The sequence below is a fragment of the Moraxella sp. CTOTU46934 genome (assembly GCF_031979465.1).
In the GTDB taxonomy this organism is placed as follows: Bacteria; Pseudomonadota; Gammaproteobacteria; order Pseudomonadales; family Moraxellaceae; genus Faucicola; species Faucicola tetraodonis.
On record NZ_DALZEG010000007.1, the window covers coordinates 57,672 to 115,342 of the forward strand.

Below are 57,671 nucleotides of genomic sequence, written 5' to 3' on the forward strand. Positions count from 1 at the left end.
TCTGCCCCTAACGGCTCATTATTGGCAATTAATAACAGCATGACTTCTTTGAGCCTGACCATGTCATAACGCCCTGTTTTCACTAGCCTTTGCCAATCATTCAAAAAATCTTTGGTAAAATCTGAGGCTCTTGGTAAATTCGTGCGTTTTGAATTAATCGGCTTTTTCGAGGGCATCAAACAATTCCTTGTTACTGCTAAATCGGGCTTGCTTGTCTGCAATCATGGCTTCAACGTCTTGCATCGCACGTTGCGTGGTGGCGTTAGGAATTGCGACGTCAAACGGAATAGACTTTGTTGCCGTAACTTGACGTAAAAATAGACGAATCGCTTGCGCAGGCTTAATACCTAGTTCGTCAAACACTTCAAAGGCTTGGCGCTTTTCATTGGCATCAAGTCGAAATTGATACATAGTTGATTGTGTCATAGCTACTGACCTCTATAAAAAGCAAAAATGTAGTGATATTGTCACTACATTTTAAAATAAAACCATTGGTTAAGCAATAGACTTTAGGAAATCGTCACTTTGGCATACGCTTTTTTGCCGGCTTGAATCACCACCGTTTGTCCTGCAGTGAGGGCAAATCCTGCATCTACCACTTGCCCATCCACTTTCACCGATTGGTTTTTCAAAAAGTCTTTCGCTTGCGCCGAGTTTTTCACCAAATTGGCTTGGTTTAACACTTGGGTGATAAATAACCGCGCTTGACCATCAAGGCTAATCGTCACCTCTGGCAAATCCAATGGCAACTCACCATCTACCAAGCGATTGCCCGCTGATTTGTGCGCGTTTTCGGCGGCTTCTTTGTCATGGAAACGCTCAATCAGCTCTAGTGCCAAAATACGTTTGACTTCTTGCGGATTGCGCCCGTTTTCGATGTCTTTTAGCAAGGCTTCGACTTCATCCATGGGTTTAAAGCTAAGTAGCTCAAAATAACGCGCAATCAAAGTGTCTGGCATGGACAAGATTTTTTGGTACATTGAGCCTGCGCTGTCATAAATGCCGATGTAATTGCCAAGCGATTTGCTCATTTTTTGTACGCCGTCTAGGCCTTCCAAAATCGGCACGGTGATACACACTTGCGGCGTTTGACCATAGCGAGATTGCAAGGTACGACCCATGAGCAGGTTAAAGGTTTGGTCAGTACCACCTAGCTCAACATCGGCTTGCATGGCGACTGAGTCATAGCCTTGCACCAGTGGGTACAAAAACTCATGAATCGAAATCGGCGTTTGACTGTGATAGCGTTTTGAGAAGTCATCGCGCTCGAGCATACGCGACACGGTTTGCTGGCTTGCCAAACCAATCATGTCACCTGCCGACATTTTGCTAAACCAATCGGAGTTAAACATCACTTGGGTTTTGGCGGGGTCAAGGATTTTAAATACTTGCTCTTTATAAGTTTGGGCATTCTCCAGGATTTTTTCTTCAGACAATGGCGGACGAGTGGTATTTTTACCCGTTGGGTCTCCAATGCGAGCGGTGTAATCCCCAATCAAAAACAACACTTGGTGTCCCAAATCCTGAAAATGCTTGAGTTTATTGATTAAAACCGTATGACCCAAGTGCAAATCGGGTGCGGTCGGGTCAAACCCTGCTTTGACTCGCAGTGGGCGGTTTTCTTTGAGTTTTTTAATTAAATCGTCTTGCGAAATAATTTCGTGCGTACCACGTTGGATGAGTTTGAGTTGTTCTTCTGCTGCTAAAAATCTATGAGTAGAATCGGTCATGCTTACCTCGAAAAAAGCGCGGGTTAAAACGGCTGAAAAAAAGTGAAGTTTAGCCATTATAGCAAATTTGCAGATAAAATAAGGCAGGCTTTTAGTATGCTATAATCAAGGCACTCTCTACTTTGACAGCCCGAACGAGAATAATTATGAGCCAAACGTTGCCGACTGGACTACCTGCCAACCTGTCTTTTGATGAAGGGTTTTTTAGCCATTTTACCGACATCATGGATGATATGATGACGACCAAAGAAAACCCGCTTGCCGACTCGCCGTATATGATTGGCATGATGGGTGGCACCAGCCTTGACGGACTCGATGCGGTGCTGTGCCAGTTTTATGAGATTGATGAAGACAATGATGAGCCTGTCGAAATTTTGGCGACGGTGAGCGAGCCGTTTCCTGATGATTTACGCGCCGTGTTGTTAGCGCTCACTCAACCAAACGGGGTAGCACAACTCATCGCTGATGACAATTTGGCGTTCGAGAGCGAACTTGACGTATTTGGTTGGGCGAGTGTGTTTTATGCTGAATTTGCCGCAAATTTGGTCAATCAATTGCTCGAGAAAGCGCAGGTGACCCCTGATGAAGTAACCGCGATTGGTTGTCATGGGCAAACCGTGCGTCATCGCCCACAGTGGTCATTTAGCTTGCAACTGCTTGACCCGAATGTACTCGCTGAGCGCACTACTATTGCGGTGGTGAGTGATTTTCGGCGCCGTGATATGGCAGTGGGTGGGCAAGGCGCGCCACTCGTGCCTGCGTTTCACCAAGCCATGTTTGCTGCGCCGCCTTATCATGCCGATAAAGTTATGCCAAAAGTGATTTTAAATTTAGGCGGTATCGCCAATATCACGGTACTTGATGGCAGTGATGATGTGATTGGGTTTGATACAGGGGTAGCAAATTTGCTCATTGATGCTTGGTGCCAGCGTCATACCCAACAAGCTTATGATCACAATGGCGATTGGGGGAAGTCGGGGCAAGTGCTTGAGCCGTTATTAAATTTGCTTTTAACCCACCCATTTTTCGCCAAGCCGTTCCCAAAAAGCACTGGGCGAGAGGAGTTTAATTTGGCTTGGCTTGACGCTATGCTAGAACAATTGGGTCAGCAATTCCCCAATTTGGCGTACTCACCTGCCGATGTGCAAGCGACGTTGGTGGCGCTTACCGCTAAATCCGTCAGCGATGCCATTGTGTCCGTCACTGATGGTGCGCAAGGCGAGTTGTTTGTCTGTGGTGGTGGGGCGTTAAATGCCTATTTAATGAGCCGTTTACAAGATAATTTAGCCACTTGGAACATACAAACTACCGACAAAATTGGGCTATCGCCGTTGTGGGTCGAAGCCGTGGCGTTTGCGTGGCTGGCTCAGCAGACGATTTTGAACGTACCGAGTAACTTGCCCAGTGTCACAGGGGCAAATAAAAAAGTGGTATTGGGACAGGTGTGTTTTTAACACGGCGTGTATTTTTTATGTCGACAATGATATTGATAGCACTTACTTATAGCATTGGCATATAGCGCTTATCTTATAGCACTTAACTTATAGCCTTTATACTGGGCTTCGGTCATCTTTGGGTGAGGGCTAATGTTGTTCAATGGGCTAAAGATATATACAATCAACCTAAAGACGTTAAAGTTATTGTGTTTACACTCGTACACTATTTTTGCTAAACTTTCATAAAATGTTATTCAAAAAATATTATTCAAAAATTCGAGCATAAAATGACCACAAAAATTAGCCCAAAAAAGCCCCGCTACGACGAACGCCCCGACCATGAACGTATTGTCATCACAGGCATGGGAGCCATTACCCCGCTAGGACTCGATGTAGAGAGCACTTGGCAACGGCTCATTAATGGCGAAAGCGGTATCAAAGCGATTAGCCATTTTGACGCCACTGACTACCGCGCGCAAATCGCAGGTACAGTGGATGGGTTTGATATCGGCTTGTACATGAACGCCAAAGACGCGCGTCGGTATGACACCTTTGTACAATATGGTGTTGCCGCAGCAGCACAAGCCTTGAAGCAAGCAGGCTTTATCAGTGAGTTGCAAGCCGCGCCTGTACAGCAGGTTGACCCCGACCGTATCGGGGTGATTATCGGCTCAGGGATTGGCGGTATCACCACCATTGAAGATACAGCGGTAAAACTTAATAGCGAAGGTCCGCGTAAAATCTCACCGTTTTTTGTGCCCTCAGCCATTGTGAATATGGCAGCTGGACAAGTGGCGATTCGTCATGGGATTAAAGGGTTAAATCTTGCCACTTCTACCGCTTGTACCACAGCCACCCATGCGATTGGCTTAGCGGCACGGTTGATTGCGTATGGCGATGCCGATGTGATTGTAGCGGGCGGCTGTGAAAAAGCCTCAAGCCAGCTCGGTATCGGTGGCTTCTCAGCAATGCAAGCATTATCAACGCGCAACGATGCACCCACCAAAGCCAGTCGTCCATTTGACAAAGACCGTGATGGTTTTGTGCTGGGTGATGGTGCAGGCGTGCTGGTGATGGAAAGCCTTGCCCACGCCAAAGCGCGCGGTGCGACGATTTTAGCAGAGTTTGTCGGCTTTGGCATGAGTGATGATGCCAGTCATATCACAGCGCCACCGGAAAATGGTGAAGGTGCGGCTATGGCGATGCGCCACGCCTTGAGTGATGCTGGCATTGCCCCCAGTGACGTTGGCTACATCAATACCCATGGCACCAGTACCCCAGCGGGTGATGTGGCAGAAAGCTGTGCGATTGCGGGTATCTTTGGTGAGAACATGGTGGTAAGTTCCACCAAATCGATGACCGGTCATCTACTGGGCGCTGCAGGCGGTATCGAAGCGATTTTCACCGTTAAGGCGCTGCAACAACAAATATTGCCACCGACCATCAATTTGGATCATCAAGACCCTGAGTGCAAGCTTGACTATGTACCGCATACTGCCCGTAAAGTCGACCACTTAACCCATGCGATTTCTAACAGTTTTGGGTTTGGTGGTACCAACGGCTCGCTGCTGTTTGCCAAATGGCAGTCACGATAAATGGTAATCACTGCGATGATAGCATTAATATTTTAACGGTGTGAATTTTGAAAACGGCTATTGAAATTATAGCCGTTTTTTCGTTAAATGAAGCTATCCTATTTCATCCTTAACGCTGGACACCATTCATGTCAGGATTTGCCTTCTCCCACCAATTTTCAAAGCGCTGGCTTGCCACCCCTACCCCTGTCAAACACGCCATTATTCAAGAACTTGATGATATCGTTACCTTGCTTTATCCCGATACCGACCTTGATGAGTATCAATTTAGCGTGCCCAATCTGCATGATAAAGTCGAGGAATTGCTGGCTATCGAGCGTGACCACCAAGAAAAATTACAAGCGCAACTACGTGAGCGCGAGCTTGAAGAACAACGCCTAGAACAAGAAAGATTGGAAAAACACAGGCTAGAACAAGAACGCTTAGAAAACAAACGCCTAGAAACCGAGCGCTTGGAAAAAGAGCGCCTTGAGCAACAACGACTTGAACAACAGCCTCTTGAACAAATACAGTTAACACAAGAAAACGAGCAAGAACGTCAAGCGCAAGAAGAACGTCTACAACGCGAACGTCAAGCACAAGATGACGCAGCCATTGCGCTACTCGAGCAAGAACGCGCCATTGCCAAACAAGCGCATCTGGCAAAACAAAGCAATCCTCCCCAACCAGCGACGCAACTATCAACTGGCTCAATCGAGGGTGCAAATCACCAGCTAGATGAACAAGCGCAGTCCACGGATACCGCAACCAGCGATGTCACGATTGAGCGCCATCACAGTGAGATGGTCTATGCCATTGATCACACTGACACCGCTGATAACACTGATAACTTTGCTGAGCCGTTAGCTGATGACCCAACAGCGGCCGTGATGACCCATGAAACGAGCGTTACTGACCCACTTGCCGATATTGACAACCCATCTATCGCCACCACGCCCGCTATTGAACAAATCAAACAAGATATCGTCAAACAGCTGCAAGGCTATATCGACAACTATTTGCTCGAATCAATGACGCTGATGAATGAGGATTTGAATCAATGGCTCAAAACCGAAGTGGAAAAACAGCTGGCGGTTCGTTTATCACAAAGCCATTAAGCCTGCAATTGACTAAAGATATCGTTAGATAACCCATAATGATGACGGGCTTTGATACATTGCTCGTCACCGACTTGTACCGATTGGCAGGTGCTTGAGCGTTTATCATAGATTTGGCAGGCTACCGAGTTACCAACTTCGCCAGCGAGTGCCACGCATCTGACCGGCTTTGTTTCGGTACCTTTCATACAGCTATAAAAATCATTGACTTTGACCGTCATCTGCTCGGGGATACCGAGTGTCTCACCTTCTGCCCAATAAAAAGACACCCGATAGTTAGCGCAACATGCGCCACAGTGCATGCAGATATCGCTATCCGCAGCTGCGATTGATTTAAAAAAAATTTCTGCCATTGTTACAATGCCATGTCATTATCATTGTTAACTACCCGTTTCATCCAAAACGGCTAAAAATTTAATATCAGCCATGCAACACTTTATAAATGGTATTGGCCATCACCTTACCAATCCCATTTACTTGCCCAATTTCATCTTGTGATGCGCCAAGCAGCTGCTGCAAGCCGCCGAAGTGATTGAGTAACTCTCGGCGGCGTTTTTCCCCCAACCCAGGGATGGCTTCTAGCACTGAGCTTGAGCGGCGTTTATCGCGTTTTTTGCGGTGTGCGGTAATGGCAAAGCGGTGCGCTTCATCACGGATATGCATAATCAAATGCAGTGCCTTGCTATCAGCCGGCAAATCGAGCGGCTCACGGTCAATAAAATGCAGTACTTCAAGCCCAGCCTTGCGACCTTCGCCTTTTGCTACCCCGACGAGCAAGGTTTGGGTTAAAATCCCCAGCTCGCTTAGTACGTCTTTTGCCATATTAAGCTGCCCTTTACCACCATCAATCAGCAATAAATCTGGCAGCGGCTGTTTGCTATAGCGGCGGTTTAATACTTGCTTCATGGCGGCATAGTCATCGCCGCCCGTGATGCCATGAATGGCATATTGGCGATAGTCGCGTTTGCGTAGCCCGCCTTGGTCAGCGACCACACAGCTGGCGATGGTGGCTTCACCCATGGTATGCGAGATATCAAAACATTCGATACGATCGAGCGATTTGCCTTGTAGCGCCTCTTTTAATACCTCATTGAGCGCGTTAAAGCGAGATTTAACTTCCAAATAATCGCCCAATTTGGTTTGCAGGGCGTTGTTGGCATTCATTTGGGCAAGGGTGAGCCATTCGCTCCGCTGCTCACGAACTTTGGTTTTTATCGTCACCTTTTTGCCAAAGGTTTCAGTTAAGGCTTCTGTCATCGCGGTTTGGTCGGGCAACTCATGACTTATAATCAGCTCTTCGGGCAAATCATCACTGACTTGAAAATAAAATGAGCTGACAAACTCAGACAAGTTATCCGCTATGTCGTTTTCGCTATCCACATCAGGAAAATAATTGTTGCCACCCAAAACCTGCCCATTACGCACATTCATGACATGCACACAGGTAATGCCCGCTTGACTGGCGATGGCGATGATATCGGCTTCACCTTTGACCGTATATACTGCTTGTTTGGCTTGTACTTCGCGTAGCATCGAGAGTTGGTCGCGATACAAGGCGGCTTGCTCAAAGTTCATGTCTTCAGCCGCTTGCTCCATTTTACCCACCAATTTGACTTGCAAATCCGTGCCTTCACCTTTTAAAAATCGAATGGTATTGTTGACGTCATCGGCATACTCTTCGGGCGATACCAGCCCGACACACGGCGCTTTACAGCGTTTGATTTGGTACTCTAGGCAAGGGCGTTGACGCTGGGCAAAAAATGTATTGGTACATTGGCGCACCATAAACATTTTTTGCATCATTAGCAAGGTCTGTTTGGCGGCATGCGCCGAAGGAAAAGGTCCAAAAAATCTGCCTTTTTGGTGCTGCCCTTTACCGCGCCCATAGGCCAGTCTTGGATAAGGTTTATCGGCTGAGATAAACACGTATAGATAAGATTTATCATCACGCAGTAGCACATTGTATGGCGGACGATGTAGCTTGATGAGGTTTTGCTCAAGCAGCAGCGCTTCGGTCTCAGAGCGGGTTATGATGGTTTCGATGTTGTCGATACGTTGCACCAGCGCCCGCGTTTTGGGGTGGTCGATGGTTTTGGCAAAGTAGCTGTTGACGCGGCTTTTGAGCGATTTGGCTTTGCCCACATAGATGATGTCGCCATTTTTGCCCAGCATTTTGTACACGCCTGGCAAGTTAGGCAGGCGCTTAATCAAGTGATCCAATCGCGCTTTGCGATCGGCAGTCGCTGCAGCAATTTCAATGGTTGCAGGGTCGATACTGGGCGTTTTGTTTTTTGGCATTGCTTGTTTACTATTTCACGATTTTTATACTATATTAAGTTAATTCAATCACTTTTCAATGCAAGTAAGATTAAACTTTAACAGGGACGGCCAGATATAAAACCCTTCTACCCGCCTAACAAGTCATCATGCGATATCCTTGCTTATGTCCTCGCTGCATATAATGGTAATCGTAAAAAGACTTTTACAAGTAGCTACTATCTGCTAAAAATCTATTCACTAAAAATCTTTGCCACTTTTGACACGAATAGTTTGTCCAGCCGGGCGTTTTTTTACCCAATTGATAAATTTTTGCATCTCGGTATGTTCTTTTAGCCGCTCAACCGTATGGTAGTAGCTGGATAATTCTTGGTTGCTAAACACTTCATGCACTTGTGCATGACAAGCAGGACACAGCATGGCGATGTCGTTTTTCATTTCGTCACGGCTAAATTCGCGTTTGGTACGGGCTTTGTCGTGGCGGGATTTGGGAATCAGATGATGCTGGGTTAATTCAACTTCATCACGTCCACACAATTCACACGGTGGCGACGGCGCTTTTTCCGCCAAAATCGCCTCCCAGAATGCTGCATCTTCGTTATTTTTTGCTTTACCTTTTGCCATTATTTTGTCACGCTTTGCTATCAGTTGTATCCATCATACAATAGCATTGTTGCTTTGCCAATGGCGTGTTGTGCAATGCTTTTTTCATGTTAAAAACGAGTCTGCCATGTTATCTAAGCTATCCAATTTATCCAAGCTATCTAGGTTATCCAAGCTATCTAAGCTAAGCCAAACCTTTCAATCTCAAGCCAAAGACTACCTTAATCCTTTTAATAACCCCAAGTTGTTAAAGCAGTTTTTTAACTTTTATCCGCCATATTTTGGGGCGGGTATCCGTGTTGAAAGCCTTGATTTCGCCAACCATCATATTCGGGTGCGTTTACCCTTAAACAAACTCAATCAAAACATCGTCGGCACCCAGTTTGGGGGCAGTTTGTATTCGATGACCGACCCATTTTTCATGGTTTTGTTGATGCAAGCCTTGGGCAATGCGTACGTGGTATGGGATAAGGCGGCGAGCATTGATTTTGTTAAAGCGGGCAAAAGCGATGTGTTTGCTGATTTTCACCTTGATGACACCGAAATCGATACCATAAAAGCCTTGGCAAAGGATGGTAAAGCGGTGTTCCGCAACTATGAGGTACAGGTGGTTGACGACCAAAATGCGGTGGTCGCCACTGTCACCAAGACCCTGTACATTCGGTTACGAGCCTATAGTAAATCAAAAAACCAAACGGTGAGAATTTAGCTGAAGGACGTTAGTCTTTGACTGCCAGGGTGATGGTATAGGTTTTGCCTTGTTTGATTTTATCTGAGTTACCAAACACTTCGGTAAATGAGCGTTTCATAAAGTCCCGCAAGCCGTTGATGGTCACCACATAAAACCGTGCGCCACTTTCCATCGCATTGTAGGCATCGAGCAAATACAGATAATGCTGTTCTTTACTGGCTTTGGCAGGTAAGTTACTCATCACTAGGCTAAATTTTTTGTCTTTTTCAACATCACGAAAGCCATTGGATAGCTGAACTTGGGCATTATTTAAATGATTTTTTTGGCAGTTTATTTTGGCATATTCCACCGCCACAAAGTCTTTGTCGATGAGCAAATGCTGTCCGTTTGGGCATTCACGGGCGGCAGTCATACCCAATACGCCATAGCCACAGCCTAGGTCGATTGAGTGGTCATCGGCTTTGAACTCGATATAGTCAAGCAGCATAAGGCTACCCTCATCGAGTTTTTCAGGCGAGAAAATTCCCCAAGTGCTGGTAAAGTGAAACGGCTTGCCAAGCACATCTTGGGTGAACTGGATGTCGTTTCGCCAATATTTTGATTTTTCTAGAAGATCGGTGGGGATTTTGTGCATATTATATATAAACCATTTTGAACTAAATTGCTTTTTTAACCTCAATACGAGCTTCTCTTGTATGGGATTGTAGTTTAAAACCTTTCTTTTTCAAAAGTAATTTGTATCTTTGAATTGTTGAATTCTCTTGAGGATAACTTGAACAAACAATCACACAATTTTTATCATTAAAATCTTCAAACTTATTCTCAGTTAATTTAATTGTACTTAGAATTTGAGAATAAGCTTTACTAACATCTGAACCCTTAAGTTCAATGTAGTAAACAAAACTATTATCACTTTCCCAATAAACTATATAGTCACACTTTTCGACAGTTTGACTACTAATTAGACCGTTATCTACATGTATCTCATTGATATCTATTTTTAACTTATTTTCGAAGATACATCTTACTTTGTTCTCAGTAACAGATATATTCCCAGATTTTGTTTTAGTATGTGATATATAATCTAATTCCATTCAACTATCCAAATCCAATAATTGATTGAAAATTTTGCCAAAGTTATTAGAGATACTGTCTAAGAAAGTCCCATCTATCAAATTTAACTCATAATCTTTTATATCAGTTATTTGACCTTTAGTAATTGAATAAGCTGAAATGTCAGAGAAATTTATGGGATATGAACCATTGCTGATATCAACAAATTTTTCTTCTGTAACTTTACCTGATTCGATTAATTGATTTGCATAAATGCTGTTATTTATAGAAGTCAAGATATAAGGGCTATGAGTAGTAATAAAAAAGTTTGTGTCCTGTTTACTAAAAATTTTTAAAATAGCGGAAACTACTTTAGCCTGTGCATCAGGAAATAAGTGGGCTTCTGGCTCTTCAATATACATTGAATGAAAGTTTAGACCAGCTATCCTATAGTTATTCATCATCAATATTAACAGCATAGGAAAAGCTTCTTGCTGTCCTGATGAAGCTCTTGATAATCTAACCTTATAGCTATCATTTACTATCCAATCATCACCATCAATTTCCTGATATTCAGCTTTAATGACTTCATTTAAACAATTGCTAACATCTACTTTAGGCTTAAAAACATCCTGCTTACTAATGATATTATAGAGATTTTTAGCATTATCATAAGATTTACCAAATCTGCTGATTAAGGGGTCAATATCAAGAATATCATCAGTTAATGACCAATAATTCTTTTGTAGATTTGCAAAAAAGCTTCTACTGGATGGAATAAAAGTTTGTGTTTGGAAAAAACCACTAATATTACTCTGTTTTAAAGCTTTAGTTATATTTTCTCTAGCGTGCAATTCAAAAGGTATAGTAAATCTCAATCCTTCTGAAACTTCACTTAACTCTCTGTTCCTAAATTCTTCTTTCCAAACATTAATTGTATTTTTTAGTTCATTGAAAACTTTTGAAAACTCTTCAGATAAGATTAAATTAACTCTCGAATTTCTTCTAAAGTCTGATTTTATTTGAAAATAATAAGAATTTATTTCGTAGCTTATTTCAAAACTTTTATTTTGTTTCCAGTATTCATTTGGAAAATTTAATAAAAAGCTTTTCTCTAGTCTATTAACAAATTCATCATAGCTCTTTTCATTTACTACACAAGAAATAAAATCATCTAAGTTATTTTTAAAATAATAAACAAGTTTAGAGAGCAAACTTTTTCCGCTAGCTTGTTCACCAATAACTAAATTAAATTTGTTTATTGGCATTTCAATATTTTCTAGAATTAAGAAATTCTTTACAATTATTTTTTCCATATTTGATTTCTTAGTAGGATTACATACCAATAGTTAAATACTATATAATTTAGCACAACACTAATTCCTAAACTACTAATATCGCTTAAATCACCTTACTAAAGCGATTGCCTTCTTTACTCGCCAAATAAGTATCAAACACCATCGCCACATTGCGTCCCAAAAGCCGCCCTTTTGGTAGCACCCGAATGCCTTTAGCATCCATATCAACGAGTTTATCCGCTTGCATCTCACCCAGTTGGCGGATTTCATCAATAAAATAGGTCATCGGGTCAATGCTAAAGCGCGCATTCACATCCTTAAAATCAATATAATCATGGCATAGCAGATTCATAATCACATAACGGCGCAGCAAATCAGGCAAGCGCGCAGAAATCACCTTCACCGCAGGCAATTTTCCTGCATTGATGAGATTTTGATAATCGCTTAAATCCGTTGGATTTTGCAAAATATGAAGACCAATTTGGCTAATCGACGACACCCCAAATCCCAATAAATCACAATTACCATGCGTGGTATACCCTTGAAAATTGCGGTGCAATTTGCCTTCACGTTGCGCAATCGCCAGCTCATCATCAGGCTTGGCAAAGTGGTCAATGCCGATATATTGATAGCCTGCGTCAGTCAGTGCATGGATGGTATTACCGAGCATGGTCAATTTGTCGGCAGGGCTTGGCAAATCGGCTTCATTGATTTGACGCTGACCTTTAAATCGCTCTGGCAAATGCGCATAGTTAAAAACAGACAGACGGTCTGGCGAGATAGCGATGATGCGCTCAACCGTATTGCGCATGCTATCCACCGTTTGGTGCGGCAACCCATAAATCAAGTCAATATTGATAGAATGAAACCCAAGGCGGCGAGCTTCCGTCATCACGCCTCGAATCATTTCTTCTGACTGCACGCGATTGACGGCAATTTGCACTTTTTCTTGCAAATCCTGCACACCAAAACTCACCCGATTAAACCCAAGTCCACGCAATATCTCAAGCGTGGTCGGGCGCAATTCTCGCGGGTCAATTTCAATCGAATAATCAGCGGTAGGTTTATCGCTAAAAGTAAATTGGGTTTGCAAAAAGTTCCACAATTTGACCAGCTCATCATCGGTCAAAAAGGTCGGTGTGCCGCCGCCAAAATGTACTTGTTCGACGATAGGGTCCCCTTGCATCAAGCTGCGTTTATGCCGAATTTCGGCAAAAAGATACGCTAAATAGTCGCCTGAATCACTGTTTTTCTTGGTGATAATTTTATTGCAGCCGCAGTAATAGCAGAGGTGGCGGCAAAACGGGATATGAAAATACAAAGACACTGGCACCCGTGGGTCTTTTTCTGCCAAAACGCGGGCTTCCATGCCGTCAGTAATCGGGGTAAATTCTAGCGCGGTTGGGTACGAGGTATAACGGGGACCTGAGCGGTTGTATTTATTGATGATAGCTTCATTAAACAAATGGGTTTGGGTCGTGTAGCTACGATTGGCATTGGCATACGGATTTTCGATGATTTCGACAGGACGATCAAAGGTGGGCAGTTCGCTGTCAGATAAAGGGCGAGTTTGGTCTGTCATAATAGTCTCGTATAGCGTGTAGCGTAAAATTCTCGGAATATTGGTTGTGATTATAACATAGTCATCCTAGATAGCCGGTGATGAGAAAGCAGATGAATTATGCTATGATTTAGCCGTTTTTTATCAAAAATTGTCTAGTTGCTGCCATAAAAAAACGGCCTGTCTTGTGTCAAGGTAGCCGCCAATTGGTTGGAAAAGGATATTAAAAATGTCGTTTGCTCAAGTATATACACGCTCGGTGGTGGGTTTAAACGCGCCAAGCGTGATGGTTGAAGTACATTTATCGCAAGGATTGCCCGCAGTCACCATGGTCGGCTTACCCGAGGCAGCGGTACGGGAGAGTAAAGATAGGGTGCGCTCTGCCATTATCAACTCGGGTTTTCAATTTCCCAATCGCAGATTAACCATCAACCTTGCGCCCGCCGATTTACCCAAAGATGGCGCACGGCTTGATTTACCCATTGCTATAGGCATCTTGGCAGCGAGTGGTCAAATTGATGAAACCGTGCTTGCGCAGTACGAGTTTATTGGCGAATTGGCGCTCAATGGCGATTTACGAGCCATTGCTGGGGCGTTGGCAGTATCACGCGCGCTCAAAGCAGACCAGCGCACCTTGATTGTTCCCAAAGACAATGCCGATGAAGCGGTCAAAGTCGATGGCGTGAAGGTGTTGCAAGCCGATACCCTCAAAGCTGTGTGCCAACACTTGATGAACGAGCAACAACTCAGCCAAGCCGAGCACAAGGCATCCTACCAATCAGCCAATTATCAGCTAGATTTAGCCGATGTCAAAGGACAACACCAAGCCAGACGTGCGCTAGAGATTGCGGCAGCAGGCGGACATTCGCTACTATTTTGTGGCTCGCCTGGGACAGGCAAAACTTTGATGGCATCTCGCCTACCCACCATTTTGCCACCGCTCAACGACCATGAAGCGCTCGAAGTTGCCAGTATCTACTCGATTGCCAACAGTGATTATGACTACGGCACACGCCCTTTTCGCCAAGTCCATCATACTACTTCAGCAGTGGCGCTCGTGGGAGGCGGCTCATCGCCCAAACCCGGTGAAATCACGCTCGCCAATCGGGGGGTGTTATTTTTGGATGAGATTCCAGAGTTTGATCGCAAGGTGCTTGAGGTACTCAGACAGCCCATTGAGAACAAAGAAATTGTCATCAGCCGTGCCAACTCTCAAGTACGCTTTCCCGCCAATTTTCAGCTGGTAGCAGCGATGAATCCCTGCCCCTGTGGCTACTATGGGGATAAATCAGGTCGCTGCCAGTGCCGACCCGAGCAAATCAAACGCTATCAAGAAAAGCTATCAGGACCTTTGCTGGACCGTATTGATTTGCATATTACCGTGCCTGCCCTGCCTGCCAGTGATTTGCAGTCAGCACAGAGGGGCGAGTCTTCTGCGGTAGTGCGTGAGCGGGTGATACAAGCCTATCAGCGTCAGCAAGCCAGACAGGGCAAAGCCAATAATGAACTCTCCCCCAGTGAACTTGACCAATTTGCGCCGCTTGGCGATGCAGAAAGTCGTATTTTGGCAATGGCTCAAAGTCGGCTGAATCTGTCCGCACGTGGCTATCATCGCGTCCTTCGCGTCGCCCGCACGATTGCGGATTTGGCAGGCAGTGACAATATTCAGACACCGCATCTGACAGAGGCATTAAGTTATCGTAGTCAATTAACGAATGCCTAAGTTTCGTGCTAACTCACCATACAACCAGCCTATAAAAACGGATGCTCGCGAAAAAATGTGGGCGGCAGGTTATCGTATTGGGTGTCGTTGACGTATTTGGCTTCAAACTGTTTTTTTAGCGCTTTATAATCCGCATTGGCTCGGCATTCATCCCATTTTTGCTTAAAAATTTGTGCAGATTGGGCTTTGATTTGTGCGGATTCAAGCTGCTGTGATTGCTGCGGCAATTGCTCACGCCCATGCGCGCCACTTTGTCCTTTTTTAGCGTCAGGGACAGCGCCGTCGTATTTTTTGCCCCCTTTGTGATTGGCATAACGACGCGAGCGCGTATAACCCATTTGGATAAATTTACGCGCCATATCAGCACCGACAAAATCCCCTTGGGCAAGGTAGTCCAAAAACATCGCATAGATGGTATCACTGCTCTCACGCGCAAGTTCTGGCGTAGCAAATCGCCAATGCGGTAAAATCTCGGATTTATACGGCTCTACCAATAATACCCCTTGCTCACCGCGCCCCACCCGATACAACGCTGGATGCTCGCGAAAATTCAGCGTGTCAAAGTTGAGATGATAGTTAAACTCGTGCATGACTCAAAAACTCAGTCAGCGTGGCAAAGTCATCAAAGGTTTGGGTCGGATGATAATCGCGAATATCCTGCCCATAATTATAGCCATACGACAACCCAAGCGTATCCATGCCCGCGTTTTGCCCTGCCAAAATATCGTTTTTGGAATCACCAATCATATAGCTTTGAGCGATGCTAAAGCCTAATTGGTCACAGACGTGCAGTATCGGCATCGGGTCAGGTTTTTTGGCAGATAAGCTATCGCCACCCAAAATATAAGCAAAAAGGGCTTGCCAACCCAATTTTTCGACAATCGCAGGAACAAAATCAATGGGTTTATTGGTGGCAATAGCGAGGGTATAGCCTTGCTCTTTAAGCTGACGCAACCCTTCGCTAACCCCTGCATAGGGTTGGGTTCTGACGCAGGTGTTTTGATGGTAGTAGTCAAAAAAGAGGGCAAGCGCCTGATTTGTATCGTCTTCAGTGAGATTGGGGTCAATGGTTTGTGAGCCTGATAAGGCACGTTGCACCAATACTTTGCCGCCATTGCCCACCCAGTTGCGGATGACATCTTCGCTGAAGTTGGCTTTGCCAAGCGTGGTTAGCATCGCATTGACGGCGTCAGCCAAATCTGGCACGCTATCAATCAACGTACCGTCCAAGTCAAAAATAAGTAATGATTTTTGGGTGATATTTTCCCCAGTGGATGGGGGGATTGGGCTATTAAGTGATTCGCTAGACATGGTGTTTCCTATCGTTTTTTCACCAAAATTGATAGGCTACAGTGTAGCAGAATCACTTAAAAATACCATGCAACCGTCCATTAAAATAACCTAACCCTGACAACCAATTCCGGCTAAGAGCAGGTTTGACTAAAAAACGTTAGTTTTCGCCATTACTCGGTTGATAATCTAGTGAGGCATCAGCGATTTCATTGCTAGCTTCGGGATTCAGCGCGCTGTCCTTTTTGGCGCCCAGTTTTTGATAACGCACATCTTCACCGGTAATACAAAAAATCAATTGCTCAGAGATATTACGCGCATGCGCACCAATACGCTCTATCGAACGTAGCACCCATAAAATATCAATGACTTTTGCGACATAGCGACCATCTTCCATGATGTATGTCATCATCGCGCGTGACGCAGATTTGTACATTGCATCAATTTCACTATCCTGCTCTATCACTTGGTAAGCACCTGTTGCATCAAACTTGGCAAAAGCTTCTAGCGCATTTTTTAGCATCACCTGCACAAAATTACCCATTTGATGCGCTTCATGATAGCCAATCGGTGATTGGCCTTCACGGGTGGCACGGCGCGCCATTTTGGCGATTTTTTTGGCTTCATCACCAATACGCTCAATGTCAGCACTGCATTTGCTCACTGCCATGATTAGGCGTAAGTCGGTGGCGGCAGGTTGACGACGTGCCAATACTTTGACCACCAAATCATCAAGCTGCTGCTCAGTAAAGTTGATTTCTTTGTCACCATCAATGACATCTTCGGCAAGCGCCACATCACTTTTTACCAAAGATTCAATTGCTTTGGTGAGATTGGCTTCTGCCATGCCACCCATTTTTAAAAATAAATTGACCAAGTTTTGTAAATCTTGGTCATAACTTTTTGATAAATGCTCACCAATTAAATTCATATTTCCCTTCCTAACTCATGGATTGTGACTCATGGACTGTGAAAAATTGTTATTAAAAAAGCCGTTAAAGAAAAGCTAACTATAACTAAAAATTACGACAAAATGATGAAAAATAGCGCGCCTATTCGCTGATATTGCATCATATAAACCGAGCAAAAAACCTAACAAACATTTCAATGTCATCAAACTTTAACATAACCGTAATAGATTTGACATTTTGTTACATTAACATGGCAACAATTTTTCAGCTTTGGGTGATTTAAAACGCGACATATTGGTTGGCGACTCCCAAGCTAAGTTACCATCTTCCCTGACAATTATCTTATTTGTCCATCAAGGAATTATTATGAAACTATCACATTTAATCGTCAGCGTGGCATTCGCTGCTGTAGGCGTACAAGCCAATGCTGTCAACATCACAGGTGCTGGTGCAACTTTCCCACAGCCTGTTTACTCAAAATGGGCGAGCGACTACCAAAAAGCCACGGGTAATCAAGTAAACTATCAAGGTATTGGCTCTTCAGGCGGTATCAAACAAATCCAAGCAAAAACGGTTGATTTTGGTGCCACTGATGCGCCCATGAGCCCAGCAGAGCTAAATGCCAGCGGCTTAATCCAATTCCCCGCAGTCATTGGCGGTATCGTACCTGTGGTCAACATCGCTGGCGTCAAACCAGGTCAATTAAAACTATCGGGCGCCGTCCTTGCTGACATCTATATGGGAAAAATCACTACTTGGAACGATGCACGTATCCAAGCATTAAACCCAGGTGTTGCCCTACCTGCCGCTAAGATTACAACTGTTAATCGCTCAGACGGTTCAGGTACCACTTTCGTATTTACTAATTACCTAAGCCAAGTATCAAGCGATTGGAAATCAAAAGTAGGCGCTGACAAAACCGTTAAATGGCCCAATGCTTCAGCAAGCGTGGGTGGTAAAGGTAACGAAGGCGTATCAAGCAACGTACAACGTGTTGCAAACTCCATCGGTTATGTTGAATATGCTTACGCAAAACAAAACCGTTTAGCTTATACCCAACTTCAAAACCGCGCCGGTAAATTTGTACTACCAGACGATTCAACGTTTGCAGCCGCATCAAACATTAACTGGGCACAATACCCTGGTTTTGCGGTGACCATCACTAACATGCCAGCAGCCAACGCATGGCCAATCTCGGCAGCGACGTTCATCCTTGTACCCCGTACGGGCGGTGCAAAAGCCAAAGAAGCGCTTAAATTCTTTGACTGGGCATTTACTAACGGCAATGCACAAGCAACCGCACTCGACTACGTTCCTCTACCTGCCGGTACTAAAGCTGCGGTTCGTAAAGAATGGACGAAAGTTAAATAGTTATTTGCGTCAGTTTACTACGCAAATTAACCCTGCCAATTGGCGGGGTTTTTTAGCTTAAAATTTTGCCAAAAAAAGCATCATATCAGCTGATTATCTAGTACTTTGACCGTCTCATCGGTCAGATTGCCCGCAGCTTTTTGTAGGTCAATATAGGCATTTAGATAATCAAAATACGCATTAATCAAATCGCGTTTGGCAGCGTGATATTGGCGTTCTGCCAGTAGTGTATCTACCATCGAGCGCACCCCCAAATCATAGCCTGTTTTTGACGCTTGGGCGACGCGGCGATTAGCCTCCACGGCAACTTGCTGGGCTTTAATCGTGGCACGCTGTGCGATCAAATTTAGATAGGCTTGGCTAGTTTGAGTCATCGCAGCTTGGTACGCATAGGCGAGGCGACTTTTTGCCGCTTGCGCTTGTAGATTGCCTTGCTCAACGCCTGCGCGTGTACGCCCACCGGTATAAAACGGAAAATCCACTTCCACCCCAAAGCTATAATTGGTGCCATCAATAGCGCTAACATTATTATGGGTATAGTCTTGCCACCCCACATTGCCTACCAAATCGACGCGGGGATAGGCATTGGCTTTGAGATAATCGACTTGTTTGTTGGCAATCGCTACTTGGGTTTGTGCTAGCTGAATATCGAGATTATTATTTTGTGATTGCTGCATCCAGTTTTCGATACTTTGACTTGCCACAAGATTCAAATCAGGCGGTAATTTGATAGCATCTAGCTGATTGATTGGTTGACCGGTGAGCAGTGATAACTGCTGTTTGGCATTTACGATTGCCACGTCATTGTTGGCAATAGAGGCGCTGACGCTTTCAAGCCTTGCACGGCTCTCTTCGGTATCTACCCGCGCCGCTACCCCTTGCGCGAGTCTCGCTTGCATCATGTCATTTTGTGCTTTGAGTGCGGTGAACTCGGCATTGAGGCTATCCGTCATCGCTTCAGCGCGCAATACATTGAGATAGGCTTTGCTGATTTGCTCGATTAGTTGTTGGTGCTGCTGTAATAGCTGGATGTCATTGGCTTGACTGGCGAGCACGGCTTTTTCATAGTTTGCCCATTTATCAGCACGAAACAAGGCTTGGCGCAGTCCGATACCGACTTGGCTTGCAGTATTACCCGTATCCGGGATGTTATCGTCTTTGGGATAAAACTGGTTATGTTTGACACTGCCTTGTAGCCCCACTTGCGGCAGCATATCGCCAAACGCTAGCTGCACATTTTTTTGCGTTGCCAAATAGTCATATTGCTGCCCTGCCCAATTGCCATTGGTGCGCTGGGCTGCACTATACAATTCCCACAAATCCTTTGCCATCGCGGCTGGGCTGACGGACATCGACCCTATCAATGACACTGCCATCGCCCCTAATCGCCATCGGACGCCAGTCGCTTTACGATTCCACAAACAGATGTATTCCATATCAATAATTACAACATTTTCAACAACCAAGGAGCCTCTATCATACCGATAGTTGTCAAAAAAATCAGTAATTTAGTTGAGTAAATCATCGGTACAAAATGGTTAAAAATCTATTAGGTAAAGCTGTGAGTTTTTGTTAATATGGAGGTATTGACTCGGGGTGCAGTTGGGTGACATACCAGCGGCTGAGACATACCCGTCGAACCTGACACGGTTAATACCGTCGTAGGGAAGTCGTCTATTAGGTTAGTTAGACCAATATTTTTCTAGAATCAGCCTTTTACTAGAATCAGTTTTTTCTAGAATCAGTTTTTTTAGAAACAGTCACACTCACCTATCTTCGCCCGAGTCCAGCAAACCATAACTTCATAACATAACATGGACTCGCTATGAACCAACTTACCAACGTTACTCACAAGACCCCTGCCCACCGTGACCCTACCGACGACCGCTTTGAAGAAGAAGCGCGTGATTTGACCCGTGCCTTGCCGGCGTCTCGCAAAGTCTATATCCAAGGCTCACGCCCTGACATTCAAGTGCCGATGCGGGAAATCACCTTGACCGATACCCCGGTGGGCGGTTTTGGCAAGGCAGAAGGCGAAAAAAACCCACCGTTTTATGTGTATGACACCTCAGGGGTATATACTGACCCCAATGTCGAGATTGATTTGACTAAAGGCCTACCAAAACTGCGTCAAGCTTGGATAGAAGCGCGCGGTGATACCGAGCAGCTTGCCAAACTCTCAAGCCAATACGGCAATGAGCGTGCCAATGACATCGCCACGGCTAACCTGCGCTTTGGGCATATCGACAAGCCAAGACGGGCAATCAATGGCAAAAACGTCACCCAAATGCACTACGCCAAACAAGGCATCATCACCCCAGAGATGGAATACATCGCCATCCGTGAAACCCAAAAGCAGCACGACCTAACTGATGGGCGTCAGCACACTGGTAACAACTTTGGTGCCAATACCCCCAAACTCATTACCCCAGAATTTGTGCGTGCCGAAGTCGCTGCGGGACGGGCGATTATTCCCAATAACATCAACCACCCCGAATCAGAACCGATGATTATTGGGCGTAATTTTTTGGTCAAAATCAATGCCAATATCGGTAATTCAGCACTGGGCTCTAGCATTGACGAAGAAGTTGCCAAAATGACCTGGGCTACCCGTTGGGGCGCGGACACCATCATGGACTTATCAACCGGTAAGCATATCCATGAAACCCGTGAATGGATTATCCGTAACTCCCCCGTGCCCATCGGTACCGTACCGATTTATCAAGCCCTAGAAAAAGTGGATGGCGTTGCCGAAGATTTGACATGGGACATCTTTAAAGACACCTTGATTGAACAAGCCGAGCAAGGTGTTGATTATTTTACCATTCACGCGGGCGTACTGCTGCGCTACGTACCAGTGACCGCCAATCGTTTGACAGGCATCGTCAGCCGCGGCGGCTCGATTATGGCGCAATGGTGTCTTGCCCATCATAAAGAGAATTTTCTTTATACCCACTTTGAAGAAATTTGCGAGATTATGAAAGCCTACGACGTGGCGTTTAGTCTGGGTGATGGTTTGCGCCCCGGTTGCCTACAAGACGCCAACGATGATGCGCAGTTTGGTGAGCTCAAAACCTTGGGCGAGCTGACCCAAGTGGCATGGCAACATGACGTACAGGTCATGATTGAAGGTCCAGGGCATGTTGCCATGAACCGTATCAAAGAAAACATGGACTTACAGCTTGAAGTCTGTAAAGAAGCGCCTTTTTACACCCTTGGACCTTTGACGACGGATATCGCCCCAGGCTACGACCATATCACATCCGCCATTGGTGCGGCGATGATTGGTTGGTACGGCACGGCCATGCTGTGCTATGTCACGCCAAAAGAGCATTTAGGTCTGCCGAACAAAAAGGATGTCAAAGACGGTATCATCACTTACAAAATCGCAGCACATGCAGCAGACTTGGCAAAAGGACACCCAGGTGCCCAAGCGCGGGATAACGCCTTGTCAAAAGCGCGTTTTGAGTTTCGCTGGGATGACCAGTTTAATCTCAGCCTAGACCCAGACACGGCTCGTGAATTCCATGATGAAACTTTGCCAAAAGAAGCGCATAAATCGGCGCATTTTTGCTCGATGTGCGGTCCAAAATTCTGCTCGATGAAAATCACCCAAAATGTGCGGGATTATGCAGCAGGGCTTGAGTTTAATAAACCACAGCTTGGGCAAGACATCACCCCTGATACAGGTGAGTTATCGGATGCCAGCCACGCTATCAAGCAGGTGGATACTGAATTGGTCGGGCAAGTTGGTGAAGCGTCTGCCGATGAAGTCCGCCTAGGCATGGAGCAGATGAAGCAAAAATTTATTGAAGAAGGTAAGCAGCTGTATAAAGAAGTTTAAATTTTATTAAAAAAAGCCACTAGCAGAAGTTAGTGGCTTTTTCTTTGGTGATAGTGTTTTAAATCAGAATCTAACGACCAAATAAAAATCTCACTCATGGGATATAGTTGGCACAGCTTTTCAAATTCTTTTACAATCGAAAAATCTGTTAAACTGATTCCTTCATTGGGTTTGGTTGGAAGCTTATTTTTACCCACTTCATTAGGAAATTGACTCAGCCAATCTTTTAATTCATCGGTTAAGTCAAAATCACTAATACGAAAAGGGATTTCACCGTTTAAAGACTGTTTGATGGTTTTGAAAAATCGGTTTGCAGATTCGCGACGCAAGCGACCATCACCATTTTGGCTAATATGATTGCCTGTTTCAATGACAGCCACAAGCGGAATAATAAAGGTGCAATCAAGCTCGACAAAATCAGTAAATTCTTCACTAATTTGTTTTGAATTTTGACTACGATTGGGGACATTGAGAAGGTTTAATAAAACAGTTGTATCGATTAGACAGATCGCATTCATTGACTATCAACCTGCATTTGCTTGAGCCAATCTAAGGCTTGTCTTTTCTTCTCTTCTTTTGTTTTTGGATGTTTGACAAAGCTCTCAATAATACCGCGTGTTACCAAATCGCCTAACGAGCCTTGCACCACCAAACCCACATAATCATCCAAATCACCCAATCTTACCAAACGGCTGTCGCCTTGTTGTGGGTCACGGTAGCAAAATATCACATCGGCTAAGGCTTCATCAGGGACGGCATTCATCAAAGCAGGATTATGGGTAGAAAGCAATAATTTAAGCCCACGTTCTTCAGCATATTGACGCATTAAGCTTAAAATATCATGAGCGCGGCTAGGATGAATACTGTTATCAATTTCTTCAATCACTAGCGTTGAGCCAGTGGACACAGATAATAAAGCCGTGGCAATGGCTAATACCTTGAGTGTGCCATCAGATAATAAATCCATTGGAAATTCTTTTGGGGTATTAGCAAAGTTTTCGATTAAGGCAAATTCGACACGCTCTCGGTGGTCAACATAAAACTTGATGTCGATAATATTTTGTTCGGGCAAGCTTTTTATTAAGTTTAATAATTTGGTTTTGTTATCGCTAGCGTATCCGTCTTTTTCACAAAGATAATGTAAAACACCTGCAAGGTTTTGACCATTTGAACGTAAATCTTTTTCGCTTAAACTTTCATAACGCATTTGACTAGGTACAAAGTCAAAAAAGTAAGCATTTAAAATTAATGATTTTAGAAAATTAATATCATTATATATTTTTTTAATTTTACATGGACTGCTATCTTCTTTAAGAAAAAAACTTAATAATTCTTTACTAAGATTAAAGACATCAGAAAAATCACTATTTTTAATTGAAAAAATAGTTTTATTGTCATCAATTGCAAAGTTATTACTTAGAGATTCTTGTGAAACGTATATACCATCATCAGCAACATCATCAAAAGTAAAAATGAAATTCTTATTCTCTGTTTCAATTATCTCAAAACCAAAATATATCTCATTAAAACGAATATTGAATATACTTTCATAATTTGAAGAATTGGCTGAAAAACTTAGTACAAATTGTTCTGTTTCTCTAAATGGCAAATCACTGACATTTCCGCGAATAATTTTATCTGAATCATTAACCCGATTCTTTAAGGTCGAAAGACGCTCGCCACCAGCCACCCAACTTAAAAACCGAAACGCCTCAATCGCATTACTTTTACCAGACGCGTTTGCTCCAATTAGCAAAGTTAAAGGAGCAAGTGGCAATGTTGCCTCTTTATAGCTTTTAAAGTTTTTTATGGTAATACTAAAATTGTCTGTCATAAGTTGAACCCTATTTTAGTGACGTGGGTGGCGATAACGGGAGTTGAACCCGCGTCCGTCAAATTAGTCTTTTAACCCAAGCACATCTTGCATATCAAACTGTCCTGTTTGCTGCTCACTGACCCACACCGCAGCACGCACCGCCCCTGCGGCAAAAGTCATGCGCTCACGGGCTTTATGGGTGATTTCAACTATTTCGCCATCGGCGATAAACATCACCGTATGGTCGCCGACAATCTCGCCACCGCGAATGGCATGGATAGCAATCTCGCCTGCTTTGCGCGCGCCAGTTTGACCTTCGCGGCCATAAATCGCCACGTCTTTTAGGTTTTGACCGCGTCCTTTGGCAACCGCTTCAGCCATCATATAAGCGGTGCCCGATGGCGCATCAATTTTGTGTTTATGATGGGCTTCGATGACTTCGACATCGGCGCTGTCGCCAAATGCTTTGGCAGCCATTTCAAGCAGTTTAAGGGTCAAATTTACCCCAGTTGAGTAGTTGCCTGCATATACGATGGCGATTTTTTCACTTGCCTGTTTTAAGATGGCGTTTTGCTCATCATTTAGGCCTGTTGTCCCAATGACCATATTGACGCCTTGATCAGCACAAAGCTGTAAGTTTTTGGCAGTCGACTCAGGCAAGCTAAAATCTATGAGTACATCAATATCATGAATGACCCCTGCCAAGTCATCGACCAAAGCGACATTAGTTTTGTCGAGATTAACTAGCTCGCCCGCATCCACGCCCAACAAGCTTGAGCCTTGACGCTCTATCGCCCCTGCAAGGGTAGTTTGTGGATTTTGTGCCACTGCTTGAATCAGCATACGTCCCATGCGCCCACCTGCGCCTATGACCCCGATTTTTACCATTTGCTTATCCTTTATCTCGCCCAATTACCTAGTGTAACTTGCTAATCTGATTTTCTAGCCTGATTTTCTAGTATAACTTTCTAAGTTCAAATCATAACAGCTTGTCTCGCTGAATCCTAGCTTAGCTCAATATTGCCTTATACAAAAAAACCCTTGCAATCATTACAAGGGTTCGATGTTTCACGTGAAACATCTATCAAACACTATAAACCAATAAAACCTAGTCAAACAAGTCTTTGACATCTTCTTTGAGTTTATCAAAGAAAGATTTTTTCTGGGGCGATTGTTGATGATCACCCATGGATGATTGTAGCTGACGAAGTAGCTCTTTTTGTTTGTTGTTAAGGTTGGTCGGTGTCTCTACCACCACACGGCATAACAAGTCACCTTTCATCGTCGTGCGCACGGGGGTAACGCCTTTGCCTTTGATACGGAATACTTTGTGGCTTTGGGTGCCTTCGGGAATGCGTAAATTGATACGTCCTTCAAGCGTTGGTACTTCCACCTCACGACCTAAGGCTGCATCCGCAAAGCTGATTGGCACATCCATGTATAAATCAGCGCCTTCACGGGTAAAAATAGGGTGCTGTGCCACACGGATTTCAACATACAAGTCGCCGCTTTCACCGCCTGCAATCGCTTCACCTTCGCCCGTTAAACGTATCCGATCGCCATTGTCGATACCGGCAGGAATGGTAACTTCAAGGGTGCGTGATTTTTCTTTAACACCCGAGCCATGACAGTCATTGCAAGGATTTTTGATTTGTTTACCTGAGCCGCCACAGTTGGGGCAGGTTTGTTGCACAGCAAAAAAGCCTTGCTGCATACGTACCACACCCGCACCACCACAAGTTGCACAGGTCACGATATCGCTGCTGTCTTTGGCGCCCTTACCATCACAAGTTTCACAAGGGGCAGGTGCGGTAAAGGTAATTTCTTTTTTTGTCCCTTGCACCGCTTCTTCAAGCGTCAAATCGAGCATATAGCGTAAATCTGAGCCGCGTCTGCTACGCCCACCCCCTGTGCGCCCCCCAAAAATGTCGCCAAAAATGTCTTGGAAGCCGCCCGCGCTGCCACCACCACGACCGCCGCCCATGCCGCCAAAAATATCGCCAAAAATGTCTTGGAAGTTTCCACCGCCAAAGCCGCCACCGCCCATGCCATTCTCAAACGCGGCATGCCCCATACGGTCATACGCTGAGCGTTTACTGTCATCACTTAGCACTTCGTATGCCATCGAGGCTTCTTTGAATTTTTCTTCGGCGGCAGGGTCATCAGGGTTACGGTCTGGATGATATTTCATCGCAAGTTTGCGGTAGGCTTTTTTGATTTCCTGTTCATTAGCGGTTTTATCTACCCCTAATACTTCATAAAAATCGCGTTTTGACATAGTAACTCCTTTGGCAGCATAGTTTTAACAGTACGGCAGAGTGGATTCGACCGGTAGCAACGTTTAACAGCTGCCAAACCTTTGAAAGACTGAAATTTAAAAATATGCAATATAGTGGCGATTTTTGTTAAATAATCAAGCAAATAATCGGCAATCAGCGCAAAAATATTTTCCTTTTTTGCAAGAAAAATACGCAATAGCCTAGCCCGTTGTTTTAAACTAATTAGCAAACTCTAACTCTAATAGTGATTTATGAAAAAAGTATTATCTCTGCTAATCATCCTTGCACTGATTGTCGTCGCATGGGTATTTGCCTCCCCTTATTGGGCAGTGTACCAACTGAAAAAAGCCTATGATGCACAACAAGCGGACACTATCAGTACAGCGATTGAATTTACGCAACTACAGCAAAGTATCAAATCACAGCTAACCCCTGTATTAATAGAAAAAGCCAATCATGTGGCAAAATCCCCTATTTTGCAGATGCTCAATATCGAGCTAAACTCTGATGACTTAGTGAATAAAATGGTCGATCAAGCCGTGGATAATACCGTCACACCAGAGGGCGTACAGTATGCGCTGACAGGACAAGCGACCAGTGAGCCGCTCAAAACAAATGTCAAACTACTGGGGGGCTTGGTGGCAGTAGCAATGGATAAGATTGATATCAAAGACTTGATTTTGGCGCGCAATTCAGCTGAGCTTAATCAAAAAATTAAACAACAACTGCAATCACCTAATCCCAATGCCACCACAGCAACGTCGCAGACCCAACCGACCACACACTATTGTGGTTTTAACTGTTTTGAAGTCACCGGACAGCTGCGTGGCTATCCCTTAACGCTCCACTTGCAGCGCCAAGGGCTTATTCATTGGAAAATTGTGGGTGTGACACTGCCGCTAAATGCTTAAAACTGGTCAATTTCTTCAGCGGTCAAAAATCGGCTTTCGCCTTTTTCTAATCCTGCTAAGGTAATGTTACCGATGCTGGCACGGTGTAGCTCAATGACTTTATTGCCAAAGTAGCCCATCATGCGTTTGACTTGGTGGTATTTGCCTTCCGTGAGTACCAGCTTGGCATGGGTAGCATCAGAAAAACTTAACTCAGCGGGTTTGGTTTTATCATACGCGTCTTCAAGCATGATGCCTTTTGCCAATTCTTGGATAGCAAATGCCTGTTGTGCTTCAGTCATTGGGTCGGCAAGCGTCAACTCATACACCTTTGCCACATGATGTTTGGGGCTGGTGACGCGGTGCAAAAAGCCACCATCATCACTAAGTAGCAGTGCACCTGTGGTGTCGACATCGAGCCGCCCCGCAATCCGCAAGCTACCTAGCTGGGGTACATCAATCAAGTCTGTGACAATCGGCCACTCTTTTGGCTTTAGGGTGCATTCAAAGCCTTCTGGCTTATATAACAGTAAATAGCGATTGCCCGTCGCGACTGATAACGGCTCACCCGCCCATTCGATATCGTCACCCACTTCATCGATATGTAGGCTTGCATCTTTGACCACCTCGCCATTGACTGTGACTTCGCCTGCGTGCAAGATTTTTTTGCAGTCTTTACGCGATAGCTCGGTGGCTTTGCTTAAAAATTTGTCTAAACGCATTTTTTTGTTATCCTAGTGCTTGTTTTGTTTATTGTAACATAGATTAACCATGACCTATTACACGCTTAGCGACCCATGTACTGCCACACTTGAGATTAAAAAAAGCCAATTTTTGGGCTTTGGCTTTGCCATTGATAGCCGCGAGCAATTAATGTTTCACGTGGAACAATTACGCAGCCAGTATCCCGATGCACGCCATGTCTGCTATGGCTATATTATTGGCGACCCGCACAACACCACATCGGCAGGGTTTGATGACGATGGTGAGCCCAGTGGTACGGCAGGCAAGCCGATTTTAAACGTGCTACAACATAAGGGAATTGGTAACTGCGTGGTCATTGTCGTGCGTTACTTTGGCGGTATCAAACTTGGTGCAGGCGGGCTGACACGTGCCTATAGCAGCACCGCGCAAGCCGTGGTTGATAACATGAATTTGCACGCGTTTGTGCCGTTAAGCGTGATAATGATTGAAACCGATTTTGCCAATGAATCCTTTGTCAGACATACATTAGACGGCTTTAATGCCACGATTTTGAAGGTTGATTATGGTAAAAATGTCGTTTTGGCAGTGGAGCTTGCGCAAAAGTCAGTTCAAGTACTCAGCGAAAAAATCGGCCTTTACGGGACTGTGAAAGCCAGTGAATAACCAAAAGCAAATAACCACAGCAGTAGCGTAAAAGCGATAGCCTAGCAAAATTGCCCTCAAAAAAACCTACAAAACACCCCAAACTTACCTCACAAGTCGCCATGAAAAAACTGCCAAAAAGCCGTAAAATAGTCAAAAATTATAACAATCACTAGGTATATTATGAACATTCACCAGCTACCCCTAACGCCATTTCGCACCCCGTTTTTCTTAGCTAACCCCCACGTTCAAACCATTTTACCCAAGTTTATCAAACTGCCAAAACCTAACTATCAGCGACACCTTCATCCTGACCGTACCGGCACCACCCAAGTGGCTTATGACTTTGTATTTGCCAATACCGACAATCAGCCAAACCTTGATAAGCCATTGGCGGTGATGTTTCATGGGCTTGAAGGCAGTAGCGACAGCCATTATGCCATTGCCTTTGCCCACCAAGCGCACCGATTGGGGTATGATGCGGTTATCGTCCATTTTCGCGGCTGCGGCGGGGTGGATAATACCTCAGAACTGGACTATAACGCGGGTGATACTGCCGAAGCGGTGCATATGTTTGACCTGCTAAAAACTCAGTACGGTTATAGCCGAATTATAGCCAGCGGCGTGTCGCTCGGTGCCAATATGCTGGCTCGTTATATGGGCGAGCAAGGCGATGCAGCTGCCTGTGAAGCAGCGGTGGTGATTTCTGCACCCGTCGATTTGACGACTTCGGCAAAAGCCATGCATCGTTTTGTCGCCAAACGGGTGTATACGCCTTATTTGCTCAATCCTTTATTGCAAAAAGCCTTCAAAAAGGTGGATGATCCATCATTAATTAATGCATTAAAAAATATCAAGATGATTGATGAGTTTGATGAGTTATATACCGCGCCGCGCCATGGTTTTGGTACAGGGGCGAATTATTACATCCAAGCCTCTGCCCTACCTGTACTCAAAAACATCACTAAACCCACGCTGATTATCACTGCCAAAGACGACCCATTTTTGGGCATTCTTGCCACCCAAGCCGATGTGTCACCTTGTGTGCGCTTACTGTATAGCCAGCATGGTGGACATGTGGGCTTTGTGCAATTACAAAACAAAAAACTCAATGTGAATTGGCTGCCTAGCACCAGCTTTAAATTTTTTCAGGCTTGTGCTGACTGATTGCTATTGCTTCAATAAAAAACGCCATCACAATGACGGAGCTTTTTATCAGCCGTTGCCGTAAAACCACCGACTTTAGGCGGTGGATATAAGGCAACTTGTACACTATCAGCCGTTGCCGTAAAACCACCGACTTTAGGCGGTGGATATAAGACAACTCATGCACTATAACGCTTGCATAAATTTTGCTAAAATAATCCTATGAAAACACTCAAGTTACGCATACGAGACAAACATAAAGACCAACTAAATCGCCTAAGCGGTTCGGTCAATTTCGTGTGGAATTATGTCAATGACTTGAGTTACAAGCACCTACAAAAAACTGGCAAATTCTTTTCAGCTTATGATTTGAACGAATACACCAAAGGTAGCGGTGAGTTACTAGGCTTGCATAGTCAAACTATCCAAGCCATCAATGAAACCCATGCCAAAGCTAGAAAACAATTTAAAAAAGCTAAGTTATCATGGCGAACCAATAACCCAAAATCAAAGCGTAAAAACTTAGGTTGGCTACCATTCAAACAATCCGCCATTAAGCACATTGCCACACACCAAACTGGTAAAAAGGGCTTAAAATCTACCTTACAACTATCTTTAGCCAAAGGGCAAAAGCTAGTCATTGATCTATGGGACAGCTACAACCTTAGCCTATATCAAATCAACACGCTGGAAATTGTCCAAGACAGCCGTAACCGTTGGTATGCCTGTATCACCGTCAAAGACTACCCCAAACAATCATGCGGTACAGGTAGCATTGGCGTTGACTTAGGCTTAAAAGACAGTGCCACCGCCTCAAATGGCGATAAACTACAAATCAAGCAAACGCTCAAATATGCCAAAGCGTTAGCCACCGCCCAACGTGCCAAAAACAAACAGCGTGTCAAAGCGATCCATGCCAAAATCAAACATACACGGCAAGACCTAATCCACAAATTCACCACCCAATTAGTCAAAGACAATACCCTAATCGTGGTAGGTGACGTTAGAACTACCCAATTTAACAGTAAAAAAGGCAAACTAGCCAAATCGGTTTACGATGCAGGTTGGTTTGAACTCAAGCGACAACTGACCTACAAATGCGAGAACGCAGGTTGCCGTTTTGAAATCGTGAATGAGAAATACACTACCCAAACTTGCTCGTGCTGTGGCGATATGTCCAGTAGTCCGAAAGGTAGAGCAGGTTTGCGAATAAGAGAATGGACTTGTGCAACGTGTGGCACATGGCATGATAGAGATATTAATGCCGCCAAGAACATTCTTGCGGTCGGGCTTGACCGTCTGGGAGCAGGAATCCCCTTGCTTTAGCAAGGGGAGGAAGTCAAAATCAATGCTCCCATCCGCTTGTTTGCCATGGTTAAAACAATCGTCATGGATATTTTTCATGATGGTTTTTAATTGCTCATCAAGCACCGCAAAGGTTGCGTATTGACGTACCGAGTTTTGTGACATCTCAAGACCTGATACCGCGACCCCACCGGCATTCGAGGCTTTTCCCGGCGCATAGATGACGCCATTACTTTGGAAGATGGCGATGGCATCGGCATCACTGGGCATGTTGGCACCTTCTGCCACATAAAGGCATAGCAAAATCGACGGATTTCGGCGTCTGATTTACCTTTTGGGTCAAAGTCCATTGCTATGACACTGCTTTAAAATGCTCAATAACTCACTGCTTTTCATACCACTCCTTAATTCTTTAACTTCATAAAAATAGTGCAAAAACACTATTTTGGTGAATTTATAGCAACTTAGCACTGTCATAGTAATTTGTAAAACTATTTTTCTGTACCTCTTTGGCACGGTTTTGGCACGGTGGGTTGCCGAAAACTAGACATGGGTGTTTGTGAGCAAGTTAACCTGCAACTGGATTTAATAGCTGACAAAGCCTGATTTGTCCTTTAAAATTGTTAATTTTTAGCAAGGTTTAGCGGCTTTGGTTAGCTGCTAATGCGTATTTGACCTAAGGCAAACTTATGCACATTCATATTCTTGGTATTTGTGGTACCTTCATGGGTTCGTTGGCGCTGCTTGCGCGTGACCTTGGACATACCGTGACAGGCTCGGACGCCAATGTCTATCCACCAATGTCCACCCAGCTTGAAAATGCGGGTGTTGAGATTATGCAAGGGTACGCCGCTAGTCATTTACAACCTGCACCTGATTTGGTGATTGTCGGCAATGCCATGAAGCGCGGCATCGAGGCGGTTGAATATATGCTCAATGAGCGTATTCCTTATACCTCAGGCCCGCAGTTTTTGGCAGAGCAGGTATTGCAATACCGTCATGTATTAGCTGTCGCAGGCACGCATGGCAAAACTACCACTACCACGATGCTGGCATGGATTTTACACTATGCAGGTATTGATGCCGGCTTTTTGATTGGTGGCGTGCCACTGGTTGATACCCAAGATGAACGCCTAAAAAAAGCGTTTGCCCACAGTAGTTATTTGGGGAGTGATAAAACTGCGGATCATGAAGGTTACTTTGTCATCGAAGCGGATGAATATGACAGTGCTTTTTTTGATAAACGCTCTAAGTTTGTTCACTATCGCCCAACCACCGCAATTTTAAACAACCTTGAATACGACCACGCCGATATCTTCCCAAACCTTGCCGCCATCCAAACCCAGTTCCATCACATGGTACGCATGATACCGTCAAATGGCAAAATCATCATGCCAGCAGATACCGAAAGCTTGGAAGAAACCCTTAAAAAAGGCTGCTGGACACCGATTTGGCGGACGGCGATTGCTAGCACTAATCCCCACGCGGATTGGAAAGCCAAGCTAGTGAAACAAGACGGAAGCCAATATGAAGTCATGTTTGATGGTCACAAAGGACAAGTCCATTGGCAGATGAGCGGGCTACATAGCGTCAATAATGGCTTAGTGGCAATTGCGGCAGCCTACAATATTGGCGTATCGGTTGCACAAGCCTGTGAAGCCTTATCCAATTTTGCTGGCATCAAACGCCGTATGGAGCTGGTCGGCACAATCGATAACCACGGCAAACATATAGAAGTTTATGACGACTTTGCCCACCACCCAACCGCCATTGAAACCACGCTCGATGGTGCCAAAAAACGTTTTGCGGATAACCCAAAGCGTAAAATTTGGGCAGTGATTGAACCGCGTTCAAATACCATGAAACTCGGTACCCACCAAGGTTTGCTTGCGCCATCAGCGAGTATCGCCGACCAAGTCATTTGGTATCAACCTGCCAATCTAGATTGGTCAGTCGCCGATGCGATTGGCAATGCTGCCAACCAACAAGTGATGACATCGACCGATGCGATTATTAAGCATATTGCAGCGCACATTGGCGATGACGATGCGGTGATTGTGATGTCAAATGGCGGCTTTGAAGGCATTCATGGTCGACTGGTGAAGGCACTGCAGCAAGGCTAACTGTTTTAACCTTGTAAATTTGCTAGCAAAAGTCGTGATTTTTTAGCATACTCATGATTACTTGTAAAAATATTAGGTTACACAATGCTTAGCCGAGTCATTTTTAATCAAAAAGGCGGTGTTGGTAAATCCAGCATTGCTGTCAATCTTGCCGCGATGAGTGCCCATCAAGGTTTGCGTACCTTACTCATCGACCTTGATCCACAGTGCAACGCTACCCAATATATCATCGGCGATGCTGCCACAGATATTCATCCCGCGCATATCACAGAACCCAATATTGAAAATTTCTTTTCGCAAACCCTGCAAGCGACGTCTAGCCCCATGCCGATGATGTTTGCATTTCCGTTTGGCGGTATGGCGGGTAGTCGCAATCAAGGGTTGGAGCATTGCATTCACACCACCCGATTTGATAATTTATCACTGATTCCAGCCAGCCCCATGCTTGCCGATATTTTGCAGCCCCTTGAAAGCAAACATAAAATTTATAAATTAAAAGACGGCTTAAACCTTTTAAGTCAGCAGTTTGATCGGGTGTACATTGATACACCACCGGCGTTTAACTTTTTTACTTTGTCGGCATTGATCGCAGCTGATCGTGTCATTGTCCCGTTTGATTGTGATATTTTCTCCAAACGCGCGCTGCAAACCTTGGTGCAAAATATCTTAGAGACGCGCCAAGACCATAATAGTGACTTGTTAATTGAAGGTATTATCGTCAATCAGTTTGACCCACGTGCCAATCTACCCAAAGAAGTGGTACAAACGTTGGTCAATGAAGGCTATCCTGTGTATGATACCAAACTTAGCCCTTCAATTATCATGAAACAATCCCACCATCAAAGCTTACCGCTGATTTATTTGGACGCTAAACATAAACTCACCCAGCAGTATGCTGCGCTTTATCAAGAAATCGAATCCAGATAACGGAACTTACATTTAATCGTCTCTACTGACATAGCATTACATTAAATAAAAAATCCTCTTAATACTTCAAAGAGAACTTACATAATTAACAAACCAACATTTTAACTCCTGATAGCTTGGCTATAAAATGACAGTCATCAGAGAGGCAGTTATTAGTTAAAACCATAAATATAACAATTTAGTCCTGTACCGTCTGCCAATCGATTAGGCAATAAAATAAGTTAAAAATTAGACAAGTTAAAAAATGAGGAGTTTTAAAATGAGCTTTATTTATATGATTATCATGGGTCTTATCGTTGGTGTTATCGCCCGTGCTATCAAGCCAGGTGCCGACGCAATGGGTTGGATTCTTACTATTGTACTGGGTATTATCGGTGCATTAGTGGGCGGTTTCTTAGCAGGTATGCTAGGTATGAATGCCAATGGTGGCTTTACTGGTCTAATTTTCTCAGTCATTGGTGCAATTATTGTGCTATTCGTCTATGAGTTAGCGACGGGTAAACGCCGTATTGGTTAATATTGTATTAGTTAGTTAAGCAATCAATTTAAAAAATCAATTAAAAAAAGGCATTTAAATTAAATGCCTTTTTTATTGGCTAAAATTCTTTGAACAGTTGGTATGTTGGCTTTAAATTTTTTTCAGTTTGATTTTTTTGCGGTCATTGTCTCACTAAGTTTAGAATCTCAGCTTAGAATAATGCTATATTGTTGACTTGGTTTCTAGTACCAAATATCTACTAGACACTGATAAGATACTAAGGTAAACACTTTCATGGAACAACTTGTCAATTTTCACACGCAAAATGGCGTTTTAGAAATCCAGTTTAATCGTGCTGATAAAAAAAATGCCCTAACCAATGCCATGTACCAAGCCGTACAAACCGCGATGGAACAGGCAAAAAGTGACGATAATATTCGAGTGATTTTATTTACGTCAACCGGTGATTTTTTTACCGCAGGTAATGATCTTGTCGATTTTTTAAACAAAGCAGAAAACGATGATGCTGAGCTTAACGCGTTAGATTTCGTGCAGTTTTTGGGCGATTATCCCAAACCCATCGTGGCAGCGGTGACAGGCTCAGGCGTTGGCATTGGCTTGACGCTGCTACTTCATTGTGATTTGGTGTATATCGTAGAAAACGCTAAATTATTAGCCCCATTTGTGGATTTATCTTTGGTGCCAGAAGCAGGTTCGACCCTTTTGCTGACGCAAAGAATTGGTTATCAGCGTGCCTTTGAGGTGTTTGTGATGGGTGAAAAAATTACAGGTAAACAGGCGGTTGAATTGGGCTTAGCCAACCAAGCTTTTGCTAATAGTGATGAGGTACTAAGCACGGCGCGCCAAAAAGCAGAAATACTTGCCAAAAAATCGGTGTCATCGGTACGACAAACCAAAGACTTGATGCGTAATGCCACAGAAATCCTAGCGCGTATCCAACAAGAAAATGTTCACTTTAGTAACCGTCTGCAGACGGATGAAGTCAAAGCGATACTGCGCAAATTTGTCCATAAACAATAAGGCAAAAGAGAACACTAATGCAAAAAAGCCTTTTAACTAGCAAATTAAAAGGCTTTTGTTTAACCCAACTTATTAGCCAATTTATTAGATAGCCATTATTTGGCTACCACAAACTGTTCAATTTGCGCCCGCACCAAATTTGCATCATTATCAAGCACAGTCACATACTGCGCCAAGCTTTCGATATTATCGGTATGTTTGGGACGGGGAATGTCAAGTTGACCGACAGCTTCGGTGATGGTCTCGGCAAATTTGGCTGGCAAGGCGGTTTCGGCGCAGACAATGACCTCACCCTTTTTGCGTACTTCACGAGCCACTTTTATCCCATCAGCGGTGTGCGGGTCAATGAGCTGATTGTCTTCGGCATACACTTGTTTGATTGTGGCGATACGGTCGGCATGGGTTGATTTACCCGATGCAAAGCCATATTTGCCATTGATGTTTGCCATCAAATCCGACATATCAAAGCCTTTGCCTGCGTTGACATCCTGCCAAAGCGTATTAATTTTTTCGCCATTTTTCTCAGCGAGCAGGTATACAAAACGCTCAAAATTCGACGCTTTTGAAATATCCATCGATGGACTTGATGTCACATAAGTCTTGTCAGCGGTACGGGGGCTATATTTACCAGTAGTAAAAAAGTCATGCAGAACGTCGTTTTCGTTGGTGGCAACGATTAACCGCTCGATGGGTAATCCCATTTCACGGGCAATATGTCCCGCGCAGATATTACCAAAGTTACCCGATGGCACGCAGAAACTCACCTTTTGGCTGTTGTCGGTGGTGCTGGCAAAGTAACCTTTAAAATAGTAGACGATTTGCGCGAGGATACGACCCCAGTTAATGGAGTTGACAGTCCCAAGGCTGTATTTGGCTTTAAACTCAGCATCTTGCTGCAGGGCTTTTACGATGTCTTGGCAGTCATCGAACATACCTTTGATGGCGATGTTATGGATATTTTTGTCATCGAGGCTATACATTTGTGCGCGCTGGAACTCACTCATTTTGCCATGGGGTGACATCATGAACACTTCGATATTGTCTTTGCCGCGCAACGCATATTCAGCAGCTGAGCCTGTATCACCTGATGTGGCGCCGATGATGGTCAGACGCTCATTTTTTTTCTTTAACACATATTCAAAAGCATTGCCCAAAAACTGCATGGCGATGTCTTTAAATGCCAGTGTGGGACCATTTGATAACTCGATGATTTTGATGCCATCTTTGAGTGTACGAACAGGGGTGATATCAGGATTGCCAAATGCCTGCACGGTGTAAGTTTTATCAATCAGTGTTTTTAAATCGTCTTTTGGGATATCGGTGGCAAATAATTGCATGATTTCAAAGGCAAGCTCAGGGTAGCTTAAAGTGCGCCATTGGGTGAGGGTTGCTTCATCAATCTGTGGGTATTCTTCAGGTAGCATTAAGCCGCCGTCTGGGGCAAGTCCCATCAGTAACACATCACTAAATTGCATAGGGGCCGTTTTACCACGGGTGCTGATATAGTTCATCTTTCCATCCATTTAATCAATTTGATGCAGTTTAGCATAAACCTAGCATTGCGATGAATGCCAATTTTTTAGCCACGTTTTTGCAGTAAGGCATAATAAAAGCCATCGCCATCGTTTTGATGAAGCGGCAAGCATTGATAACCGATGTCCCGTTTGATTTGGTTAGATAAATTAAGGCTAAAATCCACGATTTGTGCCGCTTTGTGCGCGGCTAAAAACGCTTGTAATTGGTTTTCATTCTCTGCTTTTAACATCGAGCAGGTGATGTAGAGTAGATAGCCGTCATCGGCTAAATTATGCCAACAGTTGGCTAAAATATTGGCTTGTAACGCGGCAGTTTGCCCCACATCTTCTTCAGTGCGTAGCAATGCAATATCAGGATGGCGGCGAATCACCCCCGTTGCAGTGCAAGGTGCATCAAGCATTATCACATCAAATTGGGTATCGGCTTGAAACGTTGTGGCATCCTCACATACCAATTGTACATTTTCTTGGTTTAACTGCAAACGCTCAAGGTTTTGGCTGACCCGTTGTAGCCGTTTTTCATCGTTGTCCAAAGCGATTACATGCGCGATATTTTGATGTTTCACGTGAAACGTTTTTGACTGATCAAGCTCCAATAAATGCGCCAGTTTACCTCCCGGTGCAGTGCAAGCATCTAGTACCGTCAAAGATTTATCCAAGGCGAGGCTTGCCAAAATATGTGCTGATAACTGGGCATGTCTGTCTTGCACACTGACCCATCCTTCGGCAAATTTAGGCAAATCGGTGATTCTTATAGCGTCAGTGAGTTGAATGGTTTGCACCTCCTCAAAGCCGATGAACACTAGGGCAAACCCGATGCCTTGTTGGGTTAATATATCGGCATAATCCTCTACACTACAAAATTTGCGATTGACGCGTAAGAATATGGGCGCAGGTTGGCGAAGCGCTTGTCCAAGCTCGGCATAGTATTCACCCCAATCCTGTTTGAGCTGTTTGGCAAGCCAATTAGGTAGACTGTGATTTTTCTCAATTTTTTTGGCAAATTTGGCAGGGTTTTTTTGCACCTTTCGCAGTATGGCATTGATAAGTCCAGCACCGTAACCTTTATCCAGTTGTTTGACTGCTTCGACCGTTTCACCAATCGCCGCGTAATCTGGCGTGTCCATATACAATAGTTGATACAGTCCGATATTGAGGGCTGCCCATACGCCTTTGTCAGTGACTTCATGCTCAATCAAGCTTTCACCAATACGAGCGAGTGCCCACCATTGACGCAGTGTGCCAAGCAATAATTCATGGACAAAGCCTTTGTCTTTTTCGCTCACTTGGTTTAGTAGTGGGTCAAGCAAGCTAGATAATGACTCACCTTGTTGGATACGCTCGAGGGTGGCGACAACTTTGGCGCGAGTGTTAAGCTGAGAATGTAATTGGGTCATGATGTGCCTAATTGGTTATGAGTGAAAAATATCACCATCGTTGAGTTTATCTCCATTGGCAATTTGCTCAGCGGTTAACGGCTTACCACCTGGCCACTGCATTTGGGTGATATTAATCAGATGTTGTACACCTTGATGTTGGTGGTTGGTCGCGTTTTTGCCACAGGCGACCAAAATCGCGTTACGACCCACACTGACGATTTTACCTGCAGGTTCATGGGTTTGTTGGTCGAGTTTAATGGGCGCTGCTTCTATTATTTTGATACGGCTGTTGGGGTCTTTATGTTTATCAAGATAGGTAAAGGCATTTAACGCACGGATTTGACGCTGAATACTGATGGCATCATTTTGCCAGTTAATCTCACCCTCTGCCGTGGTGATTTTCTCGGCATAATTAGCCAAAGCGTCGTCTTGTTTTTGCGCGTTTTGTTGATAGTTTTCTACATCAGACAGCACCGTCACAATGGCTTCACCGCCTAATTTGGCTAATTTATCATGCAATAGTTGGGTGGTATCTGTGTCAGTGATCGGGCATTCTATTTTATACAGCATATCGCCCGTATCTAGTCCCTGCGCCATTTGCATAATGGTAATGCCTGTAGTATCGTCACCCGCTAAAATCGCACGCTGAATGGGCGCTGCACCACGCCAGCGTGGCAATAATGAGCCATGAATATTGATGCAGCCAAATTTTGGGGTATGTAGTACGCCAAGTGGTAAAATCAACCCATAAGCCGCCACTATCATCACATCGGGTCGATAGTGTTTAAGTGTTTCACGTGAAACACTCCCATTGGCTGATTTTAAGCTAAAACTTTCGGGTTGTTCCACCGCAATGTTATTTGCCAAGGCAAGTGCTTTAACGGGCGATGCGCTAATTTTTTGCCCACGACCAGATTTGCGGTCAGGTTGTGTATAGACTGCTACAATGTCAATATTAAGGGCTTTTTGGTGACCGATGAGTGCTTGTAAGGCGACTTTAGCAAATTCGGGCGTACCAGCAAATACGACCCTAAGCGGGGTTTGAGACATGATAAATTTCGTCTTAAATACAATAAATTTCTGCTATTATAATATGAATTGGCACAATACTTAAATCTAGCATTGTGATGATGGGTTTTTTTCTTTTACCTTCATTGACCGTTTTCTCTATTGGGTATATCACGCTGTGTCAAACCAGTTTTCTCTCTACAATCGCCCAGCAGCTCGGCGACTCATCATAACCTTAGTGGCTATCGAGCTGATACTAATAGTGACAGGTTATGGACTGCTTTGGCTTTATGCGTTGCATCAGCAACAGCAGCTTGGTAAAAGCTACCTCATTGAACTGGTTGATAAACTCAATCATAAAATTACCCACGGTGAGCACGATTGGAGCCAAGTCACTTTAGATCACCATACGGTGATTAAAAATTATCAGTTGATTATCGTTGAGCCGACGGGTGCTACTACCGTTGTCAAAAACAACCATGACGATTTTTCTGTCCCCTTACCCAATTGGACGCTATCTAACAAACAAAGCAATAAAATGTTTTATGATATTCATGGCTTTGAAGTTTGGCAGAATCTGGCAGAGGGTTACCGCTTATACGTTAAAGTACAATATTTGCCACTTTGGCGTAATTTTGCCAACCCTATCTATTTGCTGCCGCTGCTATTGGGGTTTTGCCTATTTTTATATATGATGATTCAGCTGCGAAAAGTTTATGATGTTTGGGATAAATTTCTCGATAATGCCCAAAATTTGCAATTGCAAATTAGTCAAGGTTATCAGCCTGCCAAGCTTCATGAGTTTCGTGACCACCCTGAATTACGCTATTTATCTCAGCTGTTTAATCGCCATGCTTATAAGATGGGGCAATATTATGATAAGATTCGCGAGTTAACCTATCGACAAAATATTTTGATTGATACTTCACCAATTTTGCTATTTATCATGAGCAGAAATGGTCGGATTGTTTACTTTAATCATAAATTTTCACAAGTGTTTTATACCCCGTTTCAACCGGGGTCGATGTATATTCTCAGTGACTTTATCACCGGTGCCAATAAAACCACGCAGCAGTTACTAAATTCGCTCGAGAATATTCAGACTTATGCGACCTTACCCGTGACCAATCTACAGCGAAATCTGTATTTTGATTTACGCATTACCCCGTATTATAACCGTTTCGGTCAACTACAAGGTTATAGCTGTGGCTTACAAGATACCACCGATTATCACGATAAGCTGCAAAAAGCGTGGGTCGAGGATAAATTTACTACTGATAAACTAACCAATTTTAATAAAATGTGGGCGGTAGTGGGGCATGAATTGCGTACTCCACTCAGTGGTCTAGTCGGCATGATAGATCTACTTGCTGAAGATAAAGCACAGTTTAATAGCGAGCAACAAGAAACCATCGCCACGCTACAACAATCTAGCTATACTATGATTCAACTGCTCAATGATATGCTTGATGTGGCCAAATTAGACGCAGGCAGGCTACAAACCAATGTCACGTCTATTGATCTCTTGCAGTTACTACGCCAAACCACTGGACTGATGGTTGGTAATGCCCGACGTCAAAAAATTAGTCTGTATATTTTTGTGGACCCCTTTACCCCACGTTTTATTGATTGTGATGAAGGCAAATTACGGCAAATTATTTTAAACTTATTGACCAATGCGGTAAAATTTACCAAAGAGGGCTACGTGGCTATCACGGTTGATAAAACCGATAGCCGTCACCCATTAATCGCGGCTAAAACCAGCCAAAATACGACTGTCAGCAAAGATTGGTTAAAAATAACGGTAAAAGATACCGGTTTAGGTATTAGCGAAAAAGACCAACAAAAATTATTTTCCTACTTTGAACAAGCCAATGATTCCATTAGTCGGCAGTTTGGCGGTACAGGACTTGGTTTAGCTATTTCCAATAGTTTTTCACATTTATTGGGTGGCTTTATTCATTTAGAAAGTCAATTTGGTCAAGGCAGTGAATTCCAACTATTTTTACCGATTCCAAAGTTTAGTCTGCAACCTGTTTACCAACATAAAACCAGGAATTTAAGGGTAACACTCATTCTTATCTCGCCATTTTCTATCTTTGAGCGAGCAAATAAAGTTTTAAGTTATGTGGAATTATCGCACCATATCTTCACAACTATTGATGAAACCGTTATCAATACGATTAATAACCTTAATTTGCAAGGCTTGGTTCCTGTCTTTGTGATTGATGATGCAGCACTCAAAGCCAACAACCATTTATTAAATAATATTCATTTTTATAATGATGCGATTAAAATTATTTTAAGTATTGAATCACCTAAAACTCTGTCACCCGAGCTGCAATTACAATTTGATGGGTATTTGCAAAAACCTGCGTCTTTAAGCCTGTTGATTGCTGAGGTGAATCATCTATATGAGTTAAAAATCAAAAAAGAAAAAACCAATACCCATCTGCCCGTACAACTGGCCTTTAAGCAATTTTTGCAGCAGTACCCCAATCCCTCTAATTCTAGCGTTAACGTAGTATCCGCAACGCCCCCCGTTAATAACCCTAATCTGTTATTGGATGGACCAATTCAAGTGGTTGATGAGGGCCACACCAATCTTGAGAGCCCAAACGATGCGCATCCTTCTAGCCAAAAATTGATATTGATAGCAGAAGACAACCCGGTTAATCAAAAAATTGCCAAAAAGCATTTGGAAGCCTTGGGTTATCGCTATCTTGTAGCATCCGATGGCGAGCAAGTAGTTAAGTTACTCAGTGAAAATCGTCAGCAAATCGGCCTTGTGTTGATGGACTGTCGCATGCCAATTCTAGATGGTATTGAAGCGACGCGTATTATTCGCCTCAATAAAGATAGTGTGCCGATTGTTGCCTTAACCGCCAACGATTCTGATGATGATAGAAATATCTGTTTAGAAGCGGGGATGGACAGTTTTTTGACCAAACCTATCAACAAGCAAAAACTCATCGAAGCCATCAATCATTACATGGTCTGAGACAATAAAAAAGACCAGGTTAACTTGGTCTTTTTTTGTTTGAAGTAAAACGTTATTAAGGTCGAGTTTTAAAAGTAAATTGGTTGGTGGTTCTTTGTCCATCATTATAAAGCAGTTGCGCTCTATTTGCTAAACCCATTTTGTTGTAGAAAGCTTAAGGTAATGCCTTCATGATTAGAATTTGACATGTTGTCTGGTGTTGACACAAGAAGTTTTTCTAAATATCTGGCTACCACATCCACCTCGATGTTGACTTTTGTTGCCACTTTCCAATGCCTGCCTATATTGGTGACCTGCGCTGTATGCGGGATGATATTTAAACTAATCACATTACCTTCTACCAAATTACTGGTCAGGCTAATACCATCGACCGTTACAGAACCCTTGGTAGCGACATATTTGGTAAACTCGCTTGGAATCTCAATCTCTATGTAAATCGAGCGCGAATCATTTTTTATCAGTTTAACCGTACCCGTGGTATCAACATGACCGGTGACAATGTGCCCGCCAAATCGTGTGGTAGGCAACATGGCTTTTTCAAGGTTTACTACATCGCCAACTTGCCATTGTTGCATCGCTGTTTTATTGAGTGTTTCACGTGAAACATCAACGGCGTACCAGTCTTTACCTTGCTCTACAACAGTGAGACAAATCCCATTACTTGCTATCGAGTCACCCAATTTGACATCAGCAAAGTCTAAATAGTCAGATTGAATTTTTAAGCGCACATCACCTTGCGTCGGCGTAATGGCAACAATTTTTCCAGTCGCTTCAATAATACCTGTGAACATTGTTTATCCTATTTATTTATGATATCAATGCATTTTAATGTACTTTTACAACTATCACAAACATAAAATATTATTTAGAATAGTTAAATTATAATCAAAAATCAGCTGTAATTTAAATTGGGCATCAAGCGTTCAAAAAATTAAAATGATAGAGCTAGCTTTTGGTGGATAATTTAACCTCACAGACTACTTATGACCTTATTTATCTACTTATCCACTGGTCATAATTGTGATAGATTACGGGTGTTTTGTGCTATGTTTCATGTGAAACACCGCTTATAGTCTAGTAGTGCAGTAAAATATAGCTTTAATGACTGTTTCATGTGAAACACTTATCCACAAAGAAAATCTACTTTTAACGCTTTCATTAAATTTAGCTAACGATGTGGATAAGTTTTAAAAAGCAAACAATATAACAGTTTAACCAATTTTTTTAGCAAGATTTACCTAACCGATTGTGTGGATTTACTTATCAAAGCGATATATTAGTTTGATATCACTGCCAATTGTTTCATGTGAAACGAGTGAAGCGACCATTTGTTGGTGCATATGCTGTGCCGTAAAGTTAATCATGGGCTTAGCACTGCTACCCAAAATGCATGGCGCTTGATACACGACTAATTCATCTACCAGACCTTGTTGTAAGAAACTAGCAGCGACCGTTGCACCTGCTTCAACTAGCACATCGTTAATTTGGTAATTGTCTTTTAAAGTGTTGAGTAGTGTGGTTAAACTCATAGTTGAATCTTGGATAAGCAAGACGGGACGATGGGTGATTTGGCTTTGATACCATGCATCCGTCATTTGGATGCGTTGACGACGGTCAAGCACTACCAATAGCGGCTGTGGTATATCGTCTAAATTTGCCCCTAATTGCTGACTACGGATATTTAGCGCAGGATGGTCTTGCAGGATGGTTTCGCTACCCGTGATAATCGCCCCTGCTTGCGCTCGTAAACGCTGTACATCCTCGCGTGATTGGTCGCTGGTTATCCATTTTGACTCACCATTTGCCATCGCGGTGCGTCCATCCAGACTTGTCGCTATCTTTAAGCGCACAAAAGGCAAGCCGCCACGCATGACCTTAAAAAAGCCTTCATTTAATTGATAAGCCGCTTGCTCACAAATACCGGTAATGACTTCGATACCTGCCTGCTGCAGTTTGGCAATACCACCACCATCAACTTTAGGATTAGGATCGACAACAGCAATCACCACACGGCTAATACCCGCTTGGATTAGCGCATCAGCACAGGGCGGGGTACGTCCATGATGGCTACAAGGTTCAAGCGTGACATACGCTATTGCCCCTTGCAAATGCTTGGCATAACGCTCATACGCTTGGCGAAGGGCAAACACTTCGGCGTGGGGTTGTCCTGCTTGATAGTGAAAACCTTCGCCAATAATTTGATTATCTTTGACAATGACACAGCCCACACTAGGATTGGGACGGGTGGTGAAACGTCCTTTTTTAGCCAGCTCAATGGCGCGTGACATGTAGTATTGGTGCTGATAGCGCTCAGCGGATGATAAATTTGCCGTCATAATAAAACTTAGGATTGTAGATGTTTGAGCTTGTGTGGGTGAGTCAAATCTTCGATACGTTGATTGATTTCTTGTTTGTTGGTGTCCGTGGTGAGGTTTGACACCATGTGTTTAAACGCTTCAATATCTTGAAAATCACGATAGACGCTAGCAAATCGAACGTAGGCGACATCGTCAATTTGGCTCAGCTCTTTCATGACGATTTCACCTAAAATTTTACTTGGCACCTCACGCTCCCCGAGCTGTCTGAGCTGCTTTTCAATCCGGCTAATCATAGCTTCAATGTTGTCAGTCGATATTGGACGTTTTTGTAATGGTAGCTGCACTGAGCGACGCAGTTTTTGCCCATCATACGGCTCAATACGACCATTGGATTTGATGATACGAGGCATGACCGCTTCGATAATTTCAAAGGTGGTAAATCGCTCTTGGCACGCGGCACACTGACGACGACGTCGTACTTGCGCACCTTCTGCCGCGAGTCTTGAATCAATGACTTTGGTATCTTCAGCATTACAAAATGGACAGTGCATGCGATTTCCTAGCTAAGTTTAAAGCTTTTAATTTATTTGCCAATACAAAAACTGCCAAAAATCTTACCCAATAAATCATCGGCGGTAAATTCACCGGTGATTTCGTTGAGGCTAATCTGTGCTTGGCGTAGGCTTTCCGCCACCAATTCACCCGCATGAAACAAATGCAGTTGTTCATCGGCTTCTTGCAGCGCCATTTGGGTACGGCGCAGCGCATCAAGATGGCGGGTTCGTGCAATTAAGCTATTTTCAGGGGGGTGAAAACCGACTTTATCACAGATTTGATTGACCAATTCTTCAAGCCCTGTACCATATTTACAAGACACATAGACGGGGTGATAAATCTGCTCTTGTGATGAAAATTGCTTGGGCAAATTTTGGTGATTGTCGGATAAATCAATTTTGTTGGCAATCATTAATATCGAATTGGCATTGGGTAAGCTACCAAATAATTCCGTCGCCAATCGTAACGGCTCATGCTCACGGTGCGCATCATACACCATAAGCAGTAAATCAGCTTGGGTGATGGCTTGTCGTGCTCGCTCAATGCCCGCCTGTTCCACAATATCATCGGTGTGACGTAGCCCAGCGGTATCGGTCAAATTCAGCGTTAGACCATTTAACACAATGGTTTCTTGTAGGATATCACGGGTTGTCCCGGCAATATCGGTCACAATGGCACGCTCTTGCCCTGCTAAGCGATTGAGCAAGCTAGATTTTCCCGCATTGGGTCGCCCTGCAATCACAACTGAGACACCATCTCGCAGCAGCTGCCCTTGTTTGGCAGTGGCTAACACATTGTTTAATTGCTCACAAACTTGGCGTAATTGCTTGGCGATATGCTCATCTGCCAAAAAATCAACCCCTTCTTCATCGGGGAAATCAATAGCGGCTTCAACATACAGCCGTAGCTGAATTAACTGCTCAAGCAGCGCATTAATTTTTTGTGAAAACTCACCAGTCAACGAGCGCATGGCACTTTTTGCGGCAGCCACACTGGTGGCATCAATGGCATCAGCAATCGCTTCTGCTTGTACCAAATCAAGCTTATCATTATCAAAAGCCCGCGCCGAAAACTCGCCGGCTACCGCTTGATTTGCACCCAATTCAAATACACGGGTCAAAAGTTGCTGCTGCAAAATCATACCACCGTGACCTTGCAACTCAATCACATCTTCACCTGTAAAAGAATGGGGGGCAGGGAAATATAACACCAATCCCTCATCAATCACCGTATTATCACTATCATAAAATCGGCAAAAATGGGCAAATCGCGGTTTGAAAGCTTGACGACCTGTCAATGCCAAGGCAATTTGGTAACTGTTTGAACCTGATAGGCGTATCACACCAACCCCGCCACGACCCATTGGAGTTGCAATGGCGGCAATGGTTGAAGTAAGCGCTGTCTGAGAGTTATTTAACATAATTTTTTACAATCTAACATTTCGGGTAGTCAGCATTGACTTAATACTGATATTTTAACATCCACTCACTGATTACAACATGATTATTTTTTGCCAATAAAAAACCCTTTAAACAACGGTTTAAAGGGTGGATAACTTACTGATTGATGGATTTACACCACGTTACGTGCTGCCTCTTTTGCTGCTTGCTCACGCTCAACTTTTTTATTGATAAAGTATTGCTGCGCCATACTAAACAAGTTGTTGACCGTCCAATACAGCACTAGACCCGCTGGGAAGAATAGCATAAACACGGTGAAAATAATCGGCATAAATTTCATCACACGGGCTTGCATAGGATCTTGCGGCTGTGGGTTTAGCATCTGCTGGAAAAACATCGCCGCGCCCATAATGAGTGGCAAGATAAACAATGGATCCATGGATGATAAGTCACGAATCCAACCAATCCAAGGGGCATGGCGTAATTGGACCGATTCGACCAGTACCCAATACAACGCCAAGAAAATCGGCATTTGCAGCAATACAGGTAAACAACCTGCCATTGGGTTAACTTTTTCTTCTTTGTAGATGCGCATCATCTCTTGTGACATACGCATACGGTCATCACCATATTCTTCTTTTAGGGCTTGTAATCGTGGTGCCACTGCGCGCATTTTTGCCATCGAGTGATAGCTTTTATTGGCGATAGGCATTAACGCGATTTTTACCAATAAAGTGAGTGCAATAATTGACCAACCCCAGTTACCCAAGACTTTATGTACATTATCCAAAATCCAAAATAGGACTTTTGAAATCGGCCATAAGATACCGTAATCAACAGTTTTATCTAACCCCTCTGCCAAAGGTTTTAGGTTGGTTTGAATTTTTGGACCGGCATACAAGGCAGACGTTAATGTCACTTGCTTGTTGGGAGCAACTGACACAGGGTTACTAGTAAACCCGATGATGTGATCTTTGCCAGCTTCACGGCTATAAAAATTTGCTGTGTAATCCTTTGGCATCCAAGCGGTGACAAAATAATGCTGTACCATACCAATCCAGCCTTTATCACTGCTGGCTTTTAACCCATCATTGAAATTACCAAACTTGAGTTTGTTGTAAGGCTGATCTGGTGTGCCCCATGCGCCACCTAGGTAAGTCGATAGGCTAATTGCGCCTTTGTCACCTTTACCTGGATCTTCGCTATTATCACGTTTTAACTGCGCATACATTTGTCCTTGCCAAGGCTGCGTGCCGTTATTGGTGATGTTATAGCTAACGTTGATAGGATATTGACCTTTGGTAAACTTATACGATTTGATGATAGTTACACCATCTTTTTGATAAGTTAAAGGAACGACCAATTCGGCTTGATTGGGCTGCATGACAAATTGGTTACTAGGTGCGGTAAAAGTCGCACGACCATTGCTATTATCAATACCATTGGCGCCAATCAACCCTGACTGAGCCACATATACGCGATTACTATCTTCTTCAAGGAGTACAAATGGCTGTTTGCTATCTAATGTTTGAGTCTGCTCTCGAAGCGCGGCGTACACCACATCGCCACCGACTGGATTAATACGAATATCGTATTTATCCGTCATCACGCTAATGAGCTGTGCGCCCGTTTTCTGGGTAGTGGGAGCGGCGGTTGGTGTGGTTGCTGTTGCGGTTGGAACATCGCCCGTTGGCGTACTTGAAGTCCCCGCCACTGGCACATCATTGCTACTGACCGCTGTGGTTGTTGGGGTTATCGCCACGGGTTTATTTACATTGGTATAATCATCCCGCCATGCCAGAATCAGCAAATAACCCGTAATTAACATTGCGATAATAATCAATGTCCGTAAAATTTTTTGCATATATAGCTATCCTATCTAATGATATTGCTTGAAATCACTAGTTGCTAATAAAGGAAAAACAATTAAAAAATAGAAGACATTCTACTAAAAAAAAGTTAAAAAAGATATTCCATAAATAGTTGACTCAATTACGCTATTTAAGACTCGCAACAAGTTTTTATAATTTCATCAACCCAATAAATTAATGATAGTGATAAGCATATACCAAAAAGTAAGACGGCAATGTGTCAATATAATGATAGTGGTAGCGATATAACGGCTTAGGGACAAAATCAATGCCATGCCCACCCCAAGGATGACAACGTGCGATACGCTTGGCTGTTAATAATCCCCCTCGATACCCGCCATGTAATCTTATCGCCTCTAGACCATAACTAGAACACGTTGGATAAAAGCGGCAACGAGGTGCCAACCAGGGACTAATCAAACGCTGATAAAATATAATCATCAACAGCAAAAATTTTGCTAATAATTTATCCATGGATTAAACCCAGATTTTTTATTACCTTCATTGGAGTAAAGATATTACGAACTGCCGCTAAAATTAATTCCGCTTCAACTTTCCAATCTTATCATTGATTAAGTTAAAGCCCATCGCTAATTGCTGGACAATTGCTTGATTTTGCATATCATCGGAAAACTGCTTGATAGTTAATAAAATATCAACTTGAGCATTTAGCTGGTGCTGATGCAACCGAAAATACTCTCGCGTTAATCGCTTAATACGATTTCTTTCATGGGCACGTTTGACTTTCTTTTTAGTAATCGCAAGACCCAACCGATTTACTGCAGCTTGTCTTTGGCTATCAGCTAAAACCACTTTGACGAATAACAACAGATTAGGTTGATGAATTTTAAAAACGACAACATGCTGTGACTGATCTTCACCAGTTTTGGTATGACGACCCGACATCGCTTTAAAATCTTTGGGCGTTAGCAGCCGCTGTGATTTATCAAATTTAAAAGGTTTGTCTGCAGTCATGAGGATAAGTCCAAATCAATACCAAAGCACCATTAAAAGCTATCAAGATTTGATGGATAGGGTAAAAACAGGCTGAAATAATAGAGTAGAGGAGTACGCTAAGCGTAGGTTACGAACGGACTTCGGGTATAACAATAAAAAAAGCGATATAAGAAGTATATCGCTTTTTACTATAACCTGTTTTAATGTCAACATTATCATTAAATCAAGTTAAGAAACAGACATTACACCGTTAAACGATGACGGCCTTTAGCGCGACGACGAGCTAAAACTTGACGGCCATTCTTAGTAGCCATACGAGCACGGAAACCGTGAGTACGTTTACGTTTGATTACGCTTGGTTGGAAAGTGCGTTTCATGCGATTCACCTTGGCTAAATTTACATGATATTTAACCGATAGCGGTTAAAATACAAAATTTCAAAACAGTTAATCTAGTATTATCCTTAATTTTAACCAATAGGTCAAGGATAACTAAGATTATTGGTTAATTTCTTTCTTTAAATCCCAGACACAATCAATTATTTTATTTATTTAAAATAACATTTTTGTATAACAAATACCATTCAACAAAAGTTATCCACAAAAAATTATTTTATTATTATATATTCAATAAGTATTATTTATTATTATTAAGCAGGTCTATTTCTGTGGATATTTAACTAAAAATCATAAAAAAACAAATATTTGCCATGTTGATAAGTATGTATATAAACCGTTGATAGCTTGTTAGTAATTTCCTGTTTTTACTTATCAACAATTATATCCACATTGTTATCCACAATAATTTTATTTGTAAAATCGCTGTTTTATGATACATTACACCAATTTTGAAGATGCTTGGATTAGGAAAGCAAAGTTATGGCTGATGCATTATGGCTTAAGTGCGTTGACGAATTAAAATATCAAGTACCTGATAATATTTTTACCATGTGGATTCGCCCATTATCCGCCTCGATGCATAATAACACGATGGTTGTCAATGTACCTAACCAGTACTTTGCCAGTTATGTTGAAAAAAATCATTTAAGTCAAATTCAAACGATTTTACAACAGCTTGAGCCAACCTTACCGATTCAGGTGCAAATTCAAATTGATAAGGGTAACGCAATCACTGACGCTATTAGCACACAAGGGCTTGGTGAGCAAAAAGTGACGCTGGTAAAAAATGAGCAGCAACGCTCTTTTCAGTATATCGATCCGCATTTTACGTTTGACCAATTTGTAACCGCAAAATCCAATCAAATCGCTTATAGTATTTGCCGAGAGACTGCCAACAATTTGGGTCAATCAAAAAATAATCCGCTGTTTATTTATGGCGCGACAGGTTTGGGAAAAACCCATTTGATGCAAGCAATTGCCCATGAGATTTTAAAGCAAGGCAAAAGTTTTTATTACTTTACTTCCGATAAGTTTGTCAACCAGCTGGTGCATTCATTAAGAACACAAAAAATCGATGAGTTCAAAGATAAAATTAAAAAAGCCGATTTGTTGATTATTGATGATATTCATGTGATTGCCGGCAAGCAAAAAAGTAGCGAGCAGTTTTTGCTATTGCTCAATGACTTTATGAGCAAAAATAAACAGGTGATTTTGGCATCCGATAAACACCCGAGTGCACTGACTGATTTTGACGAGCGTTTAAAGTCACGTCTAGCTTGGGGGGTGGCCGTGGCGTTAGAGCCGCCAGAGCTAGAAACCCGTATTCAAATTTTGCAAAAAAAATCCAAGGCGCAAGAGGTGATTTTGCCAAAAGAGTGCGCTATTTTTATCGCTCAGCATATCATCGCCAATGTGCGAGAATTGGAAGGGGCGCTGAACAAAGTTCTAGCTATTTCTCGTCTGCTTAATCAGCCTATCCATCTAGAGCTGGTACAAATGGCGTTAAAAGATTTGATTGCCATGCGTGTACAAGCGGTCAGCATGGATAATATTCGTAAAGTTGTTGCTGAGTTTTATGATATCTCAGTCAAAGACTTAATGGGTAAAAAGCGTTTACGTCATATCGCTCGTCCGCGGCAAGTGGCTATGAGTTTAGCACGTGAACTAACCAACAACAGCTTTACAGAAATTGGTCAATCATTTGGCGGTCGCGACCATACCACGGTGATGCACGCCTGTGAGAAAGTTCAAGAACTTTGTGTCAGCGATCTGATGTTTGATAAGGATTATCGCTCATTAAAATTAATGTTACAGACCTAGTATTTTGTTAACTCGATTAAAAAGATTTTTAGTTAATTACCCCGTATAATAGATTGTAATTTTTCCATTTGTTAAACCATTCATTTTGATTTGAGGCGGTGCCATGCAATTAGTAATCTCTCGCGATTTGTTACTACAAGCGATTAATTTAATTTCAAAAGCCGCTGACAAACGCCATAACATGGTGATTTTGGGAAATATGAAATTGGCGTTAACCGACTCTCAATTGGTGATGGTAGCGTCAGATTTGGAGCTTGAATTACAAGCCACCCTTAATTTGCCAGCATCGGCGTGCAAACAACCAGGTGAAATCACCGTTCCTGCCAACAAATTCAAAGATATCGTAAAATTATTGCCCGACGGTTTACCGGTCTCTATCACTGTCGCTAACGACAATCAGTGTTTAATTGTCTGCGGTAGTAGTCGTTTTAAACTCAGCACTTTGCCTGCCCAAGACTTTCCCCTATTGGGTGAGCCCGAGCAAGTCACGCCTATCCAATTGGGCCGTGAAGACCTAGTCGATTTGCTCGATAAAACGCATTTTGCGATGGCAGTGCAAGACGTGCGTTATTATCTCACCGGTATGCTGTTTGAAGTCAAAGAGCGGCAATTGGCGACGGTATCAACCGATGGCCACCGCTTGGCATTGGCACGTACGGTGATCGAGTGTGATGAGAGCGTGGCACTTGATGCAATTTTACCAAGAAAAGCTGTACTTGAATTACAACGTTTGTTAGCAGAGCTTAAACGCATGCTACCGAATCAAGATAATAAAATCACCCTCAATGTCGGCCGTGAATTTTTACAAGTCTTACTACCCTTTGGTGAAGTCGATAGTACAGGACAGCTAAAAAATGCCATCATGGTGGCTTTTACCGCACGCCTGATTGATGGTAAGTTTCCCGATTATCGCCGCGTCATGCCGTCGTCAACCAACAAACTTGCCCGTATCAGCCAAGAGCAGCTGGCGAATGTGCTTCGCCGCGTGGCTATTTTGAGTAACGAAAAATCGCGTGGCGTGATTTTTGATTTTTCAGGTGATAACAATTTGATGGTACGTGCTAGCAATGCTGAGCAAGATGAAGCCAGCGAGCAGCTTGAGGTTAAGTATCAAGGTGAGCCATTAGAGATATCATTCAACGTGGCTTATTTGCTAGATGTGCTGAATGTACTGCAAGGCGAAATTGACTTTAATATGAGCCAAGCCAATGCTTCGGTATTGGTTCAACAAGTCAACGACAGCAAACACGAGTTTGTGGTTATGCCAATGCGTATTTAGTCAGCGGGCATATTTTTTTCAATCCAGTGATGAGTAGTTAAGTAGATAAATCATGCAAATTATTGAATTAGCTATTCATCATTTTCGCAATCTTCACAAGATAGAATTACAACCTACCAGTTGTAATGTGTTCTTGGGTCAAAATGGCAGCGGAAAAACATCGCTGTTAGAAAGCATCTATTTATTATCGCGCGGCAAAAGTTTTCGCCATCATCAATCGAGGCATTATATTGAGCATGGTTTTAGCGATACGACGGTTTTTGCTAGGCTCAATGATGATCAAACAGTCGCTATTGCCAAATCCCAAGACGCTACCACGCAATTGCGACTCAATGGGCAGTCGCTTGTCACCCAAAGCCCACTTGCGCAGCTGCTACCCACACTATTACTCGAGCCTGTGAGCCTTGCCCAACTAGAAGACGGTAGTCAAGCAAGGCGTGAAATGTTAGATTGGTTAGGGTTTCACGTGGAACCATCGTTTCATTCCAATTGGCTGTCTTATCAGCGTCTATTAAAACAGCGCAATAGCTTATTAAAGCAAAATTTTGGTAATGCCTCATTGACTAGCCTGCAACAGCAAGAGCTATCCGCTTGGGATTACCAGCTCAGTCAACATGCGGAAAAAATTCACCAAGCAAGGGCCGACATCATTGAACAATGGCAGCCCCATTTTTTGGCGCAAGTGCAAAAATTTTTACCCCATTATGCTGAAAAATTACGATTGCGTTATACACCGGGGTTTGATACTGAAGCTGGCTTAGCAACGACCTTAGCCAATCGTTTAGCGTCTGACATTGAGCTTGGCTATACACGTATGGGATGTCATCGGGCTGATATCAATGTCGTGCTAGATTTAGTGCATACTGATGCAGCAGGGCATAAACACAAGCAAACATTGCTTGCCACCGATATGCTGTCACGGGGTGAAAAAAAATTATTGGTCATGGCGCTTCGCTTATCGCAGTTGCCGTTACTCAATCAGGTCGATAAAGTACCTTTGGTATTGGTAGACGATATCACAGCAGAATTGGACAATGACGCGCTTATGCTGTTATTAACTGGCTTAAAACAAGTGAATTCGCAGCTGTTTATCACTAGTCTCACCCAAGATATCGTCGAGAATATTCAGAAGATTTGGCACGATAATATAAAACTGTTTCACGTGGAACAGGGAAGCGTTAGACAATTACCGCTTGAAACACAACCTATTCAAAATGACCTATAAAAACCAATAATATTTTTAGGTGACTAACGTTAGATGATTAAGTATTTTTTCAAACTGATGTAACTTAAACTCTCTCTTTTTAGCTGAGCTAAATCACTATTTTACCTCTCATAAGCAGGGATATTCAGTGACTTTTCCCCTAAAATTTGCTACAATAAACCCTTTATTTTTCGCCAAAAAACTAAGAAAAAAATCAACGATTTTGACCATAAAATCGAGTATGTTCTGACGTTTTTGCCATGCAAAACTTATGGAGTCATCATGACTGATACATCTGCGAATGTAGCCGATCAGACACAACCCCTTACTACCCAATCAAGTCAACAAGAAAGTAAAGCCTATGGTTCTGACAGTATCCGCGTACTTCGTGGCTTAGAAGCCGTGCGTGTACGCCCTGGTATGTACATTGGCGATACCGACGATGGCACAGGTTTGCATCATATGGTGTTTGAAGTGGTGGATAACGCCATTGATGAAGCCTTGGCGGGTCACTGTGATCAAATTGACATCATCATCCACGAAGATGAATCGGTCAGCGTCAAAGACAATGGACGCGGTATTCCTGTCGATATTCACCCAGAAGAAGGGGTGTCAGCCGCGCAGGTTATCATGACAGTACTGCATGCGGGCGGTAAATTTGACGACAACAGTTATAAAGTCTCAGGTGGTTTGCACGGTGTTGGTGTGTCAGTGGTTAATGCGTTATCAAAAAAACTGGTGCTCGATATCTGGCGTGATGGCTACCACTATAGCCAAACGTATGCTGATGGTGAGCCTGTAGCGCCTATCGAGCAGCTTGAAGCCACCCATCAAACAGGCACACAAGTGCGCTTTTATCCAAGCGATGATATTTTTACAGGCACGATTTTTGATTTTGAAATTCTCGCCAAGCGCTTACGCGAATTGTCGTTTTTAAACTCGGGTGTACGCATCGTATTGACGGATGAGCGCGATGACAAACGCCATGAGTTTGAACATGTTGGCGGTCTATCTGAATTCGTTCATTACATCAATGCGGGCAAAACTGGGCTAAATGAGGTGTTTCATTTTACCAGTGAAGAAAATGATGGTATCAGTGTCGAAGTGGCATTGCAATGGACAGATAGCTACAACGAAAAAGTATTATGCTTCACCAACAATATCCCGCAAAAAGATGGCGGTACCCATCTTTCTGGTTTTCGTTCGGCATTAACGCGCTGCCTAAATAGCTATATGGATAGCGAAAACTTGATGAAAAAAGAAAAAGTTGCGGTAACAGGTGACGATGCGCGTGAAGGTCTAACCGCGATTATTTCTGTCAAAGTACCTGACCCAAAATTCTCAAGCCAAACCAAAGACAAACTGGTATCGAGTGAAGTTAAACCAGCGGTTGAATCAGCCATGCACGATAAGTTTAGCGCTTACTTGCTTGAAAATCCCAATGCTGCCAAAGGGATTGCTGGTAAAATCATCGATGCCGCCCGTGCGCGAGAAGCTGCGCGTAAAGCTCGTGAAATGACTCGCCGTAAAACCACCCTGGATATCGCAGGTCTGCCAGGCAAACTTGCTGATTGCCAAGAAAAAGACCCTGCGATGTCAGAGCTGTACATTGTGGAAGGGGACTCGGCAGGGGGTTCTGCCAAACAAGGGCGTAACCGTAAGATGCAGGCGATTTTACCACTGAAAGGTAAAATTCTAAACGTAGAACGTGCGCGTTTTGATAAGATGCTATCGTCGCAAGAAGTGGGTACCTTGATTACCGCATTGGGTACAGGCATCGGGCCTGATGAGTACAATCCTGATAAATTACGCTATCACAAAATTATCATCATGACCGATGCGGACGTGGATGGTTCACATATTCGCACCTTGCTCCTGACGTTCTTTTTCCGTCAAACCCCAGAGCTATTAGAACGTGGTCATATTTATATTGCGCAGCCACCCCTGTATAAAGTGAAAAAAGGCCGCCAAGAATTGTATGTTAAAGATGATGAAGCGTTAAAGGCCTATTTGTTGTCGTCAACCATTGACGATACCCAGTTGCATTTGAGTGAAGGTACGCCTGCGGTCACAGGGCAAGCGCTAGAAACCTTGCTCAATGATTATAACCAAACTCAGACCATCAAAAACCGTTTGCAAATCAAATATCCAAGCGCCGTATTGGATGCGTTGGCAATCACCAGCAAGCTTAGCATACCGATGATTGAAGATGAAGCGCAAATGCGAAATTGGGTAGAAGCGTTAGCGCAGAATTTAGCAGTGACGGCAGACGGATTAGACCCACAAATTGAATTAGAGTCCTTTAGCAAACAAGAAGGCGATCATCAAAAAACCTATTATCTACCGCGCGTGACGATTTTTATCCATCAGTTGCCACACGCATACTTGTTAGATACCGCATTTATTGGTTCAGGTGAGTATAGCCGTTTGCATCGCTTGACCAGCCAGTGGAAAGACATGTTGTCAGATACCGCTTATATCGCTAAAGGTGATAAAAAACTGCCGATCAAAGACATGGGTTATCTATGGCAATTTATCATGAGTGATGCGCGCCGTGGTTTAGCGATTCAGCGTTATAAAGGGTTGGGCGAGATGAACGCTGATCAATTATGGGAAACCACGATGGATCCAGAAAATCGCCATATGCTAAAAGTCACCATTGAAGATGCGATTGCTGCTGATCATTTGTTCTCGTGTCTGATGGGGGATGATGTAGAACCGCGTCGTGCCTTTATTGAGGAGAATGCGTTAACAGTGACCAACTTGGATATTTAACCCAATTTTAGGGTCGTGTTTTAATACAATGGAAACCACCTTATGTTGTAATAAGGTGGTTTTATTTCAGCTTGAATTTTTAGAAGAGATATCACATGATTGCCTTATTACTGCTAGCGATAGCCTTATCGATGGATGCCTTTGCTGTAGCGATTGGACTCGGTGCCAAACACCGCCAAGATACGACCAAAATTGCGGTTATGGCAGGCGTATATTTTGGCGTCTTTCAAGGTTTGATGCCTTTGATTGGTTATCTCGGTGGACGTTCAATCTTAGGATTTATCGCAAATTGGGCGCCTTGGATCGCGTGCATTATTTTGGTGGGGCTTGGTGGAAAA

Annotated in this window: 51 protein-coding genes, 1 pseudogene and 1 riboswitch (2 of these 53 cut by a window edge); of the genes and pseudogenes, 21 read left to right on the plus strand and 31 right to left on the minus strand. The window is 43.4% G+C overall.

The genetic code is table 11. The annotated features are described in order from the left end of the window. The 3 genes from RTN07_RS07075 to tyrS form a co-directional block, all read right to left on the minus strand. On the minus strand, positions 1-176 hold the 5' portion of the coding sequence (locus RTN07_RS07075; RefSeq protein ID WP_050325297.1) for a type II toxin-antitoxin system YafQ family toxin. Its footprint begins 154 nt before the window's first position; 176 of the gene's 330 nt are visible here — the first part of the coding sequence; the start codon lies at positions 174-176; its stop codon lies off the left edge, out of view. Further along, a complete protein-coding gene (locus tag RTN07_RS07080) occupies positions 154-426 on the minus strand; it encodes a type II toxin-antitoxin system RelB/DinJ family antitoxin (RefSeq protein WP_062333167.1) in 273 nt (90 codons plus the stop codon). The genes RTN07_RS07075 and RTN07_RS07080 overlap by 23 nt, the downstream gene beginning before the upstream one ends. A gap of 83 nt (positions 427-509) precedes the next feature. Then, a complete protein-coding gene (tyrS, locus tag RTN07_RS07085; protein WP_312176922.1) occupies positions 510-1,730 on the minus strand; it encodes a tyrosine--tRNA ligase in 1,221 nt (406 codons plus the stop codon). Positions 1,731-1,954: 224 nt separating this feature from the next. Between tyrS and RTN07_RS07090 the strand changes: the two genes are divergently transcribed. The 3 genes from RTN07_RS07090 (at position 1,955) to RTN07_RS07100 (ending at position 5,858) form a co-directional block, all read left to right on the plus strand. Further along, positions 1,955-3,184 (plus strand): anhydro-N-acetylmuramic acid kinase, encoded by a 1,230-nt coding sequence (locus RTN07_RS07090; protein WP_312177036.1) that lies wholly within the window; start codon positions 1,955-1,957, stop codon positions 3,182-3,184. Positions 3,185-3,453: 269 nt separating this feature from the next. Further along, positions 3,454-4,761, plus strand: a complete 1,308-nt coding sequence (fabF, locus tag RTN07_RS07095; RefSeq protein WP_312176924.1) for a beta-ketoacyl-ACP synthase II — start codon at positions 3,454-3,456, stop codon at positions 4,759-4,761. A 128-nt stretch (positions 4,762-4,889) separates the two neighbouring features. Beyond that, positions 4,890-5,858, plus strand: coding sequence for a hypothetical protein (locus tag RTN07_RS07100; protein WP_312176927.1), 969 nt, complete (start codon positions 4,890-4,892; stop codon positions 5,856-5,858). Here the strand turns inward: RTN07_RS07100 and RTN07_RS07105 are convergent. The 3 genes from RTN07_RS07105 to RTN07_RS07115 all read right to left on the minus strand — a co-directional run bounded on the left by RTN07_RS07105 (position 5,855) and on the right by RTN07_RS07115 (position 8,759). Then, positions 5,855-6,211 carry a YkgJ family cysteine cluster protein gene (locus RTN07_RS07105; protein WP_312176930.1) on the minus strand — a complete coding sequence of 119 codons (357 nt, stop codon included), beginning with the start codon at positions 6,209-6,211 and terminating at the stop codon, positions 5,855-5,857. The two genes, RTN07_RS07100 and RTN07_RS07105, sit on opposite strands and share 4 nt — an antisense overlap. Before the next feature lie 67 nt (positions 6,212-6,278). Further along, positions 6,279-8,156, minus strand: coding sequence for an excinuclease ABC subunit UvrC (uvrC, locus tag RTN07_RS07110; protein ID WP_312176932.1), 1,878 nt, complete (start codon positions 8,154-8,156; stop codon positions 6,279-6,281). A gap of 219 nt (positions 8,157-8,375) precedes the next feature. Then, entirely contained in the window at positions 8,376-8,759 is a 384-nt protein-coding gene (locus RTN07_RS07115) for an HNH endonuclease (RefSeq protein ID WP_051500239.1), read from the minus strand. A 106-nt stretch (positions 8,760-8,865) separates the two neighbouring features. On the opposite strand from RTN07_RS07115, the gene RTN07_RS07120 reads away from it, so the two are divergent. Then, positions 8,866-9,447, plus strand: coding sequence for a DUF4442 domain-containing protein (locus RTN07_RS07120; RefSeq protein WP_312176936.1), 582 nt, complete (start codon positions 8,866-8,868; stop codon positions 9,445-9,447). A 10-nt stretch (positions 9,448-9,457) separates the two neighbouring features. Here RTN07_RS07120 and RTN07_RS07125 read toward each other — a convergent pair whose 3' ends face one another. From RTN07_RS07125 to hemN, 4 genes are all read right to left on the minus strand, one after another. Further along, the gene (locus tag RTN07_RS07125; protein WP_138019361.1) at positions 9,458-10,063 is read right to left on the minus strand and encodes a class I SAM-dependent methyltransferase; all 606 of its coding nucleotides are present in this window, start codon (positions 10,061-10,063) and stop codon (positions 9,458-9,460) included. A gap of 22 nt (positions 10,064-10,085) precedes the next feature. Next, the gene (locus RTN07_RS07130; RefSeq protein ID WP_312176941.1) at positions 10,086-10,523 is read right to left on the minus strand and encodes a hypothetical protein; all 438 of its coding nucleotides are present in this window, start codon (positions 10,521-10,523) and stop codon (positions 10,086-10,088) included. Further along, the gene (locus RTN07_RS07135; protein WP_312176943.1) at positions 10,524-11,798 is read right to left on the minus strand and encodes an AAA family ATPase; all 1,275 of its coding nucleotides are present in this window, start codon (positions 11,796-11,798) and stop codon (positions 10,524-10,526) included. It lies immediately after the preceding gene. Positions 11,799-11,883: 85 nt separating this feature from the next. Then, positions 11,884-13,362, minus strand: coding sequence for an oxygen-independent coproporphyrinogen III oxidase (hemN, locus tag RTN07_RS07140; RefSeq protein WP_065253919.1), 1,479 nt, complete (start codon positions 13,360-13,362; stop codon positions 11,884-11,886). 208 nt (positions 13,363-13,570) lie between these two features. On the opposite strand from hemN, the gene RTN07_RS07145 reads away from it, so the two are divergent. Next, a complete protein-coding gene (locus RTN07_RS07145; RefSeq protein WP_159676853.1) occupies positions 13,571-15,064 on the plus strand; it encodes a YifB family Mg chelatase-like AAA ATPase in 1,494 nt (497 codons plus the stop codon). A 29-nt stretch (positions 15,065-15,093) separates the two neighbouring features. On the opposite strand, the gene RTN07_RS07150 is transcribed toward RTN07_RS07145, so the two are convergent. The 3 genes from RTN07_RS07150 to phoU form a co-directional block, all read right to left on the minus strand. Next, positions 15,094-15,654, minus strand: coding sequence for a DUF4385 domain-containing protein (locus tag RTN07_RS07150; RefSeq protein ID WP_076775610.1), 561 nt, complete (start codon positions 15,652-15,654; stop codon positions 15,094-15,096). Further along, the gene (locus tag RTN07_RS07155) at positions 15,641-16,375 is read right to left on the minus strand and encodes a phosphoglycolate phosphatase (RefSeq protein WP_312176951.1); all 735 of its coding nucleotides are present in this window, start codon (positions 16,373-16,375) and stop codon (positions 15,641-15,643) included. The genes RTN07_RS07150 and RTN07_RS07155 overlap by 14 nt, the downstream gene beginning before the upstream one ends. A 139-nt stretch (positions 16,376-16,514) precedes the next feature. Beyond that, positions 16,515-17,285, minus strand: a complete 771-nt coding sequence (gene phoU, locus RTN07_RS07160; protein WP_312176953.1) for a phosphate signaling complex protein PhoU — start codon at positions 17,283-17,285, stop codon at positions 16,515-16,517. 346 nt (positions 17,286-17,631) lie between these two features. On the opposite strand from phoU, the gene pstS reads away from it, so the two are divergent. Continuing rightward, the gene (pstS, locus tag RTN07_RS07165) at positions 17,632-18,636 is read left to right on the plus strand and encodes a phosphate ABC transporter substrate-binding protein PstS (protein ID WP_224054732.1); all 1,005 of its coding nucleotides are present in this window, start codon (positions 17,632-17,634) and stop codon (positions 18,634-18,636) included. An 80-nt stretch (positions 18,637-18,716) separates the two neighbouring features. Here the strand turns inward: pstS and RTN07_RS07170 are convergent, their stop codons facing one another. Further along, positions 18,717-20,072 (minus strand): TolC family protein, encoded by a 1,356-nt coding sequence (locus tag RTN07_RS07170; RefSeq protein ID WP_218833432.1) that lies wholly within the window; start codon positions 20,070-20,072, stop codon positions 18,717-18,719. Positions 20,073-20,218: 146 nt separating this feature from the next. Next, positions 20,219-20,321, plus strand: a riboswitch (TPP riboswitch). A gap of 140 nt (positions 20,322-20,461) precedes the next feature. On the opposite strand from RTN07_RS07170, the gene thiC reads away from it, so the two are divergent. Next, the gene (gene thiC / locus RTN07_RS07175; protein ID WP_095356266.1) at positions 20,462-22,480 is read left to right on the plus strand and encodes a phosphomethylpyrimidine synthase ThiC; all 2,019 of its coding nucleotides are present in this window, start codon (positions 20,462-20,464) and stop codon (positions 22,478-22,480) included. Positions 22,481-22,509: 29 nt separating this feature from the next. On the opposite strand, the gene RTN07_RS07180 is transcribed toward thiC, so the two are convergent. The 4 genes from RTN07_RS07180 to dnaJ form a co-directional block, all read right to left on the minus strand. Beyond that, a complete protein-coding gene (locus tag RTN07_RS07180) occupies positions 22,510-22,998 on the minus strand; it encodes a hypothetical protein (RefSeq protein ID WP_312176960.1) in 489 nt (162 codons plus the stop codon). After that, positions 22,995-24,314 (minus strand): AAA family ATPase, encoded by a 1,320-nt coding sequence (locus RTN07_RS07185; RefSeq protein ID WP_312176962.1) that lies wholly within the window; start codon positions 24,312-24,314, stop codon positions 22,995-22,997. The genes RTN07_RS07180 and RTN07_RS07185 overlap by 4 nt, the downstream gene beginning before the upstream one ends. Positions 24,315-24,377: 63 nt before the next feature. Then, positions 24,378-25,184 carry a 4-hydroxy-tetrahydrodipicolinate reductase gene (gene dapB, locus RTN07_RS07190; RefSeq protein WP_312176965.1) on the minus strand — a complete coding sequence of 269 codons (807 nt, stop codon included), beginning with the start codon at positions 25,182-25,184 and terminating at the stop codon, positions 24,378-24,380. 220 nt (positions 25,185-25,404) lie between these two features. Continuing rightward, positions 25,405-26,574 carry a molecular chaperone DnaJ gene (gene dnaJ, locus RTN07_RS07195; RefSeq protein ID WP_312176967.1) on the minus strand — a complete coding sequence of 390 codons (1,170 nt, stop codon included), beginning with the start codon at positions 26,572-26,574 and terminating at the stop codon, positions 25,405-25,407. Positions 26,575-26,826: 252 nt separating this feature from the next. On the opposite strand from dnaJ, the gene RTN07_RS07200 reads away from it, so the two are divergent. Beyond that, complete coding sequence (locus RTN07_RS07200; protein ID WP_312176970.1) at positions 26,827-27,486, plus strand: DUF2939 domain-containing protein; 660 nt, start codon at positions 26,827-26,829, stop codon at positions 27,484-27,486. Here the strand turns inward: RTN07_RS07200 and RTN07_RS07205 are convergent. Next, positions 27,483-28,187, minus strand: a complete 705-nt coding sequence (locus tag RTN07_RS07205; protein WP_282842210.1) for a pseudouridine synthase — start codon at positions 28,185-28,187, stop codon at positions 27,483-27,485. The genes RTN07_RS07200 and RTN07_RS07205 overlap by 4 nt on opposite strands. A gap of 49 nt (positions 28,188-28,236) precedes the next feature. Here RTN07_RS07205 and RTN07_RS07210 point away from each other — a divergent pair, with 49 nt between their 5' ends. The 3 genes from RTN07_RS07210 to RTN07_RS07220 all read left to right on the plus strand — a co-directional run bounded on the left by RTN07_RS07210 (position 28,237) and on the right by RTN07_RS07220 (position 31,284). Then, positions 28,237-28,833, plus strand: a complete 597-nt coding sequence (locus RTN07_RS07210) for a YigZ family protein (RefSeq protein ID WP_312176972.1) — start codon at positions 28,237-28,239, stop codon at positions 28,831-28,833. A gap of 162 nt (positions 28,834-28,995) precedes the next feature. Continuing rightward, a complete protein-coding gene (locus RTN07_RS07215; RefSeq protein WP_312176974.1) occupies positions 28,996-29,979 on the plus strand; it encodes a YheT family hydrolase in 984 nt (327 codons plus the stop codon). Between the two features lie 201 nt (positions 29,980-30,180). Continuing rightward, entirely contained in the window at positions 30,181-31,284 is a 1,104-nt protein-coding gene (locus tag RTN07_RS07220) for an RNA-guided endonuclease InsQ/TnpB family protein (protein ID WP_312176975.1), read from the plus strand. 36 nt (positions 31,285-31,320) lie between these two features. Here RTN07_RS07220 and RTN07_RS07225 read toward each other — a convergent pair. Further along, a pseudogene (locus RTN07_RS07225) lies at positions 31,321-31,554 on the minus strand (NADP-specific glutamate dehydrogenase); the annotation flags it as partial. Between the two features lie 398 nt (positions 31,555-31,952). On the opposite strand from RTN07_RS07225, the gene mpl reads away from it, so the two are divergent. The 4 genes from mpl to RTN07_RS07245 all read left to right on the plus strand — a co-directional run bounded on the left by mpl (position 31,953) and on the right by RTN07_RS07245 (position 35,832). Then, complete coding sequence (gene mpl, locus RTN07_RS07230; protein WP_312176977.1) at positions 31,953-33,386, plus strand: UDP-N-acetylmuramate:L-alanyl-gamma-D-glutamyl-meso-diaminopimelate ligase; 1,434 nt, start codon at positions 31,953-31,955, stop codon at positions 33,384-33,386. 84 nt (positions 33,387-33,470) lie between these two features. Continuing rightward, on the plus strand, positions 33,471-34,313 hold the full coding sequence (locus tag RTN07_RS07235; protein ID WP_312176980.1) for a ParA family protein: 843 nt from the start codon (positions 33,471-33,473) through the stop codon (positions 34,311-34,313). Positions 34,314-34,572: 259 nt separating this feature from the next. Further along, the gene (locus RTN07_RS07240) at positions 34,573-34,830 is read left to right on the plus strand and encodes a GlsB/YeaQ/YmgE family stress response membrane protein (protein ID WP_036601338.1); all 258 of its coding nucleotides are present in this window, start codon (positions 34,573-34,575) and stop codon (positions 34,828-34,830) included. Between the two features lie 255 nt (positions 34,831-35,085). Continuing rightward, positions 35,086-35,832: an enoyl-CoA hydratase-related protein gene (locus tag RTN07_RS07245; RefSeq protein WP_309596084.1), complete on the plus strand. Its 747-nt coding sequence runs from the start codon at positions 35,086-35,088 to the stop codon at positions 35,830-35,832. Positions 35,833-35,927: 95 nt separating this feature from the next. Here RTN07_RS07245 and thrC read toward each other — a convergent pair whose 3' ends face one another. From thrC to fmt, 3 genes are all read right to left on the minus strand, one after another. After that, the gene (gene thrC, locus RTN07_RS07250) at positions 35,928-37,343 is read right to left on the minus strand and encodes a threonine synthase (RefSeq protein WP_312176985.1); all 1,416 of its coding nucleotides are present in this window, start codon (positions 37,341-37,343) and stop codon (positions 35,928-35,930) included. 68 nt (positions 37,344-37,411) lie between these two features. Next, positions 37,412-38,764, minus strand: coding sequence for a 16S rRNA (cytosine(967)-C(5))-methyltransferase RsmB (gene rsmB, locus RTN07_RS07255; RefSeq protein ID WP_312176987.1), 1,353 nt, complete (start codon positions 38,762-38,764; stop codon positions 37,412-37,414). A gap of 15 nt (positions 38,765-38,779) precedes the next feature. Then, positions 38,780-39,796, minus strand: a complete 1,017-nt coding sequence (fmt, locus tag RTN07_RS07260; RefSeq protein WP_312176990.1) for a methionyl-tRNA formyltransferase — start codon at positions 39,794-39,796, stop codon at positions 38,780-38,782. A gap of 136 nt (positions 39,797-39,932) precedes the next feature. On the opposite strand from fmt, the gene RTN07_RS07265 reads away from it, so the two are divergent. Further along, the gene (locus tag RTN07_RS07265) at positions 39,933-42,755 is read left to right on the plus strand and encodes a PAS domain-containing hybrid sensor histidine kinase/response regulator (protein ID WP_312176991.1); all 2,823 of its coding nucleotides are present in this window, start codon (positions 39,933-39,935) and stop codon (positions 42,753-42,755) included. Positions 42,756-42,877: 122 nt separating this feature from the next. Here RTN07_RS07265 and RTN07_RS07270 read toward each other — a convergent pair whose 3' ends face one another. From RTN07_RS07270 to rpmH, 8 genes are all read right to left on the minus strand, one after another. Further along, positions 42,878-43,546 carry a riboflavin synthase gene (locus RTN07_RS07270; RefSeq protein WP_065253941.1) on the minus strand — a complete coding sequence of 223 codons (669 nt, stop codon included), beginning with the start codon at positions 43,544-43,546 and terminating at the stop codon, positions 42,878-42,880. A gap of 465 nt (positions 43,547-44,011) precedes the next feature. Then, positions 44,012-45,091, minus strand: a complete 1,080-nt coding sequence (gene ribD, locus RTN07_RS07275) for a bifunctional diaminohydroxyphosphoribosylaminopyrimidine deaminase/5-amino-6-(5-phosphoribosylamino)uracil reductase RibD (RefSeq protein ID WP_312176993.1) — start codon at positions 45,089-45,091, stop codon at positions 44,012-44,014. Between the two features lie 8 nt (positions 45,092-45,099). After that, a complete protein-coding gene (gene nrdR / locus RTN07_RS07280) occupies positions 45,100-45,624 on the minus strand; it encodes a transcriptional regulator NrdR (protein WP_007116619.1) in 525 nt (174 codons plus the stop codon). A gap of 32 nt (positions 45,625-45,656) precedes the next feature. Then, entirely contained in the window at positions 45,657-47,048 is a 1,392-nt protein-coding gene (mnmE, locus tag RTN07_RS07285; RefSeq protein ID WP_312116074.1) for a tRNA uridine-5-carboxymethylaminomethyl(34) synthesis GTPase MnmE, read from the minus strand. 152 nt (positions 47,049-47,200) lie between these two features. After that, positions 47,201-48,892 carry a membrane protein insertase YidC gene (gene yidC / locus RTN07_RS07290; protein WP_312176994.1) on the minus strand — a complete coding sequence of 564 codons (1,692 nt, stop codon included), beginning with the start codon at positions 48,890-48,892 and terminating at the stop codon, positions 47,201-47,203. Between the two features lie 181 nt (positions 48,893-49,073). Then, on the minus strand, positions 49,074-49,373 hold the full coding sequence (gene yidD, locus RTN07_RS07295; protein ID WP_312176996.1) for a membrane protein insertion efficiency factor YidD: 300 nt from the start codon (positions 49,371-49,373) through the stop codon (positions 49,074-49,076). A gap of 63 nt (positions 49,374-49,436) precedes the next feature. Further along, the gene (gene rnpA, locus RTN07_RS07300) at positions 49,437-49,874 is read right to left on the minus strand and encodes a ribonuclease P protein component (RefSeq protein WP_060994940.1); all 438 of its coding nucleotides are present in this window, start codon (positions 49,872-49,874) and stop codon (positions 49,437-49,439) included. Positions 49,875-50,098: 224 nt separating this feature from the next. Next, entirely contained in the window at positions 50,099-50,233 is a 135-nt protein-coding gene (gene rpmH / locus RTN07_RS07305) for a 50S ribosomal protein L34 (RefSeq protein ID WP_050326012.1), read from the minus strand. A 501-nt stretch (positions 50,234-50,734) separates the two neighbouring features. Here rpmH and dnaA point away from each other — a divergent pair. From dnaA to RTN07_RS07330, 5 genes are all read left to right on the plus strand, one after another. Beyond that, on the plus strand, positions 50,735-52,075 hold the full coding sequence (gene dnaA, locus RTN07_RS07310; RefSeq protein ID WP_312176999.1) for a chromosomal replication initiator protein DnaA: 1,341 nt from the start codon (positions 50,735-50,737) through the stop codon (positions 52,073-52,075). 103 nt (positions 52,076-52,178) lie between these two features. After that, on the plus strand, positions 52,179-53,354 hold the full coding sequence (dnaN, locus tag RTN07_RS07315; protein WP_312177002.1) for a DNA polymerase III subunit beta: 1,176 nt from the start codon (positions 52,179-52,181) through the stop codon (positions 53,352-53,354). Between the two features lie 52 nt (positions 53,355-53,406). Beyond that, positions 53,407-54,579 (plus strand): DNA replication/repair protein RecF, encoded by a 1,173-nt coding sequence (gene recF, locus RTN07_RS07320; protein ID WP_312177004.1) that lies wholly within the window; start codon positions 53,407-53,409, stop codon positions 54,577-54,579. Positions 54,580-54,840: 261 nt separating this feature from the next. Next, complete coding sequence (gyrB, locus tag RTN07_RS07325; RefSeq protein ID WP_312177006.1) at positions 54,841-57,333, plus strand: DNA topoisomerase (ATP-hydrolyzing) subunit B; 2,493 nt, start codon at positions 54,841-54,843, stop codon at positions 57,331-57,333. A gap of 95 nt (positions 57,334-57,428) precedes the next feature. After that, positions 57,429-57,671, plus strand: the 5' end (the start) of a protein-coding gene (locus RTN07_RS07330) for a manganese efflux pump MntP (RefSeq protein ID WP_076776928.1). 348 nt of this gene lie beyond the right edge of the window; 243 of the gene's 591 nt are visible here — the first part of the coding sequence; its start codon is at positions 57,429-57,431; the stop codon falls past the right edge of the window.

Bases quoted from the DNA above. Each gene is read 5' to 3' on its own strand.
- RTN07_RS07180 (WP_312176960.1), bottom strand. From the start codon at position 22,998: ATGAATGCGATCTGTCTAATCGATACAACTGTTTTATTAAACCTTCTC.
- RTN07_RS07125 (WP_138019361.1), bottom strand. From the start codon at position 10,063: ATGCACAAAATCCCCACCGATCTTCTAGAAAAATCAAAATATTGGCGA.
- RTN07_RS07105 (WP_312176930.1), bottom strand. From the start codon at position 6,211: ATGGCAGAAATTTTTTTTAAATCAATCGCAGCTGCGGATAGCGATATC.
- RTN07_RS07235 (WP_312176980.1), top strand. From the start codon at position 33,471: ATGCTTAGCCGAGTCATTTTTAATCAAAAAGGCGGTGTTGGTAAATCC.
- pstS (WP_224054732.1), top strand. From the start codon at position 17,632: ATGAAACTATCACATTTAATCGTCAGCGTGGCATTCGCTGCTGTAGGC.
- RTN07_RS07135 (WP_312176943.1), bottom strand. From the start codon at position 11,798: ATGGAAAAAATAATTGTAAAGAATTTCTTAATTCTAGAAAATATTGAA.
- hemN (WP_065253919.1), bottom strand. From the start codon at position 13,362: ATGACAGACCAAACTCGCCCTTTATCTGACAGCGAACTGCCCACCTTT.
- mnmE (WP_312116074.1), bottom strand. From the start codon at position 47,048: ATGTTAAATAACTCTCAGACAGCGCTTACTTCAACCATTGCCGCCATT.
- RTN07_RS07115 (WP_051500239.1), bottom strand. From the start codon at position 8,759: ATGGCAAAAGGTAAAGCAAAAAATAACGAAGATGCAGCATTCTGGGAG.
- RTN07_RS07185 (WP_312176962.1), bottom strand. From the start codon at position 24,314: ATGACAGACAATTTTAGTATTACCATAAAAAACTTTAAAAGCTATAAA.
- uvrC (WP_312176932.1), bottom strand. From the start codon at position 8,156: ATGCCAAAAAACAAAACGCCCAGTATCGACCCTGCAACCATTGAAATT.
- rsmB (WP_312176987.1), bottom strand. From the start codon at position 38,764: ATGACCCAATTACATTCTCAGCTTAACACTCGCGCCAAAGTTGTCGCC.
- RTN07_RS07200 (WP_312176970.1), top strand. From the start codon at position 26,827: ATGAAAAAAGTATTATCTCTGCTAATCATCCTTGCACTGATTGTCGTC.
- RTN07_RS07205 (WP_282842210.1), bottom strand. From the start codon at position 28,187: ATGCGTTTAGACAAATTTTTAAGCAAAGCCACCGAGCTATCGCGTAAA.
- RTN07_RS07240 (WP_036601338.1), top strand. From the start codon at position 34,573: ATGAGCTTTATTTATATGATTATCATGGGTCTTATCGTTGGTGTTATC.
- RTN07_RS07100 (WP_312176927.1), top strand. From the start codon at position 4,890: ATGTCAGGATTTGCCTTCTCCCACCAATTTTCAAAGCGCTGGCTTGCC.
- recF (WP_312177004.1), top strand. From the start codon at position 53,407: ATGCAAATTATTGAATTAGCTATTCATCATTTTCGCAATCTTCACAAG.
- RTN07_RS07120 (WP_312176936.1), top strand. From the start codon at position 8,866: ATGTTATCTAAGCTATCCAATTTATCCAAGCTATCTAGGTTATCCAAG.
- RTN07_RS07150 (WP_076775610.1), bottom strand. From the start codon at position 15,654: ATGCACGAGTTTAACTATCATCTCAACTTTGACACGCTGAATTTTCGC.
- nrdR (WP_007116619.1), bottom strand. From the start codon at position 45,624: ATGCACTGTCCATTTTGTAATGCTGAAGATACCAAAGTCATTGATTCA.
- RTN07_RS07215 (WP_312176974.1), top strand. From the start codon at position 28,996: ATGAACATTCACCAGCTACCCCTAACGCCATTTCGCACCCCGTTTTTC.
- thrC (WP_312176985.1), bottom strand. From the start codon at position 37,343: ATGAACTATATCAGCACCCGTGGTAAAACGGCCCCTATGCAATTTAGT.
- RTN07_RS07080 (WP_062333167.1), bottom strand. From the start codon at position 426: ATGACACAATCAACTATGTATCAATTTCGACTTGATGCCAATGAAAAG.
- RTN07_RS07145 (WP_159676853.1), top strand. From the start codon at position 13,571: ATGTCGTTTGCTCAAGTATATACACGCTCGGTGGTGGGTTTAAACGCG.
- dapB (WP_312176965.1), bottom strand. From the start codon at position 25,184: ATGGTAAAAATCGGGGTCATAGGCGCAGGTGGGCGCATGGGACGTATG.
- tyrS (WP_312176922.1), bottom strand. From the start codon at position 1,730: ATGACCGATTCTACTCATAGATTTTTAGCAGCAGAAGAACAACTCAAA.
- dnaJ (WP_312176967.1), bottom strand. From the start codon at position 26,574: ATGTCAAAACGCGATTTTTATGAAGTATTAGGGGTAGATAAAACCGCT.
- RTN07_RS07220 (WP_312176975.1), top strand. From the start codon at position 30,181: ATGAAAACACTCAAGTTACGCATACGAGACAAACATAAAGACCAACTA.
- RTN07_RS07130 (WP_312176941.1), bottom strand. From the start codon at position 10,523: ATGGAATTAGATTATATATCACATACTAAAACAAAATCTGGGAATATA.
- RTN07_RS07245 (WP_309596084.1), top strand. From the start codon at position 35,086: ATGGAACAACTTGTCAATTTTCACACGCAAAATGGCGTTTTAGAAATC.
- yidD (WP_312176996.1), bottom strand. From the start codon at position 49,373: ATGGATAAATTATTAGCAAAATTTTTGCTGTTGATGATTATATTTTAT.
- thiC (WP_095356266.1), top strand. From the start codon at position 20,462: ATGAACCAACTTACCAACGTTACTCACAAGACCCCTGCCCACCGTGAC.
- fabF (WP_312176924.1), top strand. From the start codon at position 3,454: ATGACCACAAAAATTAGCCCAAAAAAGCCCCGCTACGACGAACGCCCC.
- fmt (WP_312176990.1), bottom strand. From the start codon at position 39,796: ATGTCTCAAACCCCGCTTAGGGTCGTATTTGCTGGTACGCCCGAATTT.
- rnpA (WP_060994940.1), bottom strand. From the start codon at position 49,874: ATGACTGCAGACAAACCTTTTAAATTTGATAAATCACAGCGGCTGCTA.
- dnaN (WP_312177002.1), top strand. From the start codon at position 52,179: ATGCAATTAGTAATCTCTCGCGATTTGTTACTACAAGCGATTAATTTA.
- phoU (WP_312176953.1), bottom strand. From the start codon at position 17,285: ATGAATTTAATTGGTGAGCATTTATCAAAAAGTTATGACCAAGATTTA.
- ribD (WP_312176993.1), bottom strand. From the start codon at position 45,091: ATGACGGCAAATTTATCATCCGCTGAGCGCTATCAGCACCAATACTAC.
- gyrB (WP_312177006.1), top strand. From the start codon at position 54,841: ATGACTGATACATCTGCGAATGTAGCCGATCAGACACAACCCCTTACT.
- dnaA (WP_312176999.1), top strand. From the start codon at position 50,735: ATGGCTGATGCATTATGGCTTAAGTGCGTTGACGAATTAAAATATCAA.
- RTN07_RS07090 (WP_312177036.1), top strand. From the start codon at position 1,955: ATGGATGATATGATGACGACCAAAGAAAACCCGCTTGCCGACTCGCCG.
- yidC (WP_312176994.1), bottom strand. From the start codon at position 48,892: ATGCAAAAAATTTTACGGACATTGATTATTATCGCAATGTTAATTACG.
- RTN07_RS07170 (WP_218833432.1), bottom strand. From the start codon at position 20,072: ATGGAATACATCTGTTTGTGGAATCGTAAAGCGACTGGCGTCCGATGG.
- RTN07_RS07270 (WP_065253941.1), bottom strand. From the start codon at position 43,546: ATGTTCACAGGTATTATTGAAGCGACTGGAAAAATTGTTGCCATTACG.
- mpl (WP_312176977.1), top strand. From the start codon at position 31,953: ATGCACATTCATATTCTTGGTATTTGTGGTACCTTCATGGGTTCGTTG.
- RTN07_RS07155 (WP_312176951.1), bottom strand. From the start codon at position 16,375: ATGTCTAGCGAATCACTTAATAGCCCAATCCCCCCATCCACTGGGGAA.
- rpmH (WP_050326012.1), bottom strand. From the start codon at position 50,233: ATGAAACGCACTTTCCAACCAAGCGTAATCAAACGTAAACGTACTCAC.
- RTN07_RS07210 (WP_312176972.1), top strand. From the start codon at position 28,237: ATGACCTATTACACGCTTAGCGACCCATGTACTGCCACACTTGAGATT.